We start from the raw sequence: 45,326 nt of genomic DNA, 5'->3' as shown, positions 1-45,326 counted from the left end.
CCCATGCCCTCGGCCGCAAGGGGCCGGGGGAGACCCCATGCCCTCGGCCGCAAGGGGCCGGGGGAGACCCCATGCCCGCGGCCGCAAGGGGCCGGGGGAGACCCCATGCCCTCGGCCGCAAGGGGCCGGGGGAGACCCCATGCCCTCGGCCGCAAGGGGCCGGGGGAGACCCCATGCCCGCGGCCGCAAGGGGCCGGGGAGACCCCATCGGCTGCAAGGGGCCGGGGAGACCCCATGCACCGGACGCCGCGGGCTTCCCGGCAAACCTGTCAGGTCACGGCACTGGCTGCATGACGCCCTGACGTGGGTGACGCCGACGCGGGGTCGAGTTCTACGGCAGTGCCGGCCAGATCAGCGCCTGGGCAACGATGACGTGCTCGCCGTTGAAGGTGACCGCGGGGCCTTCATGCAGTTCGTAGCCAAGGCCAATGGCCTCGCTCACACGTTGGCAGAACGCGGCGTCGTCCGGTCCGGTCAGGACCCGGTACACAGGCAATCCGTCTGGTGGTGCGCTCATGAGGAAACGATCTCAGACTCACCCGCCGACCACGGCGCCGGGCCATCGTGCGCCGTCAGCAACGGGATGACCCAACGCAGTTGGGTCACCGGGTCCGAGGTCGGCCGGCAGATTCCTGCGGCTCGGGGTCGGGGGCCGGAACTTCGAGCAGGCCCCGGAGCGGCCCCGTGGTCCGCGTCCAGGCGCGGAACCACGGGGGCTGGGAAGCCGCCCCCTTGCCGGCAAGGGCAGTTGGGATCAGATCGAGCGCAGCTGTCGGTGTCTCAGGCTGCCGGCCGCCAGTGCGGGTCGCGACCGAGGAAGGCCAGCAGCGCGGCCGCCCGGTCGCCGTCCTGCGCCCACGGCACGGCGGGGGCGAAGACCCCGAAGTCGTCGCGGAGGCGGTTGACGAGCTGATCAGCCGCGGCCCACAGGCCCTCGGTCAACTCCTCGTCCAGGGGCAGGTCCTGGCCGGACGCGGCCGCGATGTCCCAGGCATGTATTGCGGCGTCCAACGCGGCTGCGGTGGCTCCGAGCCAGACCGGCAGCGGACCCAGCGGCGTCGGCACGGAGGTGGCGTCCGCAGGCAGCTGGGCGTATGCACCGAACACCGTTGCCAGGGAACGGTCCAGGGTTTCGATGTGATGGTCGGGGAGGGCGTCGTCCGGCTGGAAGGGGTCGGACTGCGGGCCTGCCTGGCCGGTGATGGCCGCCCCGTATCCCTGCTGGTCCAGCCGTGCGTGGTTCAGCACCTGACGCACCGTCCACTGGTCGCACGGGGTTGCCGCGCCCCAACCCCCGGACGGTACACCGGCGACCGCAGCACGCAGGTATGTGTGAGCCAGCTCCAGCACCTTGAGACCGTCGATCGAGTTCATCCGTGTCCCCGTCCCCGTGATGTCGCCGGGCCCCTCCCGGCCTACTGACAGCAAACCTACAGAGTGTTGAGGACAGATACAGTCCTTATGGTTCTGGAAAGCAAGCCGAAGGCTGCTGGAGCGAAGATGTGCCCGCCGGGTGCCGCCAGGCACACTGCAGCAGGCGAGGCAGTCTCCTGAACCGCCGGGCCGTGGGAGTGCCAGGCGCGGGGGATCCCTCATCCGGTTCGGTACGACCTGGCGTCGGCGCTGACAAGCACAAGGATGCCCCCGCCCGGGACCGCGTGGCCGGATGGCGAGTCGGTGACCGGGTTCGGCGCCGACCATGGCGTGTCCCAGAAGGCCCGCCCGGGTGGGGTGGCGAAGGGCCTTTGCGCCCCTGTAAGGCCGCGGGCGTCCTTCGACGAACGAGGTCGATGACGGGCCGTCATCGCCGTGTCCGGGTGAGTGCGTCGGTCGCCGGTCCACCCGTGAGGCTCGGCTCGGGGCTGCTCGTGGGCGAGGCGCTGACGGATCCGCTGGGACTGGCGGACGGGGTCGTCGTCGGCGTGGCCGATGGGCTGGGGCGGCCACTGGAAGGGCTGGGCGTCGGCCTGGCCCTCGGGGGCGGCGCGCTCCTGCTGGCGGCGGGGGAATCAGTAGCCGGCGATTCCCGTTGGGCGGGCGTAGCGCGAGGAGACCGGGTGGCACCACGGTCACGTTCCCGGACACCTCTTCGGGCAGGGCGCGTGGCCGGGCGCTCCGGTGAACCGGAGGCTTTCGGTGGTGTGCTGACATCGACCGGGGGCTCGTCGGGAACCGCACGCTCCGGGCTCGGGGCCGCTCGTGACGGGCCGGCCGAGTGCTGGGGCAGCAGCGACGGGGCAGCCAGGCTGCCGAGCATGGCACAAGCGGCCGCGGCGAGAGCCCGACCACCGTACTTCTTCAGCCGCGGAGGGCAACGGCGCCTGGATGCGGGCACATCGGCCGAAGGCGTGGGGCCCGAGGGCACGTCGGGGGCCGCGAAGGAGCCCAGCCCCTCGCCGAGCAGGGCTTCCGGCACCGCCCGGGGCACCGTCCCGACTGGCGCAGTGATCCCGCTCCGGCTGTCCGGCAGTGGCATGTCGGTGTCGTGTGCCCCGCACTCCGGGCAGGTCACGGTGCCGTTGAGGGGGCGGCGACAAGGCAAGCAGTAGTCCATGGACTCGACCGCTCAGCGCATGAATCGCCGGAAGGAACCGCGGCCTGTCGACCCGGTTGGGCAGAAGCTGCCGGCGGTCGGCAGGCGGCGCTGTGTGTCACTCGAAAGCATCGTTGGCATGTGCGAACCTCGCTTACTCACCGGTCTGTGGGTGGCGCACCGGTTACCGAGGTCAACGAGCCTGGGCAAGTCGGCGTTCAGCCGACGGCAAGAACGTGGCGCACGCAACTCTCTTGCAGGGGATAGCCGGTCACGAGTCGGCCCCTGCTCCGACGCCGGGGCGACAGCCGTGGCCACGGCCGCAGGCCCGACCGAGCCCACCCTCATACCTGCAGGTCGGCGATGGTTCCCGCCATCTCGGGAAACTGCTAACTTAGGCAAGCCTTACCTAAGGAGTGCTGATGACCCTCGTGGACAACCGTGTCACGGGCCCGACCAATGCGGAGCGGATCCGCTCGATCGTTGCCGGGGCCGGATCCCTCAGCCTGAACACCGACGGCAGCTGCTACGACCTGATTGCCATGCACACCGTCGACGGCCGGGGGCGGCTGTTCCTCCACGCCCCCGTGGACAGCCCGCTGGCGGTCCAGGCCCGCTGCGCCGAGCACGGTGCCTTGGCTGCGCTGCTCCGGTTCACCGACATCGCCCCGACGGCGGTCCGTGAGCGGGTGAGGGCACGGGTCACCTTGTCCGGTCGGCTTGTACCGTCGGACACGCAGCCCACGGTGGGCGTCCTCGTGCTCCGCCTCGACGCTGCGCGGGCGTCCATTGAGCGAGAGGGAGTCGCCGAGGACGTCGGCCTCGACGAGGTGGCTCTGGCCGAGCCCGACCTGCTGGCGTTCCAGGAGGCGGCCATGCTGACCCACCTCGACGATGACCACCAGGATCTGGTGACGGCACTGAGCCGGCTGATCTGCCCGCAGGTGTTGCAAGGGGTCGTACGGGTGCGGCCGCTCGCACTCGACGCCTATGGATTCACGCTGCGTTGCGAATATGCCCGGGGACACTGCGACCTCCGCATCCCGTTCCCCGGCCGACTGCGTGAAGCCGGCGAAGTGGGGGAGCAGATGGACCGTCTGCTCGCACGGGGCGGCACGTGCCCGCACGATCACCGAGACGATCGGCCGTGACGGAGGAGGGGGCGCAGTCCCCGGGTCCCGCACCGCCCGCGGGACACAACAACCAGGTGGCCGCCATCATCCGCGCCGCCGCGCAGGCGGCCGCACTGTACACACCTCCGGGGCGGCGGGACGCCCCGTCGACGACCGGTGAAGACGGTCGGGCCATTTCTGCGGGCCTTTGGCGGAGTGAGTGCACCGGATCGGCGACGACGTAGGCCCGACGTGCGGATCGACGTCCGTCGGCAACCGGTTGGAGGCAAACCGGCCGATGGGGGGAGGCTCTCCGCGTACGCGCCCTGAGAAGGCCGAGCGGCGGCGGTCGGTGTCTGCTCGACCTCGAGCGGCAGCAGCGGACGCGCCTGTCTGCGCCCACCCGCGCAGACGGGGCTTCAGCAAGGTGATCCCGGAACCGGCCGGCGGGTCGCCGACCCACAACGGAAAGCCGCTCGCAGTCGACCTGATCGACGACGTCCTGCTGCCGCGCGCGGGTGGCGCCCGGCAGCAGAACGCGTTGGTGTTCGCCGAATGCCGGCCGGGTCAGCCGCTCATCTCCTCGGCGGCCTTCTTGATGTCTGCGGAGAAGGTGCTGACCTCGGTGTAGACACCCGGCTTACCCGGGCGTGCACACCCTTCGCCCCAGCTGACGATGCCGACCTGTATCCAGGCGCCTGCATCGTCCTTGCGGAACATCGGGCCGCCGGAGTCGCCCTGGCAGGTGTCGACGCCGCCGGTGTCCAGCATCCCGGCGCACAGCTCCTCGCCCGGTGTCAGCTGGTCGCCGTACGCATTCTGGCAGGTGGCGTCATCGATGGCCGGGACCTTGGCCTTGAGCAGGTATCGCTGCTGGTCGCCACCCTCCTTGTCCGCTCCCCAACCGGCTATGTCGAACTCGCCGTTGTTGAGTCTGTCGTCCGTGACGATCGGAAGCGTAGGCAGGTCGATCGGCTTCTCGAGCTTGATCAGGGCCCAGTCCTTGCCCTTGCCGTTGTAGCCGGGCGCCTGGAGGACCTCGGTGGACTTCACGCTCGTCGCGCCCGGGTCTTCGAGGTCGACGACGCCGGCCGTCGCGGTGATGCCGGTGTTCGGGCCGCTCGCGTCGACACAATGGGCGGCCGTCAGCACGATGTCCTTGGCGTACAGCGCGCCGCCACAGCCCATGGACAACCGGACCATGAACGGGAATTCGCCCTGCTCGGCCTTGGTGCCGCCGACGACGGTCGGGCCCAACTCACCGCGTGGGGTCGGTGTGGGGGCTGCGCCGGCCGAGCCGGTCTGGAGGCTGAGGGCCGCGAGGGCGACGGCACCCACCGCGGTCGTTGTCCTGAGGTGCTTGAGGTAGTTCGTCAAGAGACGTCCTCTCGTGGGGGGTTGTGCGCGGATCACCAACCCAGGCCCCACCGAGAAGCGGACACGCCGGCGCAGGAGCGCATGGCGGAAACAGCAGCGTGCTGCAAGGCGTCCGAACCCAGTGGGGGATGAGTTCGCAAAGCGCCTTGCGATTATGAAGAACACTTGCGCGAGTGACAAGAGTGCTGATCGCCTCAATGCCCTTTTGAGTCACGGCATTTGGGGGTCAAGTCGATTCACGGACGGATCGGCGGACGATCTTCGTCGTGATGGGGGAGCGTTCGGCAGGCAGTCCGGCCGGAGCGTTCCCGGTGCCCACGAGAACCGGCCTGGGAGCCTCCTGGAACCTTCCGGACACTGCGGCTCTGGTGCGTGCGGGCGACGCCTGTGGTCGAGCAGTCGGGGGACCGAGTCCCCACGGTCCGGGGTTGAGCGTGTTCTGCTGTCGGCAGGTCAAGGTGGTGGCGGCAGGACTCCGGCGGCCCCCGCCCCCAGGCGGCCATCGCCTTCCGGGAACGTTCCACCCTCGCTCTCTACACCGACGGTCTTGTCGAACGCTGCGAAGACATCGACACCGGGCTGGCTCGGCTCACCGCAGTCCTGGCCCGCCGCAGCGGAGCCGAACCTGAATCCCCGGCCACCGCTCCCTGGCCACCGTGCTCATCGCCGACCTGCTCCCCGGCAGCGGCGTCACCGACGACACCGCCCCGTCGTCGTCCGTCTCTGAGCTCGGGGGCCTCGAACCGACGACTGCCGCCGCCCCACCTGCCCCGGGCTCCCCGGCATCGTGACGCGGGCTCGCCCGACCCGTCGAGCGGGCGCCGCACCGGCCGAAAGGGGACGCAGAGGAAGGTGGCTGCACAGCTGCCCCGGTCCCGGGAACCGAAGGCACCGACGATGCGGGCCGGGCGGACGAGGGTCGGCGCCCGTCGGCGGGCTCCGTCGTTCCAGTGACGGAGCCGGGCGGTGCGTGCCCCGGGGCGACCGCATTCGTGTTCCCCCGTATGGACCCCACAGCTGTGTCATCAGGTACGGCGATACCCGCTGCAAAACCCCCGAACTGGACACCCGAAGAGAACCATCAACCACCACACGAGGGCTGTGGTACGGGCATCGTCCCGCCGGTCCGGGAGCCCGTACGCCGCTGTGGTGCAGCCGCCCGGTCGCCCTCGCCCAGGCCCGGAATGACCGCCGCGTCATGGAATTCGACCAATCGTTCGGCGCGGCCGGGCCCGGACTGCCGCGGTCTGCGCCGAGTACGCGGAGCAGGGCAGCGTGTTCAACGCCACGGACCGCCAACGCGATCTGGCCAGATGCCGTCGGGTACGGTGACCAACGCTTCGGCCTCCGAAGTGGGAGACAAACTCATCGACACCGTCCACGAGGACGACGGATGCCATGAAGGCACCCGGTGCGACACGACAGGGGAGTTTGATGTTCCGCAAGGTATTGGTCGCCAACCGAGGTGAGATCGCCATCCGCGCGTTCCGCGCAGCGTTCGAACTCGGCATTTCCACGGTGGCGGTGTTCCCTTACGAGGACCGCAACTCACTGCACCGGGCCAAGGCGGACGAGGCCTATCAAATCGGTGAACCCGGCCATCCGGTAAGGGCGTACCTCTCGGTCGACGAGGTGATCCAGGCGGCGCGCAAGGCCGGCGCCGATGCCATCTACCCCGGCTACGGCTTCCTGTCGGAGAACCCCGACCTGGCAGCAGCCTGCGCGGAGGCCGGGATCACCTTCGTCGGACCCCCCTCCTCCGTACTGCTCCTGACGGGGAACAAGTCCCGCGCGGTCGCGGCAGCGCGGGAGGCAGGGGTTCCGGTACTCGAGTCGTCGGAGCCGTCCACCGACGTTGATGCGCTGCTCGGCGCCGCCGACGGCATCGGGTTCCCGCTGTTCGTCAAAGCAGTCGCCGGTGGCGGCGGACGAGGCATGCGCAGGGTGGCGGAGGCCGGCGAACTACGGGAGGCGATCGACGCCGCGATGCGCGAGGCGCAGTCCGCCTTCGGTGACGCGACGGTCTTCCTCGAGCAGGCCGTGGTGAACCCGCGCCACATCGAAGTGCAGATCCTGGCGGATGCCCAAGGCAATGTCGTGCACCTGTACGAGCGCGACTGTTCGGTGCAGCGCCGCCACCAGAAGGTCGTCGAAATCGCGCCCGCCCCCAACCTGGACCCCGGTCTGCGCGAACGGATCTGCGCCGACGCCGTCGCATTCGCCCGCCATATCGGGTACGTGAACGCGGGCACCGTCGAGTTCCTCGTCGACGAGCGCGGCAACCACGTCTTCATCGAGATGAACCCGCGCATCCAGGTGGAGCACACGGTGACCGAGCAGGTCACCGGCCGGGACCTGGTGATCGGACAACTGCGCATCGCCGCCGGTATGTCCCTTCCCGAACTGCATCTGACGCAGGACGACGTCGTCCTGACCGGCACGGCCCTCCAGTGCCGCATCACCACCGAGGACCCCGCCAACGGCTTCCGGCCCGATACCGGCACCATCTCCGCCTACCGCTCACCGGGCGGGCCCGGCGTCCGGCTCGACGGCGGCACGGTGCACACCGGCGCCGAGGTGTCGGCGCACTTCGACTCGATGCTGGTCAAGCTCACCTGCCACGGGCACGACTTCGCCAACGCCGCCCGCCGCGCGCGCCGTGCCATCGCCGAGTTCCGCATCCGTGGTGTGGCCACCAACCTGCCCTTCCTCGGCGCGGTACTGGACCACCCCGAGTTCCGGGCCGGCCGGATCACGACCAGCTTCATCGATGAACACCCGGAGCTGATCCGTACCCGTCCGTCGGCCGACCGCGGCAGCCGGATGCTGAGCTACCTCGCCGAGACCACCGTCAACCGGCCCCACGGGCCCCGCCCGCTCGTCATCGATCCCATCGACAAGCTTCCTCCCACTTCACTGGGTGCGCCGGCGCCCGACGGCTCGCGGCAGCGCCTCGCAGCCCTGGGACCGGAGGCGTTCGCGGCCGAGCTCCGTAGCCAGTCGGCTGTCGCCGTTACGGACACGACTTTCCGTGACGCTCACCAGTCCCTCCTTGCGACCCGCGTACGGACCCGTGATCTGCTGGCCGTGGCTCCGCATGTCGCACGTACGGCGCCGCAGCTGCTCAGCCTGGAGTGCTGGGGCGGCGCGACCTACGATGTGGCGCTGCGATTCCTGGCCGAGGACCCCTGGGAGCGGCTCGCGGCCATCAGGGAGGCAGTACCCAACGTCTGCACACAGATGCTGCTGCGCGGGCGCAACACCGTTGGTTACACGCCCTATCCGACGGAAGTGACGGAAGCGTTCGTCGCCGAGGCCGCGGCGACCGGGATGGACATTTTCCGGATCTTCGACGCGCTCAACGACGTTTCACAGATGCGCCCGGCGATCGACGCTGTGCGTGCCACCGGAACGGCCCTGGCCGAGGTCGCGCTCTGCTACACCGCGGACCTGTCGGACCCCGGCGAACCGCTCTACACGCTGGACTACTACCTCCGCCTGGCCGAGCAGATCGTCGAAGCCGGCGCCCACGTATTGGCCATCAAGGACATGGCCGGGCTGCTGCGCCCGCCCGCCGCGCGCACACTGGTGACCGCACTGCGCGAACGGTTCGATCTTCCGGTGCATCTGCACACCCACGACACGGCGGGCGGACAGCTCGCGACGCTGATCGCCGCGATCGATGCCGGGGTCGACGCCGTCGACGCCGCGGTCGCCTCGATGGCGGGCACCACCAGCCAGCCGTCGCTGTCGGCACTGGTGGCGGCGACGGACCACACGGAACGGGCGACCGGCCTGTCACTGCAGGCAGTGGGAGACCTCGAGCCGTACTGGGAAGCCACTCGGAAGGTCTACGCGCCGTTCGAGTCCGGCCTTGCCTCGCCCACCGGGCGGGTCTACCACCACGAGATTCCCGGTGGGCAGCTGTCGAACCTGCGCCAGCAGGCCATCGCGCTCGGCCTCGGCGACCGCTTCGAGCTGATCGAGGACTGCTACGCGGCGGCGGACCGGATGCTGGGCCGACTGGTGAAGGTGACTCCGTCCTCCAAGGTCGTGGGCGACCTCGCGCTGCATCTGGTCGGAGCCGGAGTCGAGGCCGCCGACTTCGAGTCCGACCCCGGCAAGTTCGACGTGCCGGACTCGGTGATCGGATTCCTGCGTGGTGAGTTGGGCGACCCTCCCGGTGGCTGGCCCGAGCCGTTCCGCACGCGCGCGTTGCACGGCCGCCCGTCGCAGGCGAAGACCCCCACCTTGTCGGCCGAGGACCGGAGCGGTCTGCAGGACGCGCGCCGGGCCACCCTCAACCGCCTGCTGTTCCCCGGCCCGACCAAGGAGTTCGACGCCCACCGCGAGGCGTACGGCGACACTTCCGTACTGCGTACGCAGGACTTCTTCTACGGCTTGGAACCGGACACCGAGTACACGGTCACCCTGGAGCCCGGCGTCACACTGCTGATCGAACTGGAGGCCATCTCCGAGGCCGACGAACGGGGCTTTCGCACGGTGGTGGCAACCCTCAACGGTCAACTGAGGCCGGTGTCGGTGCGGGACAAGTCCATCGCCACGGAGGTCAAGGCAGCGGAGAAGGCCGAACGGGGCAACGACCGCCAAGTCGCCGCGCCGTTCGCCGGAGTGGTCACGCTGCAGGTGGCCGAGGGCGATTCGGTGTCCGCGGGCCAGACGGTGGCGACCATCGAGGCGATGAAGATGGAGGCGTCCATCACGGCCCAGAGCAGTGGAACCGTTCGCCGGCTCGCGATCGGCAAGATCCAGCAGGTCGAGGCCGGGGACCTGCTGATCGAGATCGGCTGACCGGAGGACCGAAGCATTGAGCCCGCCGGGGTCCGGTACCGGCGGGCCTTGCTCACGCCGGCTTCCCGTGCCGTGAACAGCGCCGGGGCAAAGGGAGGAGCACCTCCGGCAGCCCCGGCGAAACCAGCCGCACAGCGCGGCTGGCCGATGGCCGACGCAGTACCCGGCCCCACACTCCACCACACCCCAGGAGACCACGACCCATGCCGCAACTCGATGTCGACGGCGCATCACTGACGTACGACGACGAGGGCCCCATCAACGGTGAGGCCGTGCCCCTGGTGTTCGTCCACGGCTGGACGGCCAACCGGCACCGCTGGGACCACCAGATGGAACACTTCGCCCACGAGCGGCGAGTGATACGGCTGGATCTGCGCGGGCACGGTGAGAGCAGCGGATCGGGGGCGCGGACCATCGACGAGCTGGCCGGGGACGTCCTGGCCCTCCTCGATCACCTGGAGGTCGACCGGTGCGTCCTCCTCGGCCATTCCATGGGCGGGATGATCGGGCAGACCATCGCCCTGGCCCACCCCGGGCGGGTCGAGCGTCTGGTGCTGGTGAACTCCATCAGCCGAATGACCTACGGGCGGGGGCGGGCCCTGCTGATGGCGACATCCACACTGGCGCCGTTCAAGCTGTTCGTCGCCGCCAACATCCAGCGGGCGTTCGCGCCCGGCTACCCGCGCAAGGAGATCCGGGAGCACATCCGGGCCTCATCGGCCACCCCGCGTGAGGTGGTCATGACCTGCTACTCCGCCATGCGGGACTTCGACGTCCTGGACCGGGTCGGTGAGATCCGCATGCCCACCCTGTTGGTGCACGGCTACCACGACATCCAACTGCCGGTCTCGCAGATGTTGCGGATGGCGAAGGCCTACCCGGATGCGGTGGTCCGGATCGTGGACGCCGGTCACGAACTGCCACTGGAGAAGCCCGCGGAGCTGACCGCGGCCCTCGACGGGTTCGTCAGCGGACGGGCATGAGCCAGTGCCGCATCGGGCAACGTTTGCCCTGTCCTGGTGTGACGGGTTCGTGAGCCGGCATCGTTCACTGCGTCTCGGCTGAGGTGCGGCGGAGCGGCTGGAGTCGGGGGCCCGACCCTCACGCGTCAGAGTGGGAATCACCGTGTCGACAGGACAGCATCACCCCGTCATCCGGCCTGCGAGCGGGGAAGATCTTGAGGACCTCCAGGCGCTCGCGCGTCGCACGATCGACACTTGTTACCGCGCCTTCCTCGGCGACGAGGAGGTTGACCGGTTCATCGGCAGCGGTGCTTCGGACGCCCACGTGACGAACCATCTGGAGCGGGGTGGACTGCACTGCCTCGTCAGTCAGGAAGGCCGGATCATCGGCTTCTCCATCCTCGATGGCCCCACGATCGACCTGATGATGGTTGACCCGGATCACCACCGTCGGGGGCTGGGACGCCTCCTGCTGGAGCATGCGGAAGCAGCACTCCTCGCTCAGTACTCAACTATCCGACTTGAGAGCTTCGCGGACAATGCCGCGGCCAACTCGTTCTATGAGGCGTGTGGTTGGCTGCACGGGGACCGGCTGACAGGCGAGGGACCGGCCAAGGTCGAGTACACCAAGAGCGCCACGAACGATTGAGGGCTGCTCATACCGGGTCAGGCAGTGTCGGCCCTGGCGACGACGGCGCGTAGGAGCTGGTCGTCGGCGTGGCGGTTCCGCCAGATGATGCAACGGCGGATCGTGCTGCCCTGCTCCTGGTGGTCGGCGTGGTCCGTGGCGTCGAGGGTGAAGCAGCGCAGGGCTGTGAACCGGGCCTCGAAGGTCGCGACCTCCCGCACTGCCGGTGGTCGCGGGCCGCCGGGGAAGGGCCCTCCGGGCTGTCCGGAGGCGTCGTCCTTCGGTGACCCCCGTCTTCCGAGAACGGCGCTCCTTCGGTGCGGTGTCGTTCCACGCAGCAGGCGCAGGCGCTGCGCCGTCGGCTCGTCCTGGATCGGGCGGAGAGTGCTTCCCACAAGGACGTTGCCGCCCGGCTCGGTTCCCTGCCGCATGTGGTGGGCTGCCGGGCGGCAGGTTCATCGGGCATTGCCTCTCAGGCCTGGGCGACATGCCACGGTCGGGAGACGCCTCGACCAGTGACGGGAGGTCAGGATGCCCGGTCGTTGCCGGAACACCGGGAGTCCGCACCGTGGGCCCACCCCACTGCTCGAGGCGGTCGATGGCGCAGTCGCCGGCCTCCCGCCGATCGCAGACCCCGCAAGGAGTGGGTGCCGGCGCGGGGCTTCGGCGTCACAGCCCATTCTCGTCCGGCAGGAACGCCGCGCGCTCCTGGTCGGTCAGTGGCGGCGCAGTGAGCAGGGGCAGCAGCGGCCCGCGAATGGCGGCCAGGGCGACAGAGGGCCGAACGAGCTGTGCGATGCCCTTTTCCAGAGTCATGACGTCGGTGATCGCTTGGACCATGCGGAAGGACCCGGTGGCCGTCATGGTCAACCGGTGCATGTACCTGCTCAGCTGGCGATCGACGGCATGGGGCTTCCGGCCGTCGGAGTGAGGAAAGTGGATGTCCTGCCCGGTGGCGAGTTTCCACGCGACGTCGGTTGGCCGTGCGACGGCCCGCAGGACCCTTCGTGCGAAGCCGGTTGCACTCGGATCCGTCCGCTGGAGTTCGGCGCCCAAGGAGAGGGCTCCCAGCGCCGCTACGGACATGCCATGCCCATAGACCGGGTTGAGAGCTGCGACGGCGTCGCCCACGAGGACGAAGCCCTCCGGGGCGGTGCCGAGCTTCTCCCAGTAGCGGCGGCGGTTGACGGTACTGCGGGTGACGAAGACGTCGCTGATGGGCTCGGCGTGTGACAGGACTTCGCCCACAAGAGGATGCCGAAGCCCTCGAGCGAATTCCAGGTAGGCCGAACTGTCGGCAACGGGCTCGCCGCCACGCGTGCCGGAAAGAGCGACGATCCAGCGCTGTCCCTCGATCGGAATGATGGTCGCTGTCCGCCCGGGTAGTCGCTCGCGGGGATCTGCCTGGATGTTGAGCGCGGTGGGGTGGTCCAGGCCGGCGGGGGCTTTGTACAGCCTGCTGGCGTAGACGACGCCCGCGTCGATGGTCTCTTCTCGAACCGTGGGAACTCCGAGCTCGCGCAGCCACAGAGGCGCTCTGGAGGAGCGGCCGGTGGCGTCGATCACCAGGTCGGCGGACAGGTGCTCCTCGGTGCGGTCGGCGTGCGTCACGATCGCGCCGGTCACTCGACGTGAGGAGCCGGTGAGCCGCTGCGGCTCGGCGCCGGTCAGGAGCCGGACCGTGTCGTTCTTCAGGACTCGTTCACGCACAACCCAGTCGAGCAGATCTCGGCTGGAGGCGATGATGAAGTGGGATGCCTTGCCCCAGCGCCTGTACCAGCCTGCGGAGGAGTAGGAGACCAAGCCCGTCGGCAGGGGTATGCGATGGGCACCTGCCTCCAGCCATTGGTCGGTGATGCCTGGTAGAAGGCCCTCCATGGCCTTGGCGCCGCCGGACCAGAGAATGTGCGCATGGCGGGCCTGAGGAAGTCCCTTGCGGGGATCCGGCCGGCTGGGCAGCGTGTCTCGTTCGACGATGGTCACTCTGTCGAAGTGGGGTACGCAGGCGGCGGCGGCGAGAGTGCCGGCGAGGCCACCTCCGAGCACCAAGGCATGGCGAGTCGGGCGCAGGGATGGCGTTCTGGTCATCGTGTGGGCTGCTCTCTTGTCGGGTCGCTGGTGGGCCCAGTGTCCCAAAGGACAGGTGGGGGCGTGTGCTTGGGAACGAGGCCTGCTTCGCGCGGCCAAGGTGCGGGGAGGAACCCACGTGCTTTTCAGCCATATCGGCAACGCTTCAGTCTGATCGAAAAGCGCTTCGGGGGCCACGTGCCTTGCCTGTCCGTTGTGGAGCCACGTTCACCGGGCTGAGCCCGCGGCGCTTCGGCAAGCTGGTTGCTGCGATGCGGTGCGAGGGCGCGAACCCGGTACGCAAGGCCCGGCCGTGGAACCTGACAGTGGAGGACCCGATCCTTCCAGGGCGTCTATCCGAAGTGAATCGTGTGCATAGGGTGTCGGCATGTCGCTGAGCCACGTGGTCCTCTCGTCCGGTCGTTCGATCGAGCTCACCGAGCTGCGGATGTCCTCGACCTACGGGGGGATGCTGGAGGGCTACCCGTGCAAGCGCATCAACGACATGAAGGTCAGTGGCCTCCGGAAGGAGGCAGAACGCGAGTTCTCGTTCGCGCCGGTCCATCTCGTTCCGCCCGTCCGCGAGTACCCGGACCAGACCGCCGGCCCGTTCGGCCCCGTTGAGGTGCTGCCCTCGGTGGCTTGCATCGGTGTTTTCGGCTCGACAGCGATCGCTCCTGAGCTCGACCCGGTGCTGCACCACTCCGTTCTCACCGTGGTCTGGTTCCAGCCCGTCCCGGATGTTCCGTCGGGCGAGGACGTTGATCTTGCTCTTCGGAGCATTCGCTGGGAGGAGCTGGCCCAGGACCGCGAGCTGTAGAGACATGTGCTGATCACAGCCACTCGTTGATGGCCGCGACGGACAGTGGCCCCAAAGCGGACCGCGAGCACGTCGTAGCGGGTGGCCACAGCCCGGTGACGCTTGAGGCGGTTGATCCCGCACTCGACACGCGTGGCGCTCGCGGTAGTCGTCCGGGTCGAATTGCGGTCTCATGGCTGTCCGGCTACACAGACTCAGCCCGCGCTACGAACGCCATCCCCGCAACTACCCGGCGTTTCTCAGCCTCGCAGCTGCCCTGTGCTGCTACGGGCGACTCCTCCGCCTCACCACACAGGACAACTTCTCAGTCCTGGCAGCCTTCGATGTCGTCCTCGCACCCCTCCACATCGTCGCCATCGATGGTGCTGAGGTGCCAGAGCGCAATGCCGTCGGTGTCTCGTCCCGACGGGGTGATCCGGGCAGTGAATCGGGAACCGACAGGGATGTTGAACCGGTCCGCCACCCGGTCTCCGCACTGCACCTCCCACTCGCTCTCCGTGCCTTCACGAGTGAGCGTGAGAGTGAGCAGGCGGGGTCCTGGGGCCTGACATGCGATGTCGAATGCGTAGGGCTCGTTGCCCTGTGTCGTGAAGGTCCTGGACAGCCCTTCGGCCAGGCGTTCCACGCCGGAGTCCACAAGGGAAGTGCTTTGCACGCCCGCGGCGTTCAGGGCGCGGGAAGCGCGCATGACGGCGTCCTCCTCGTCCGCCTTCCCCTCCCATGACGGCGTCGGCGACGCTCTCGGTGTGTTGCTGTGTTCCGTGCAGCCGACGGCGAGGACCGTCAGGGAGAGGCCGACGACAACAACGGTCAGGGTGTGGGGTGTGCGCATGGGCTCCATCCGACGTCCACGAGTGGCGCCGCGCCCTTCGGATGCGGCGCCATTGCGTCACTGAGCTGAAATGCTATCGATCGCGGCTGCGGTACCGACTCGGGCCGGGATCGGCACGACGGACGGACGACGACGCCTGTTCAAGGAACCCGCCGCGCCCGGCTGCACTTGTTCGCCGGCCGTCCCGCCCTGCGAAGGACGCCTCTGCCCGGTTGCCGTCCGATCGCGGACCATCCATCGGTTTATGACAGAGGAAAACTTGGCGCTGATCCGACGTGCGAAGTCCGGACATCGCTCAGTTCGACCTCGACTGCGTAGCCGATGGGCCCGGCGACTCTGTCAGGGCAGGCTTCGGCTGTGCTTTCGCGTCTGCTGACCGAGCCGGTGGAGTCATGGATTGATTCAGGCAACGTCTTCGACGGAACTCACGACAACGTTGCGGCTCAGGGCCAGTCCTGGCCAGATCGTTCGACGAGGCCGTCCCATGGCCATCCATGCACGTCTCAAGGTATGTGCTGCCCAAGGGAGTTGGGGCGTGACTGCATACAGGCCAACGAAAGCGGAAGTTGTGGTCCGACGTCCATGGAGCCATTACCCTGCAGGGACCTCACCCGTACCGCGAGCACACGCGCTCGCACGAGCAAGGAGACCAGAACGTGGCTGATGGGTACGCGGAGGCCCCGGAGGACGCCGCGCAGACGACCGCAGCCACAGTTGACCGCATCATCGGGGGCAGCCGGATGTCCTGGGTACGGTCCGAAGACACGCGCGCTTGTCTCGTCCGCCGCACGGTCAACCGCCAGGCAGCATCAGTGGGCGATTGGTCGGGCATGCGGCTGAGGAGGCAACTTGTGCTGAGCGGCGTAGCGTTACGGGGAGACCGGTGAGCATTACCAGAAAGATGCGAGAGCTGCGCAACGACCTCGTGGACGGCATTGTCAGGCCATTGCCGGAGGACGCTCAAGAGCTGATGGGGGCCATGTGCCAGTACATGGGCGGTCGCCGGGGCAGGGATGTGCTGCTGCGGTTCGCGGAGTTTCCGCCCAATACGGCGAGTGGCCTCTGGCTGGACATGGAGGACATGGACGTCATCGTCGTCGAGAAGCGCGCCCCGCAGGAGCACCAGATGGTGATCTTCGGGCATGAGTTGTGGCATATGCACGCAGGCCACTGCACCAACCACAACCTCGACGGACGAGCTGCCGCTGCCCGCTGGCTCGAAACCGATCAGGGCCTGAACGCAGTGGTACGCCACATAGCCGCACGTTCCTCGGACGACCATGACAACGAGGCGGAGGCGGAGAGTTTCGGCTATCTGCTGGGGGCGTCCTGGCGTGCGCTGCTGAGTCACGGGAGGCGAGAGCTCAACCGCGACGTCGCCGCGCACCGGATCCAGATTTCTCTGGGTCTGGTCGACAAGATCTGAGACGCGGTGGAAGAGAGCCTGACGTTCTACGTTCCCGCGGTCATATCGGTGTTGTTGATCGCCCTCAGGCTGCCGAGCATTCGCAAGGCATGGGACGACCCACTCATGCGATCAGTCGGCTGGGCGTTACTGATGGGCGGCACCGTCTTCATCTTCGCCTCCCCGCCCATGATCGCCACACTGAATGAAGCAACGGGGATCACGAACTTCTCGGCTCCCTTGGTCTACGTGATCATTACACTCTCCAGTGGATCCTGCGTTCATCTCGTCATCAACTGGCGGGGAGGCTCTCCCGAGTACGTGCGACGCGCGAGCAGGTGGTGTCTGGGGGCGTACGGTGTGGTCGCCGTGCTCCTGGTGACATTGTTCGTCATGGGTGAAACGCCGGCAGAGCGGCTACGTGACTTCGACACGTACTACGCGTCGACTCCGTTCATTCGCGAGATGATCCTGCTGTATCTCGTGGCGCACATGATCGCTTCGGTCCTCATGACCGTCCTGTGCTGGCGGTGGTCCCGCATGGTGCGTTCCTGGCTTCGTACGGGTCTCGTCATGATCGTGGTCGGCTACAGCCTCAACCTCGGCTTCGACGCGGCAAAATTCACGGCGATCGGTGCGAGGTGGGGCGGCCGGAACTGGGACTTCCTGAGCACCTATGTGGCGCCGCCACTTGCGTCGGTCTCCGTGGTTGTCATCCCTGTGGGATTCGTGCTCCCACTGGCCGGCCGTTGGGCGTCCCTCACCTGGCACGACTGGGTGTCCTTCCAGCACCTGGGGCCTCTGGCAAAGGAGATGGAAGACCTGAAGGCCGGCAGGATCGTTTCACTCTCACGCACCGATGTGTCGCTCCGCCTCACGCAGCGAGAGGCGGACATCAATGACGCCATCCTCACGCTGCACCCGTTCCTGGACCGGCACCGCTGGGAGCGGGCGCACGAGCGAGCCCACGGGGAAGGGCTGTCCCTGGCAGACGCTGCTGCTGTGGCCGACGCGGTCATGCTGATCGCCGCGAAGCATCAGCGCGAGCAACACGGTGAGACTGCGCCGAAGACGGTCGGCGAGCCGCCGAGGAACCTTTCTCGTGTTTCCCAGTTGCTACATCATCCCCTCGTCACAGAGCTCACCCGGTCCGCCGCCACAGAGCTCAGAAGCACATGAGTGCACGACGGGTGTCCTGAGACTCCGGCACCCGCGGATGTCGTCATCCAACGCCTCACTCCCGACCTCGGCCCGGCTGTCGGCCGTGGCTGCGCCAGGGGTCCAGCGCCGGGCCGTCGTCCGCGCTGCCCAGGGCGCCCCCAGCGCCCGGCAGATCCAGGATTCCCGGCCGATGGTGCGGCCCAGGACGGCCCGGGCAGCACTGGAACGGCGAGCCGGCGGAGCTGCCCACGAACCGGCCCGGGCAGCCGGTACAAGCGCGGGCGCCGCAGGGCGCCTCTCCGCAGCGGGCGCTGGGTGACCGGCCACGCCAGGGCAAGCGCACTCGCACACAAAACCTGCTCTAGAGTCGGCCGCGGGACGCAGCAGAGGGCAAGCTCGGCTGAACGGGACAGGGGGAGTGGATGGAGGCTCTTCGGCCTGGTGATCCGCGGGACATCGGCGGATACCGTCTGTTGGCGCGGCTGGGTGAGGGAGGCATGGGCGAGGTGTTCCTGGCCCGGACGGTCTCCGGCCGGCCACTTGCGCTGAAGACCGTGCACCCGGAGATGAGCAGGGAGCCGGGATTCGCCGAACGGTTCGCCCGGGAGATACGTACCAGCGACCGTGTCCGATCCCCGTGGACGGTTTCCGTCGTGGACTTCAGCCCGCCGGGGCAGTCGCCGCAGTGGCTGGCGACGGAGTACGTCCCCGCGCCGTCGCTGGCCGACTGGGTGGGGAGGCACGGACCGCTGGCGGAACCGTCGGTCAGGGCCCTGGCCATGGAGTTGTCCTCCGCTCTTGTCGCGGTCCGCGAGGCAGGGGTGGTCCACCGCGACATCAAACCGGGCAATGTCCTGCTCGGCGCCCAGCGGCCCTTCCTGATCGACTTCGGCATCGCCCGCGCCGCATGGGACCCGCGCCGCACACAGACGGGCACGATCATCGGCACCCCGGGCTACCTGGCGCCGGAACAGGCGCGAGGAGCCGAGGTCGGCGCGTCGGCGGATGTGTTCTCACTGGCGGCGGTCCTGGTGTACGCCTCCACCGGCCGCAGCCCGTTCACGGCACCCGGCGAGGACCTCGCGCTGCCCACGCTGCTGTACCGGATCGTCCACGAAGAGCCCGCGCTCGACGGAGTCCCGCCCACGGTTCTCCCTCTGATCAAAGAGTGTCTGACGAAGGATCCCGACTCCCGCCCCACAGCGGACGAAATACGAAGACGGCTCGCAGACACCGACCGTCGTTGGGGTCTGACCGTGTCCGACGCCTTGAGGTCGGACGTCAAGCACAGGGAAACCGCTGTTCGGGACCTGCTGGCGGGCACGCCTGCGGTCGCTGCACCACCGCCCGCCCCCTCTCCGAGCGGGGTGGCAGACGGTCCCGCCAGTACCCGGCTGCCGCCCGTCCCGTCCTTCCCCCCACGTTCGGCCACTCGGCGGAAGCGGGTGCTGCAGGTGGCCGGCGCGGCGGCCGTCGCCGTGGCCGTGTCAACGGCGATCACGTTGCTCCTCAACTCCCCGGGAGGTCAGAGCCGGGAGAACTCTGCCTCGTCCGCCCCGCCGGTCTCTCCTTCTCCCTCACTGCCCGCCGCATGGACGGGAACCTGGACGGGCACCGGCCCTGGAACCCCCGGGGCGGATGGCATCCTCCAGGCCCGGACAAGGGAGTTCGCCGTCACCGTCACGCTGCACCCCGGATCCGTCGGTGAGCTGGTCGGCCGCCAGGTCAGCAACCTCGAGGACATCGACACCGGAGGCGACCGGGGATGCACCGAGGCACTCGAACTGCGCCAGGTCCGCCGGAACACCATGGTCCTCACCGCGGTCACCAGTCGCCCCACCGACCGCTCGGCCACCTTCGCATGCCCCCAGGGCAATATCTACGTGGTCACCATGACGCAGCCGGACCGGCTGACACTCGAGATCGAAGGAGCGCAGTCGGCGGGCGCACCCTCCTCGCTGGAGCGCCGTCGGTGACGTCCGATCTCGGCAGGCCCACTTCGTAGGCCGCCTCGATGCTCGACGTCCACGGCCTCGCCCGGATCGGTCGCGGGCATGTTCACGGCACCGAACCGCTCGCGCTCGGAGCTGAGCACCGGGTCGGAGCGTCGGGCGGCGTGGTCATCCATGGCGGCCCGCCACAGGTGCCCCTTCGCGTCCGGAGCGGGATCCGGCCTCTGTCCCCGTGCAGACCTGCCGCACCCGACAGGCGACGAGGATGCCGGCCGGCTCTCGTCCTGGAGCCATGCCGGCGCGTCCTGGCACGCCGAACGCTTGACGAGCAGCCGGGGTCGTCCCCCCGTGGCACTGCAAGGGGATCCCTACCGAACTGCGGAGCCTCGGGTCACCCGGTTGCCCGGGTGGGCGTGCGCGACATTGGCCTGTCCGGCCACAGTGGGCGTGGGTGAAGCGCGGCCATGGGGCGTCACAGGTGTTGCCCCATGGCCGTGAAACTCCGGGACGGCTCGGGGCGGGGTTGTGTCCGTCCGTGACGCAACTGCGGTGGAGGAGCCGGTGACCATCGTGAACCGCCACGCCGCGAGGCGTCTGGCCGCCGTCCTCTGTGTGCTGGCCGTGTTCGGCGCCGGATGCTCCGGGGCGAAGGCACCCGGCCACGGCAGCCCGGCCAGTCCGAGCCCGGCCAGTCCGAGCCTGGCCGCGGGCGGCGACCTCGTCATCGACTTCCTCAACAAGCCGGGTCTGCCCCTCCACTTCCGCACCGCCACCAGCCCCCTGGCCGACGACGGGGGACCTCACCCCAGCCTCGTCGGTCTCGAGGCCCTTCGGGTGTCCGGCAGCGCCGCACCGTCACAGGACGGCTGGCAGGCGTTGAGGAAGACCCTCCCCGTCGTACCCGATGGCCGGCTCTTCGATGTGGACCTTCGCCAGGAAACCCACCTCTACGTCGATGGCGCGGTGGTGAGCTGGTACGGCAAGGACGACGACGCCAATATGGGGCTGACCCGGGAACAGTTGCTGGAGCTCCAGTCGAGCCGCCTCCGACAACTGCAGGACGCCCGCGAAATCACCTTCACCGACCTTCCGCGCAAGTCGGCGGCGGCCTCTCTGCCTCCTGCCCCAGGGCCCCGAATCGTCAGGACCGAGCAGCAGACCGTCACCGAGGACGGATTTGCCTACCGCTACTTCCCGGTGCCGGACCGGCACATGCCCACGCCGGCCACGGCGGACGCATTCGTTGCGTTCGTGCGCGCCCTGCCCTCCGACTCCTGGCTGCACATGCACTGCCGGGAAGGCCACGGCCGCACCACCACCTTCATGGCGATGTACGACATGATCAAGAATGCCCGGCAGGTCCCGCTCGCCGACATCCTGCGACGCCAGTACCTCCTGGGAGGCACCGGAACGGACCTGGCGGCTAACACCTCACGAGCTGCATTCCTCCAGTCCTTCTACGATTACGCCCACCACAACAACGACGGTTTCCGCACCTCATTCACGACCTGGTTGACCAACCACCCCCATCCGACGCGGAATTACCCGCTCATGATGGTGCCGCCTGGGCAGTACGGATCGAAATGATGCGTCGCTCGGCGCGCGGTGGTCGATGGGTGGATGGTGCGGAGGACGGCACGTCCGCGCCGGGCGGGCGTCGGCAAGGCCCCACTGTCGCCGGCATACGGTTCTGGTTGCAGGATGACTCCCGGGCCGGGGGTTCAGCGTTGCCGGAGGGAGGCGGCCCGCGGCGCAGGGCCGGCACCCGCAGGTGTTGTGGCTGCCAAGGACGTCTGGCTGGAATCCACGCTGGTGAAAGTGGTTTGCCCGGCAGCGCGTCGCGTGGGTAGCGTCGCTGTCCGTGACCCCGACCCTGCGTACCGAGCGCCTGCTCCTGGACCCCTACGTCCCTGAGGACGAAGAGGGCTTCGTCGCACTGTTCCAGGACGGGAGGGTGTCCCGGTGGATGGGGGACGGCCCCGTTTCCGGGGCAGAAGACCGGGCTCTGTTCGGGCGGATCTTCACCAAGGTCTATGCCCAAGACCTGTTCGATGTCTGGGCCGTTCGTCGGGACGGTCTCCTCATCGGACATGCCGAGATCAAGCGGACCGACGTGGTCGGGGGCCACGAGATCATCTATGCACTGGCCCCCGCGGCATGGGGATCCGGCCTGGGGACCGAACTCGCCGAAGCGATCGTGGCCTACGCATTCGGCACCCTCGGGCTTACCGAGGTGCACGCAACCGTGGCCGCGCCGAACAAAGCCTCGCTGTCCCTGCTGGACAGGATCGGCTTCGAGCACGTGCGGGACATCCTTGAGGACGACGGCACCACTACCCGCGTGCTGACCCGCCGTCCGGCTTCGAGCGACCGATCGTCGCCCGCCCGGTAGGGGTGCGAACCGCTGTCGCGGGACCGGGCTTCACGGTGCGATGCGTTGTGCCTGCGGCGTGCTGTGCAGGGGCCAATTTCCCTGGCACCCGGTGACCTTGGGGTGTCAGGGTCTGGTCATGGCTGCTGATCCGTTGCTGGTCCGTGCCCGTGGTCTGTGGGAGACGTTGGCCGCTGCGCCGGTGTCGTTCGCGTCCCAGGGGGCTGTTTCCGTGGTTGCCTCACCCGCATCAGGTCTGTGCCCACCGTCATGGGCCGGCATCGTGGCGCTCGGCGACGCGGCGATCGTCACTGTGCCCACCGAGGGTGCCGGCCGGGCGCTACGACGTGCGCCGGCTGCGGTGCCGGCCGATTCGCTCACTCGTCCCGAAGCGCTCCAGGCGCTGTTGCCCGTGACCGAGGTACTGGGTCCGGCCGCTTTGGCGTACGTGTCCAGGGACCGCTTCCTGCCCGCGCAGGCCCATGACGCCGTCGAGTACCTGACACCCGGGCATCGCGACCTTCAACAGCTGGTGCGGTCGGTCGGGCCGGCGGATGCGGACGAGTGCGGGCTGGAGGAGATCACGTCTCCCGCGTTCGTCGTTCGCCAAGGAACGCGCGTCGTGGCCGCGGCGGGATACCGCAGCTGGCCGGCCGCGACCGCGCATCTCTGCGTACTGACATCCCCGCAGTGGCGAGGCCGCCAGCTGGCCCGCCGGACGGCTTCCGCAGCGGTGGCGCACGCACTTGACGCGGGTCTGCTGCCCCAGTGGCGAGCCCGGCCTCCGGCCTCCCGCCGGGTTGCGCGGGCACTCGGCTTCCAGGAACTCGGGAGCCAGCTCAGCATTCGCCTGGACCTGGACGAACTCAACCGGTAGAGCGGCGATCGAACGCCTTCGTCCAGCCTCCGAACCTCTCGATCGACGCAAGAAGTCGGCGCCTGGTGATCTCTCCGCGGCGGCCTACCAGACCACCAGGGACCTGGTTGAGTCACTGGGCGCCGGGTTTGTGTGCGCACTGAAGCGTTAGGCTCGCACTTCGGTGAGGGGAGAGACGGATGGGGCGGGCGAGGCAGCTGCTGCTGTGGCTCGGCTTTTGTGCCGGGTGCGCGGCCGGGTCGGCGGTGCTCGGGTATCTGAGTCCGGCCGTTCCGCTCAGTCCTGGGTTGCGTGCCGCCGCTGTGGCACTGGCCTGGCTGGCACTGCCGCTGGCGCCGGTGCTGGTGCCGCTGTTCGCCATGGTGCGGGTACCGCTGAAGGAACGGAAACTGGCCTGGCAGTTGGTGGTCCCGGTCATCGCGGGAGTCGCGCTGGGGGTTGTCTCAGTGGAGGCCGGCGATCAGGCGGCTCTTCAGGAGCGGGGCCGTTGGACCGAGGCCGTCGTCGTGGCCAAGGAGTCCGGTAAGACGGACCATTGCACCCTCCGTCAGACCTCCGGGCAGCAGATATCACCGGACCTCTCCGAGGGGGACGGCTGCAAGGAGTACGTCGTACCCGGCGACACCATGACGGTTCGATATGACCCCGAAGGCGCGGCCTCTCCGGTCACGAGGGAGAAGTCTGACGGGTACGGGAGCTTCATCGCGGGCATGGTCGTGGTGCACGTGGCGATGGGCACATGGGGGTGCATGCGCATGCGACGACTCGGTGCGCGGGAGCCGGTAGTGGCATAGGACCGGGCTGTGCAGGCCGCACCGCCTGTATGAGCAGCCTCCGTCAGCCTCCGGCCGGGTGGGGACCGCCGCGCGTCCGTGGGGGCATCGCTGACAGGATGAGGCAATGTTCGACTTCGGTATCGAGGGCTACCGACCCGTGTGGTTGGACAGTCGTCGCGACGTTGTACGGGAGCACGGCGATCGCCTGTGTGGTCTTGCGGGCCGGACGCTCTCGACGGTCTGGATGGTCTGGGACTTCCAGGACGACGAGTGGTTCTGCGACTGCCCGGTGCTGTTCGACTTCGACGGTGAGCAGATCGAGATCAACCATCAAAAGTTCGGTGACCTCTCCCTCACGTGGAATACGATCGACCCCACCCGTACGGTCCGGTGGCCCGGCTTCGATCTGCAGTGGCGTCCCGAGCCTGTTCCCGGACTGCGGGCGCTGCGCGGGCTGTCCCTCGAGGGCGTCGAACTGCTCGAGTGGACAGGCCGGGATGTCGCTCGGGGAAGCGTCGATGTCAGTTTCGTCCTCGGCACGAGCCGGGTGACCGTCTTCAACGCCCTCGACGAGAACGGGCTGGACTTCGACCCTCCCGGCGCGAGTCGGCGGTCCTACCGGTTCCACTGATACACCCGGACTTCCGCTGTGCCGCCGTTTCGGGGGGCTTCGCGGGCGAGCCGCCTGCCGGTGAGGTCATCGTTGTGCGGTGGAACACGGCTTCGGAGCGGTGGGGGCGGTGGGGGCGGTGGGAAGCGGGTCTCGTGGTCGCCGGTGAGGGCGGCGGTGGTGCATGTTCGGGCGAAGTCCGCTCGCCGACCCGTTGTGCGGTTTTGACCCCTGCGGGATCCTGCGGCGTTTCCAGGGCGGGGGACGGCGGCGCGCGGCCGGCTGTACGGGAACAGGTTCTGCAGGCCGGCCCTCACCTGTGCGTGATCAAGGTCACCGTCCCTCAAAGGCGGCGTTACCGGCAAATCGTCCCCGCCGGTGGCGTGTGCATACCAACCACCCATTAGCTTTACAACTTCTTCATCGATCTCTGACCAAAGGTCGCATTTACCGCATGCTCATATCTCCTTCCGCTCCGGGGGAGCGGCAATCGCTGCGGGCCCTGAGACGGCTCCCGCGTACCACGGCGCTACTCGCCCTTTCCGTGACGCTGTTGGGGGGCGCCGTCATGGCCGTGCCCCCGCCGGCCGTCGCGCAGCCCGCAGCCGGCAACGCCGCCAACGGGCTCGCTGCCGCCCCCGACGTACCGTCGGCACTCGCCGCCGCCAAGCGATCCGGCGAACGGATCGAGGCGCTCTCCGAGCGCACCGAGACCTCCACCACGTGGGTCAATCGGGACGGCTCCCTGACGACCGAACTCACCGCAGGACCGGTCCGGTTCGACCGCGACGGCAGCTGGGTCACCGTCGACACGGACCTCGCCGAACGCCGCGACGGCACCGTGGTGGCCAAGGCCCATCCTGCCTCCCTCACCCTCGCCGGCAAGGGCGGCAGCCCTGCCGCATCCCTGGGCGCCACCCGCAAGGCCGGCGCACGTGACCTCGTCACCCTCGGTGAGGGCGAGCACCAGGTCACCCTCCAGTGGAAGGGCGGCCTGCCGCGGCCCACCCTGGATGGCAACCGCGCCACGTACGCGAACGCCGTCCCGGGCGCCGACGTGATCGTGGAGTCGACCCGGACGGGCTTCGAGCAGTACGTCGAGATCAAGCAGCGTCCGTCCACCAAGGACTACGGCTACACCCTGCCACTGCGGGCCAAGGGGCTGCGTGCCAAGCAACAGCCCGACGGCAGCGTCCTGTTCACGGACCGCAGGACCGGACAGGAGCGGGCCGTCATGCCCGCCCCGGTCATGTGGGACGCGACCGTCGACGAGCGGTCGGGCGAGCACACACGCCGCGTTCCGGTGTCCATGAAGGTGGAGCAGAAGGGCTCCTCGATCGACCTGGTGGTCACCCCGGACGCCGGCTTCCTGGCCGACCCCAGGACGCGGTACCCGGTCACCGTCGACCCGTCGACCTCCGCGCTCAGCAACGTCTTCGACACCTACGTCCAGCAGGGCGAGACCCGCGACTGGTCCACCGACACCGAACTGGACTTCGGCAACCCGGGCACCAAGAACGCCAACGGCACGCCGCGTACCGCCCAGTCCTACATCACCTGGGGAACGGCTCCGATCGCGGATGCCCTGGTGAGCAGCGCCAAACTGAGCCTGTGGAACTTCCACTCGGGCAACCCCGACTGCAAGGCCCAGCCTTGGGCGGTCTGGTCGGCGGACAAGGCCTCGGTCTCCAGCCGTTGGACCTCCCGGCCCACGATGCACACCAAGTACGCCACGTCCACCGAGACCAAGGGCAATCCGGGTTGTGGCGCGGACGGCTGGGTCAATGCCGATGTGACCTCGCTCGTACAGTCCTGGGCCTCGTCGAAGGCACCGCAGTCCGGCATGGGTCTGACCGCCGCCGACGAGTCGGCGGTCGCGCAGTGGAAGCGGGTCAACTCGGCCAACGCCACGAGCAACCCGCCCAAGCTGACGGTCACGTACAACTTCCGTCCCCGCTCCGGGAACAACCGCCAGGCCGGCCCGCCGTTCACCAAGGACGCCTCTGGGACCTGGCAGGTCAACACCACCACGCCGACGCTGCGGGACACGTTCTCCGACAAGGACGGCGACCGTGTGACCGGCACCTTCGAGGTCGTCGACGCGTTGACCGGCAAGAGGGTGGGTGACTACCTCGTCTCACCGCGAGTCGACTCCGGACGGGCCGCGGCCGTGACCGTGCCCGACGGTCTGCTCAAGGACGGCGCGACGTACCGCTTCCGCACCAGTCCCTACGACGGCACGCACTACAACCTCGCCTGGTCCGACTGGGCCACCTTCACCGTCGGCACCGGCCACCGCCCTGGCGGCCTGCCGGACATGCCGCAGGCGCTGGAGTCGGGTGCTACCCAGTCCCTCACCCCGCTGCTCTCCGGACTGGTCTCCAGCCCGGAACAGGGCCGCGTACGGGCCGAGTTCGTCCTCCGTGACGCCGACGGCAAGCAGCTGCCGGGTGTGACCGTCCCCGAGGCGTGGGTGGACAGCGGCCAACGCGCGGTCACCCGGGTGCCCGAAGGCGCTCTCCAGGCAGGAACGGCCTACCTCTGGGCGATGCGCGCCTGCACCGATCTGGGCTGCTCGGCCTGGTCGTACGAGCAGGAGTTCACTGCCACGGCCACCCCGGAGCCCAAGGCCCCGCAGACCACCTCCGTCACCCTCACCGGTGCCTCCCTCGAGGACACCACGGTGACCGTCGGCGGTCCGGCCTGCGCGTCCGGCGGCTGCCCGGCCGTGAACGACGCCCGGCTGACACTGGGCGGCGGCGCCGACAACGAGCGGGCCGCCTGGCTCAAGCCCGATCTGAGCAAGGTGCCCGCGGGCGCCAGGATCACCCGTGCCAGGTTGCTCCTGTCACCGGCCGAGTGCGGCACCGCGACCTGCGCCCATCGGCCGGTGGGGATGTACCAGCTGCACGAGCCCTGGGCTGCTCCGCGGAACGGCACCGGCCTGCTGGGTGTTCTGGACGACGCCCCGTTCGCCGACGCCGCGCTCCCGGACGGCCAGGACCTGACCCCGGTCGTGCAGTCCTGGCTCGACGAGGGAACCGGAGAGGGACTCGCTCTGCGGCTCCCGACCGCGGATGTCGCATCGAGCGTCTCGTACCACTCCAGCCGCAGCCCGGAGGCGGCGAAGCGGCCGCAGCTGGTCATCGACTACGTGGCACCGACCGCGCCGGGCGCTGCGCAGGATCTGCGGGCGACCGCCGGTGACGGCGGACTGCTGGCGACGTGGAACGCGCCGCAGGACCTGGGCTCGTCGGCCGACGGTGCGGAGTACACGGTCGTCGTCTCGAGGGAGGACGGGAGCGAGGCCGCGAAGGCGACCACCCGGGACCCCCACATCGTGGTGAACGGGCTGCAGAACGCCACCTCCTACCGCGTGAAGGTGTCGGCACGTACCCCGCACGGCACCGGCCCCGTGGTCACGTCGGAACCGGTGACCACCGTGGCCGTGCCCGGTGGCGCAGCCACCTACCGCGAGATCGTGCAGCAGTACTTCGACGCACGCAGCGCCATCCTGAGCAACACGCGTCCGACGGCCGCCGCCGCCCTTGCGGCGAGCTCCCGTGGGGCCTCGTTCCAGGACCTGCTCGGTGCCCAGGCCGCGGACCTCGTCGAGTCCCGAGAGGTGCTGGCCAGGCACCAGCAGCGCTACACGGAGATGGCGACCAAGCTGTCCGACGTGCTGGTGGGCGTGGACGAGAACGGCACCGTGTTCCTGCGCGCGGTCGTCGAGGACACGGCCGTGCTGATGGCCGAGGACTCCACCGGTGAGCCCGAGGAGGGACGGCGGGAGCAGCGGTTCACCTTCAGCACCAACAGCGGCGCGCCGATCCTCCACGTCGAGGCGGACGCCCCCGCGGCGGAGACCGTGCTGTCGGCGTCGGCGGAGAACGGGCTGGAGACGGCCGACGAGGCGCCGGGCCCGATCAGCGAGGTGCCCGATGTGCCGATCGAGCTCGACGCGGACGGCCTGCCGGTCGAGGAAGCGGCCCCGGCGGCCCCGATGTCCGCCGTGCGCGCCAAGCGCGCCGCACCCGTGTCGGGTTCCGGAACGGTCAGGTGGGCGTCGCGCAATATCAACACACCCAAGGAGTACGGCCAGGACTGCACCAACTTCGTGTCGAAGGCCCTCTACTACGGTGGGGGGATGAAGACCCGCAACGGCGGGCGCAAGCACGACCGCGCCTGGTGGCAGCAGTACTACCTCTTCGGCAGCATCAAGAACAAGAGCTACACCTGGTCCGCCGCCGAGAACTTCCGCCGGCACATGATCGGCTACCGCGGGGCGACGCACATCTCGTCCGTCTACGCGAAGCCCGGGGACCTCGTGCTCTTCAAGTGGAAGAAGGAGAAGGTGTACAACCACGTGGCTATCGTGGAGCGCAACCGGCACGGACTCCAGTTGATCCAGCACGGCGCCTCGAACAGGACCAGCCTCGCCGCGGCCATCCTGCGGTACCGCGGCAAGGCCAACTACATCGAGCGGGTCATCGTCCTCCGCCCGAAGGCCAGGAACTGACCATGGCGCGGAAGAAGAGGGTCCCCGGCGTCGCCGTGGCCGCCGTGGTCGTGGGCGGGCTCCTGACGGGCTGTACGTCGGATGAGTCCCTGGAGTACCAGACCGACTACGACAACCACAAGCCGCTGCGTGTCGTCGGCTACCCCTCCACGGGAAGCCTCGACACGGTTCAGAAGGCCGTGTGGCGGCTCGCCGACGGTGACACCGAGGCCCTGGCCGACCTGGCCGTCGACGACACCTCCGCCGACGCCACGGCGCGCAACTGGGTCAAGGCCTTCGGCGCAGCCGCCAAGGGCGAGGTGGCGGCGGACTTCTACGACGAGGGGTCGGTGCGGCAGGTCGTGGTCCTGTACTTCGCCAAGAGCGGCCAGATCAAGGAGATCGAGGCACGCATCGGCGAGGACGACTCCTGGGGCCTCACGCTCGCCGAGCCCGATCCCGCCGAGGCGAAGGCCAAGCCCACCTGGGCCCCCGCCGAACCGGGCGGCTCCGGATCCCGCTCGTCGGGCGGGCTGCCCGGTAGGTAGTCCGGGTACCCGTACGCTCAACGCCCGGTCCGAGGACCGCACCCCGACGTCGGGGTGCGGTCCTCGCTGCCGTGGACGCCCCGAACGCGGGGCAGGCGCGTGAACGCAGGTGACCGAGCACCCGCCCGCCCCGGGGTTCCGGCAGCGGTTCACGGCGCGTCGGACCGCAGGGTACGGGGCGTATCAGCCGGTTCCGGTTCGGGCGCCGAGGCCCGGCCGCCCGCGTCACGTCGGCGACGATCTCTGGGTATGTCCGTTCTCGATCTGGAGAACGTCGGCTCCGTCCCGATCCGGGTGCCTGACGAAATCGAGGACCATCGCTGTCGAGACCCGGGTTCTGGCCCGGCTTCTGTGGTGCGTACACGCTGAGTGACGCATGCGGGGGCGTGGGGCGCCGTGGGACTCGCGAAAACGATCTGTGGCCGGGGCGGTTGGGCCGGGCTCGGGGTCGCGGAAGGGCTCGGGGTCGCGGAAGTGAGCTTCGACCGTCACCGCGCCGCGTTCTCCGGCCTGCACGAGCAGCCCCTCGGCCGGAACTTGTCCGATGGGTCGTGCTCGAGACCGCACCTGCTCGTTCGTGGCCGATCGCCGTGGGAGGAGGAGCCCACGCGTGAGGCTCCGTGCGAACAGCAACAGGGGAGGGTGATGGAAGAGTGGTGCGAGGGGCCCGCTGCCGACTCGGAAGCGGCGCGGGAGCGGTACGAGTCCGGCATGCGAGCGTCGCGCAGGGGGTTGCGTGAGGCGATCAGAGCTGACCTGCCCGCCGCGCACTTCGGGCTGGGGATCGTCATCGTCGCGAGTGTGATTGTGAGCTTTTTCGCGGGGCCCGTCGCCGGGGCACTAGTAGCCGGAGCCTTTGCCGCCGCACTGCTCATCGCGCTGCTGGTCATGTTCGTCCGGGGCATGCGAGGTCTGGAGGCGGGCCGGCGGGCCTATCTCTTGACCTTTGGGTGGGCCAACTGGGTCTGAACCTGTTCTTTTGACCTCCGTCCGGCAATGGCAGTGGCCGGCAGGCCTGAGCGCGAGCGGTCGAATCGGGGTGCGTTGTTCTGCGGTGCGGTTGCATACTCACCGCATGGCCTTGTTCTCTGGTCGGTTCCGGGATCCATGCAGCACGGAGTACGACTTCATCAGCTTGATCATTGTGCAGTGCCCCGGCTGCGAGAAGGCCGCCCGTGTCGTGCCGGCGCCCGAAGACTCCGGTCCCGGGGCCCGGATTCTGTTCAGGCCGCGACGTCTGGTCTGCCGTGGCTGCGGTCTGTCGCGGGTGTGGAGCGGCCGTCGTGTCACGCTCTCTCCCGGCACGGCTCAATCAGCGACGGATCCGTACTTCGGATTGCCGCTGTGGCTCCAGGTCGAGACCCGGCACGGGTGGTTGTGGGCGTACAACCTCGAACACCTCGACTTGATCCGTCGTTTCGTCCAGGCACCGCTGCGGGAGCGAGCACCCTGGTACGACACCGGGCAGAAGATGACGCTGGTGGCCTGCCTTCCGACCTGGATCAAGCGAGCGAAGAACCGTGACGAGATCCTGCGTGCCGTCAGTCGGATCCGGGCCTCACTGGTTGCCGCCCGAGCTGCTTAGCAGCGTCCGCACGGCACGCGCCGGGCGCCCTGAGCGTTTACGGTCGGCCAGGGCCGGCAGGCCGCCGCGGGCGAACCGGCCGCGCCAGGCACGAACCGTGTCCAGGTGCAGGCCGGTCTCGTGGGCGATGCGCGCGTTGGAGTGTTCCCGTGCCGCGTGCAGGACGTTCTGCGCACGGCACCGCAGCCGGTGCTCGGTCTTGTGGCCATGGGCCAACTTCTTCAGTCGCTCGCGCTCGGCAGCGGTCAAGAAGATCGGACAGGCTGGCGCAACCGGCATGTCAGACGGGCCGATCGGGAGCAGCGGAACACGACGGGTGGCAGCTCTCCGGGCCCGCGCCGACATCCAACAGAACTCAGCTTTCCGCGACCGCCGACTCGAGCAGGGACAGCGTTTGGTTGTCCGCGTCTACGTCTGCGCGGACACCGAGAGGCAGCGGCAGGTTCGGCGAGGTGTGGCCGAAGTCGACCTGGGCGAGGACGGGGATGTCACGCTGCGCCAGGACGTCGAGCACAACGTCGCGCAGACCGACCCGGTCTCCGCCGCCCTCGTAGGGCGTGACCTCACACGGGATGCCGACCACCATGCCCGCGATCCGGTCCAGCACACCGGACAGCCGCAAGGCATGCAGGTCGTTCCAGATGCGCGTGACCGGCCGCTGTAGCTCTTCCCAGAACAAGACGGCGCCGTCGAACCGTTCGGCGGCCAGTGCGAACGGTGTCGCCTGCAGCAGGACCAGGCGGTTCAGCAAGCCGCCGACCAGTGGTCCCTGCGCGCGGCCCGGCCGCCAGGTCTCCCAAGCCCCCATCGCCGGCAGCACGCCCGGCGCCTCGGCCTTGGTAAGCACACGGGCGTAGAGGTCGACGAGTTCGGACCGACGGGACTCGTCGCCCAACGTGTACCAATCGCTGCCGAAACCGTGGGTGACGATGTCGGCGTGGAAGCCGACGAGGCCGGTCTCGGCGTACAACGCCATGTGCAGCAGCGAGATATCGCTGTAGCCGAGGATCGGCTTCGGGTCGGCCCGGATCGCGTCCAGATCGATCAAATCGAGATAGCCGATGGTCGCCTGTCCACCGGTGTGCGCGACGATGGCCCGCACTTCCGGGTCCCGGAGCAGACCATTGAGCTCGGCGGCCTGCTCCGCCGGAGTACCCGACGCCCACCAGCGATTCTGCGCTGGGTCGACCATCGGGCTGACTCGCACGCGGAAACCCATCCGCTCCAGTATCGCCACACCGCGGGCGAGCAGTGGTTCCTCACCCGGCTCAAGCTGGCCCGAGGGTGCGGTAACGACCACGAGGTCGCCGGAACGTAGCGCGCGGGGCCGAAGGATCACAGGCACAGGACCTCCTCGTTGATCAACAATGGCGAGCAACAAGGCCAGTGCCGCCGATATTCCGCCTCCCCGACGTGATCAAAGCCCCGGAACCCCGCTGGGCCCACCGACCGCCTCCACGCGGACACCTTTGACTGTGCCTGACAGCCCCACTTCGCCACCCCAGACCACCAACGGACCGATGTGGAATCGCGCCCCGATGTCGACCCCCGAAGGATTTCCGGGGCCGACCACCAAGCTGGTGGGGTGGCCGACGGCGCCTCACCAGCTTGGTGGTCGGCTCCGTGCGGGGTCCTGTGGGTCCTTCGGGGCCCGAATCGGACCGAGCCCGACCGATCGCGCACGGTCGAGCAGGCACGCTGCGTGGCGGGGCGCGGGTCACCGGGGGAGCACGGAGGGCGTCGCGGCAAGTCCCCTGTCCTTGCCGCGACACCACCGGTGGCCGTGCTGGTTCACATGCTTCGTCGAGTCAGCCAGTGCTCCGGGCCGTGGGCTCGGCGTTCGGCTCGTCGAAGGGAGTGGGGGCGACTCACGCGCTCGTGCGGGCGGCGGAGTTCGGTGAGCCTCTCAGCCCCAGACGCTGGTGTAGTTGTACTGACGGTCGTAGCGGGGGGTCCAGAGGCTGGGGTAGGGCTCCGCGATGTTGCCGCACGCGCCCAACTGGATCGCGCTGCGACGGCCGGTGTCCAAGAGGCATTTGCCGCTGGCGGCCTCGACGATCTCCCAGTGGTCGTTGCCGCGGTCGACCCACCGGAAGTGCTGGCCCGGACCCTGGCAGTGGCCGAGCACGATCGGCGTGCCGTCCGCGACCGAGGCGTTCTGGGCGCCGATGCAGTACTTCCCGTACACACCGATCATGAAGAGACCGGGGGTGCCGGAGGGCTGGAAGTAGAAGCGCTGGTGCAGCTTGCCCTTGCAGTCGAAGCGCTGGATGATCGCGCCCGGGTTCTGCGACTCGCCGCGTACATCCATGCACTGCCACGAGTACGAGGCCCGCATCTCGTAGATGGCGGCGTTGGTGATCCATGACGTGTAGCGGACCGGCGGATCGGCCGCGGTGGCCGTACCGGGGATCAGCAGAACGAGCAGTGACGCCAGAACCGCGAGTATCCCCCCACTGCGCACACTTCGAGCCACTTTGCCTCCTTGTTTGCCTGAATTCCGGGCGGCGCCGTGACCCGACGCAATGGTCTGATGGCTCGTCGTGTCCGGTGCCGGAACGCCTCGAACGTAGCGGGCCCGGGCCATCGCGCTGTACCGCCGTTTCAGGGGGGTTGTGTGGGTGGGGGAGACGTGCCGTGAGCGTGGGTTCGGGGCTTCAGCGGGCCCAGGCATTCATGGTTCTGGCGACGGGGCTGTACCGGGCCAGCCATCTGGTGGTCGGAGTGCTCGCAGTGGTACAGCACCAGCGGGGCAGTGCGCTGTCCTGGGCTGGGCTCGCCGTCGCCCTGTCGGTGAGTCTGCTGCTCTTCGGCACCGCACGGTCGAAAGGCTGGTTCAATGCCTGGCCGCCGCTGGTGGACGTCGTGTTCGTGGGGTGTGTGCTGCCGTTCGTGGTCTATGCGGGCGGGGCACACCGGCCGGCGGACATCGCGTGGTCCATGCTGCTCGGCGGCTCGGCCAGTGCGGTGGCGGCGGTCGCGTTCGCGAGACCGGCAGCGGTGGCCGGCGCGGTCGCGGTGCTGCTGGCGACCCACACGGCCGCGTACTGGCCGACCGGCGCGGACGTCGCCGTCATCGCCGCGCACCTCAACGCGATCGTCTCGTCGGCCGTGCTGGCCCGTGTCTTCTGGTGGTACCTGCGGCGGCAGGGCAGGCTGCTCGACGCCGCCACCGCGCAGGCTCTCGCCGCCGAGGCCGGACGGGCACGGTACGCGGAGCGGATCGCTCACCACCGAGCGCTGCACGACACGGTGTTGGCGACACTGACAGCGATCGCGAGCGGCCGAGCCGACATCGACGCGCCGCCGGTGCGGGAGCGGTGCGCCAGGGAAGCGGCGTATCTGCGTCGTCTGGTGCAGCAGCAGTCGGAGGAGGACCGCGCGCCCGGGACCGCGGCGGCGATCGAGTACGCGGTGCGGTCGGTGGAGAGCCTGGGGCTGCGGGTGAGTGCCCAGTACGACGGCCTGTCGGAGATCCCGCCCCATGCTGCGGCTGCGCTCGGTGACGCCGTCACGGAGGCGCTGAACAACGTGCTGCGCCACGCCGGTACGGGCCGCGCCCATGTCACGGTCACCGGCGACGACGACCGGGTCGTGGTCACTGTGGTCGACCGTGGCGTCGGCTTCGACCCGGACACCGTCGCCAAGGGACTCGGCCTGCGCTCCTCCGTGGGTGCCCGGATGCGCGAGTGCGGTGGCATGGCGTGTGTGGACAGTGCGCCAGGCGAGGGCACCCGTATCGAACTGCGGTGGCCGGCGTGATCACCGTGGCCGTGGTGGACGACGACCGGATGCTGCTCGACGGGCTGCGGGTCTGGCTGGCCGAAGTGCCGGAAGTGCGGCTGGCAGCGACGGCGTGCACAGTGGACCAACTGCTCACCGCCATGGGCTCCGACGAGGGTGCAGAAGCACCGCCGGCGTTCGACGTCGTCCTGCTGGACCTGGTCCTCGGTGATGGATCACATCCACCGGAGAACATCCGGCGGCTGCGAGCCGCCGGCCCGCGGGTGCTCGTCATCAGCACCGTGGCGGACCGCAGACGCATCGTCGCCGCGATCGCGGCAGGTGCGGACGGCTACCTCACCAAGGACCACGATCTGCCGACCCTGGTCAGTGCGATCGAGGAGGTGGCGGCGGGCGGTACAGCCCATTCCGCAGAACTGGCGTTCGCCTGGGCGCACGATGACGGTCCGGCCCGGCCGAGCCTGTCGCCGAAGGAGCGTCAGGTGCTGTTGGAGTACGCCTCCGGCCTCACGCTGAAGGCAACGGCGCGCCGTGTCGGCGTCAGCCCGCACACGGCCAAGTACTACCTCGACCGGGTCAAGGACAAGTACCAGCAGGCCGGCCGTCCGACGTACACCAAGATGGACCTGGCGGCGCGGGTGCGTGAGGACGGCTGGGCGCAGGACTGACTCTGCTGTCGCACTTCCTGGTCCGAGCATGCCGGAGGGCACCGCCTCGGGGTGGGCGGACCGGCGCACATGTCCGCCCGGAATGCCGGGTGAAAGTCCCGCCATATCGGCGTGCACCTCTGAGGTGATGTCCGCCGCCTCCCACGTCGGTCGCCCGGCCGGGGCCCGGCTGACCAGCTCTCCGCCCCGAAGACCCTGCGGAGGGTGCAGTCGAGGCAGGGCCGTGCCCCGACCTCGTTGCGCAGGCCCGGCCGGGGAACGCGCCGGCCCAGGCGACTCGGCCCCCGCTGTGCAACCGTCCAACGGCCAATACCTGGGTGCGACTTCATGGTTCCGTGTGTTTCAGTTGACTCCGACATTCGTGATCACGATGTGGCGACCGCCCCATTTCTGCACAGCAGCCGCCACCATTCAGGTGCCGGTTCTCCGGCCGAAGGGACTGATACAGCCATGGAAGCCCAAGAGACCACCGACGTCTGGTTCCGGAGCCGACTCTCACTCAGACAGCTCGCGACAGCGCTTGACGCGCAGGTGCACATTGCCGACGCGGAGAACTACTGGGAGTGGGTCGAGGCCGAGTTCGCAGGCATCGACATCAACATCTCGCGCACCCATACCAAGGCCCGCAGCAAGACCGACATCCGCATCTTCCCAAGCGAACATCCCTCATCAGGATTTCCCCGGCACACACTTCGGCAGCTCGTCGCCGGTCTTCAGCACATCGGTGTGGACCCGATCTACGTGGGTCAGTGGAAATACCTCAACGGCAACGAGTACGACCGCATGGTCCATGAGGAGTTCACCACTCAGGCACCCAAGCCCGGGCAGTGAAGCCGCCCCTACCGCCGACATGAGCTCACACGATGCCGTGTGCCCGTGTCCGGGCGCGACATCAGTCCCTGAGGCCGATGTCGAGGTCCAACCCCGTCGGCATCTCCCTGCCTTCTGATGCGTCACCCGGCCCGGTCGCCCCCTCCCAGCGGCTGGGCTCTGTTGGTGCCGGCTACCGGAATCGATCACCGGGTCGCGGTGGTGGGGCACAATGATCTTCATGGATCCGAACAGCCAGGTCATCGTCGCCTTGGATTGCGACAGCGGTCGGACTGCCCACGACATCGTCGATCAGCTGGGCGACGAGTGCCGTGTCTACAAAGTCGGCCTCGAGCTCCTCACGGCGGTTGGCCCCGACTTCATCAAGCACCTTGTTGCGCAAGGCAAGGAGGTCTTCCTGGACCTCAAGCTCTTCGAGATCCCCCACTCCGTCGCTGGTGCGGTTCGCGCAGCGGGGGCTCTGGGCGTATCCATGGTGACCGTGCACAGCATGGGTGGAAAAGGCATTCTGAAGGCCGCTGTCGACGCCGCCCGCGACTACCCGGAGCTGCGCGTCCTGGCCCTGACCGTGGTCACCAGCATGACCGACGAGGATCTTGCCGACGTGGGCGTCGGCGACTCGACCGAGATGCAGGTGCTCCGGTTGGCCCGCCTGGCAGGCAAGGCCGGCTGCCACGGCGTGATCGCCTCACCGCAGGATGTCGCGGCCTTGCGCAGCGCACTGGGTGCCGACGCCCTGATTGTCACGCCTGGAGTGACGCTTTCCGGTGAAGCACCGGCTGACCATGCCCGCGCCGGGACACCGCGTGCTGCCATCACTGCTGGAGCCTCACATGTCGTTGTGGGCCGCACGGTCACACGCGCCGCCGATCCGGCAGCCGCATTCCGTCTCGTCCGGGACGGCCTCGTTCCGTAGTCGACGTCTCCCGGAGGGATTCCGGCTGGGGTGGCGAGTGCTCGGCCGCCCCTGCGGATGCCGCTCTCGCTGCGACAAGGGCTTGTCCGGGTCGTTGCGGCGTCGGCCACGGGCCGCATCGCATCGGCGCCGACGCAGAATCAGCCGTCGAAGCAGGTGCGGTGCTGTGGGTGCGGCGGTGGGTGGCCGGCGATCGGTCGCGGGGAGAGGGCTGACCGCGCACTGTGTCCAGGCAGGCGACCGGCCCCAAGCTCCGGCCCACCGCCCACTACCCGTGCTTTATCCGAGTGGGGGAGAAACTGTCCCTTGCCGCATCGAAGTGTTTTCGGACGGTGGGGGCTGCGCTGTCGGGGCCCGCGACCCAGAAGTCGTACGTACGACCGTTCTTGGTGTATCTCAGGTCGATCGAGCGATGGCGAACACCGGAAGCGGTGTCGTACCAGGTGAACTCCCAGATGGCGGCCGGCGAGCCGTTGTGCTCCATCCGCTCCAGGCGCACTCGCCGGTACTTCGGGTAATCGGCGACCTCGGATGTACCCGTGCCATCGTTGTCCTGCGCCGAGAGCTCGGCGTATGGGTCACCCTTTCCGTCGGGCGGAGCCAGGTGGACACCGAGTCGGCAGGTTCGGTCTGCTGAGTAGTAGAAGACGCGGCGTTTGTCCGCATAGGGTCCGGACCAGTCCTTGCCGATTTCCACGGTGAATCCGGCAGGGTCGCTGATCGCGCGAAAGCCCGGGCGGGCTGCTGTTGGTGACACCGGCCCGGGTACGGCTTGGGTGTCGGGGGCACTGGGGTGCCGTTCGGCCAGCAGCGGAGGTACGGCATAGAGACCTACGGCGGCCAGAGTGACGACCGCCGAGCCGATGAGTGCACGGGTGAGCCAGCGGCGGGAGAAGCGACCGGGAGCCCGTGCCGGGCCTGTGTCCTGGGGCCGGATGGGTCTGTGTTGGTCAACCGGAAGAGGTGCGGCCTGACCTTCCACGGAGGCGGAGCTCGATCCGGACGGGGATCGCCGCCGATCGTGGGGAGGTTGAGCGGACCGAGCGATGTCGGTCTGCGCCCTCGGGCGCAGTGTGAGTCCGTGCGGGGGTGGTGCATCGGGGCGCTCGGTGGCAATCAGCAGGGAGCGGGCCACGGACGCCGTCATCCGCTGCGACGGGTCCTTGGTGAGCAGGCCGGCGATGACCTCGCTGAGCGGACCGGCATTCCGGGGCGGGTCGAACGTTCCCTCGAGCACGGCCTGGAGGGTCGCGAACTCGTTGTTGCGGCGGAACGGAGAGCGTCCCTCGACCATTTCGTAGAGGGTTGCTCCCAGGGACCACAGATCACAGGCCGGTACGGCTCTCAGGCCCTGAACGCGTTCCGGCGACAGATAGTCGAGTGTGCCGATCATCCCGCCAGGAACGGTCAGTGTGTCGGCGCCGGCCATCGAGGCGATGCCGAAGTCGGTCAGAACGGTACGGCCGTCCGGCCGGGCCAGCAGAAGATTGGACGGTTTCACATCACGGTGCACCACGCCGGTCGCGTGGGCCGCGATCAGCCCGTCCAGCGCCTCGCGAGCGATGCGAGCCGCATCGCCGACCGTCACGAGGCCGCCGGTCAGTTCCTCCGCGAGGGAACGCCCCGCCACGAGTTCCATGATGATCCAGGGCCGGTCCTCGTCCATGACGACATCGTGAACCACGACCACGTTCCGGTGCTGGATCAGTGCTGCGGCCCTGGCCTCCCGAAGTGCCCGCTCCGCCCGTCGGCGCCACTCCTCGGGATCGAGATCGACGCGTGCCCGGATCTCCTTGACCGCGACCGCACGCCCCAGCTTCACGTCCTGGGCCGCCCACACTGCGCCCATGGCTCCGCGCCCGATCAGCTCATTCAGCTGATAGCGGCCCGCGGCCAACCCCCGAACTACCGGTTCGGCCATTTTCGGTCCCCACGCCTGTCACGCTCCATGGCCTTGCCGGGACTGTTACCTGCCGTCAGGCCTTCCAACTCCCGAGATTTTGCCTCACCGGAACGAACCGGTGGGCCCGGGGTTGCAGATAGGCCCGGGCGGCGGAGACACCTGCGGGTTGCACGGGAGGAACAAGCATGGTCCGTGAGGGCCGTCGAGGGTCGGACTCTCGGCGGTCCGAGTCCGGATCGGGGAGCCGGGATCCCGGTCGCGACCGCCTCAAAGACAGGCGGGTCACCGGTGCCTGGCCTGCAGTGACCTGGCGGGCCGGAGGTCCTGCCCGACTCCCTCTGGCCGAATGCAGGGTGTGCGTTGAACGACTCGTCCTGCGCCACGTGCCGCTGCAGATGCAGCGCCTGCTGGTGGCGACCCGGCTGCACCGGGTCCTGTCTGTCGAGGGTGGCATCGCCGCCAGATCCCTCCCTCGGATCTGACGCCTGCCTCGCCATCCACTCCCCGGTCAACAGTCCGTCGCTGTCTCGACAGGAGCCGGTGTGGATTCGTCCATGAGCACGGGTTCTGGCTCAGAAGCCATCCGCATTCCGGTCAGTGGAGTTGCCGGTCGAACGGGGTTCCTGTTCGGGTGATCGCGGCGGGGGCGGTGCATGAAGGCGGGACCTCCTGGTAGCTCGGCGATGCGAGCCAGCTCGAGCTTCCGGAGGCCCTCGTCGCAGTCTTGCGTGAGCGTGTCCGTACTGGTGCTCTGACTGCATCTGACCGCACAGGTCTCGCGCGAGGGGCCAACTGCGTTGGAGGAGAGGGCCGTTGCCATACTAGAGCCGCATGCGTCGGCACGGGATTGGAGCACTGAGTATGGTCCGCACTGTGGTCCCCATGGCATTGACGATTGTCCTCGTGACAATTGGCCTGTTGCACTTCATCTGGGCGTTCTCCCCCTGGCCGATGAGCGATGCGGTGACGTTTTCCAGGACGATTGGTGGCGTCGACGATGACAAGATGCCGCCGGCACCGGGCACCGTTCTGGTGGGTCTGGCACTGATCGGTGGCGCTGTGCTCACCCTTATGGTCAATGAGTCCATCCCGGGGATCGGCCCAGGCTGGCTGCGGCTGGTGGGTATGTACGGCCTGACGGTGGTTCTGCTCGCCCGTGGCCTGGGCGGATACTTCATGAACTCCGGAGCCGCCATCGAATTCCAGCGGTTGAACACTTTCCTGTACTCACCGTTGTGTGTGGCACTCGGCGTCCTGAGTGGAATTGTTGCGGTAGCCGCGAGCAGGCGTTAGGGCGAGGCGCTTGGCGACGCCTTCGCCGCCAAGGATGGCTGGGACCCTCGCAAGGACCACCCCTCGTACGTCTTCTTCCAGGTCACCCCGCAGGTGCTGCAGGCGTGGGGCACGGTTCCCGAGATGCCCGGACGGACCCTGATGCGCGACGGGAAGTGGCTGGTCTTAGTGGAGTTGCCGGTCGAACAGGGTTCCTGTTCGGGTGAACGCGGCGGGAGCGGGGCAAGAAAGCAGGACCTCCTGGTAGCTCGGCGACGCGAGTCAGCCCGAGCTTCCGGAGGCCCTGTTGTCGCAGTCTTGCGTGAGCGTGTCCGTCCCGTCCAACTCCCGCCTGTCGGTGTGCGACTGCCTCGCGCATCGGTTCGGGAACGCCGCGGACCACCCGGACCGCATCCCGTGCTACGTCTCGGACATGACGGAGGCCGAGTGGCAGGAAATGCGCCGGTCAGTGCCGGTGCCGGCCTGGCTTCAGGGGCAGGGCGGGCGGCCGGAAGGCTACTGCCACCGAACAGATGCTCGACGCCGTGAGGTACGTCGTCGACAACGGGATCAAGTGGGCGAACCTCCCCGTGGACTTCCCGCCGTATCGGCGGGGGCACGCCTTCACCCGCCGCTGGCAGGTGACCGGTCTACTCGCCGAGCTCCACGACCGGCTCCGCGACCGCGTCCGGGCGAAGGAGGGCCGCGATGTAGATCCGAGTGCGGCGATCGTGGACTCGCAGTCCGTGCGGGCCGCGGCGAACATCCCGCGTTCGACATCCGGGTGGGACGGTGGGAAGAACGTGCCGGGCAGGAAACGACACGTGGTGGTGGACTGTCTCGGCCTGGTGCTGGCGGTGTTGGTGACCGCGGCGAGCGTGCAGGACCGCCACGCCGCGGTGCCGCTGCTGACCCGGCTGCGCCAGCGGTACTTCTCCATCTGCCTGGTGTGGGCGGACTCCGGCTATGCCGGGCACCTGGTCGACTGGGCGGCCGAGAAGCTCCGGCTCACTCTCGAGATCGTGAAACGCTCCGACGACACCACGGGCTTCGTGGTGCTGCCGCGCAGGTGGGGAGTGGAGCGCACGTTGAGCTGGCTCGTTCGCTCGCGTCGTCTGGTGCGCGACGTCGAGACGCTCCCCGAGATGCACGAGGCCATGGTGCTGTGGTCCATGACCATGCTGATGAGCGCCCGCCTGGCCGGACGCCGCCGGGATACCTTCCTCAGACGGCCGCCGGCGCCATCGCCGTGACTGTGGTGAACAGTCCCGGCTCCACCTCGGCGGCCCAGCCCCGCGCGGCCAGCCGCTTCAGCCGCGAGCGCACCCCCTCCACCCGGGCCGGAGTCGCGGGCTCGCCCAGGGCGAGTGCAATCTGCTTCGCCCGCATTCCACCGTCAGCCTCCGGCGCAGCCAGGACCGACATGACCCGCTGGTACTCCGGCGCGAGCACCGCAGCGTCGACACCCTCGACCCGATGCGGCACCGTCGACCCCGTCACCGCGGCGGCCCGGACCTGCCCCATCGGCTCGGCGACCGGCTTGGCCAGCACCTCGATGACCGTCTCGCGGGCCTGGCCGAGCCGCTCCAGCTGCACTTCCGCCGCGCTGAGCGCGGCCGTGATCCGCTCGGCCTCCTCCCGCAGCCGAGCCACCTCTTCCCGGACCTTCTTCTCCCTGGCCTCCAGCAGACCGAGCACCGACGGCATCAGCCACCTCCACGAACGTGACGCGAGCAGACGAACGCCCGAACTCTCCCGCCCCGAGCCGGAGTTCATGCCCGACCAGCAGAAACCCAACGATCACATTCGGATTGCGGATGGCTTCTCACCCCCGTGCGGTGGGGCCACGCTCGGTGTCGACCGGGATCGGGGGTGTTGCAGGGCATCCTGATGTCGGATCTGCTCCGGCTGGCCCCGCGACAGCTGACCTGAATGCCGATCCATGACGCCACCAGCCGGCCCGCTTGTTCAGCAAGGGCCGGACCGGCAAAAGCAGCCTGCCCGGTGGGGGCCGGCCGATATTGCCTGGCGGCCGGATCTGCGGTCGGGCAGGGTGCCGGGTGATGAGCGATGAAGACACCATGGCGTACGCCCCTCCCGACTCTGTCGAGGGCCTGCTGCAGCGGGGGCGTGGCTTGGGCGCGGTACGGGCGTTCCAGGATCCGCAGGGGGCTGTCGGGTTCGTGTACGACGGGATCCGTCGTGACTGGCGATGGGATGGAACCGACGACCGCGCTCTGTATCTGGCCAGGCTGGTTCGGGACCTGGGGCTGTCCCCGATGCCGGTCATAGACCAGCTGGCCGAGGACGAGGAAGCGACCTCGCGCGCCTGCGAGGTGTTGGAACTGCTGGCACTCGCCGGATGGGAGCAGGCCCGGGAAGGGCTCCGGACGTACATCAGGGAAGGGCCGCACTGGGTCGGCGTACTCGAGTCGGTCTCGGCCGGCTGGCCGGCCGAGTGGTGGGAAGACCTCGGTGACGTCGCACGCGCACGGATCGGCGGAGAAGAGGAGCTTCCATGGTCCATCGAGCCGTGGACCCGGTTCGGGATCAAGGTGCGGTCCCGCCCGTTCGTTCCGCGGCCGTCCCTGGCCGGGCTCAGCGACGATGTGCTCCTCACCCTGCTCGCCGACCGCTCTGCCGCATTCAACACGAAGGTCGACGCATTGCGTGCGCTGAGCCGCCGAGAGCCCGTGGAGGCGCTGATCCCGCTGGTTCCCTCGCTCGGCACCCCTGACGGGCGACGGCCATTTCCCCTGCTCAGGCAGGAGGTTGAGCGTCTCGGTGCACTGGCGGTACCGGCGGCGCAGGGGTGGGCGCAGGACGGGCGCCCGTGGCTGGCTCAGCTGGGAGCGGAGGTGCTGGCCGATCACTCCGGCCCCGAGGCCGTGCCGGGACTGGTGGCGGAACTCGCACAGCAGTGGGCAACGCGGGCCTGGTGCGGCCCCGATGCGACGGCGCGGCGTGTGGCCCGGTTCGGACCCGACGCCGCGGGGGCGGTGCCCTACCTGCGGCGCTTCTGGCTGCACACGCCCCACTCGTACGAGCGGGCCGTGTACCTGGAGGCGCTCGCTGCTGTCGACCGGGGCGGCCTGGACTACGCGTACACCGAGTCCCTCTGGGACTGCGAGGAGAGGGCGCGGCTGATGGGGATTGCCTCGGCACCGGACGGCCCTGACGTCCTGGAGCGGATCGCAGTACTGCGCGACGACCCGATGGAGACGTCCGAGGTACGAGCCGCGGCCAGAGCGCGACTGGCGGGACACGACCAGCCCGGCAGCGCGTCGCACGATCTGATCCGGCGGGACGGACGCTGAAGTTCCGCGACGCGCTCGTCGTTCAGTGCTCCGGGATCATCTCCCAGCCACTGAGTGATCCGTCAGACAGCTCCTGTCCGGGCTTGTCGGTCGCGAGCTGCCGCAAGCAGCAGGACCAGTCGGTAGGTGGCGCAGTCAGCGGCGGTGAAGGTGCCGGTCCGGCCGCCTTCAGCGCCTGATCCTGCACTGCACACAACAGAATCTCTGTCCTGATCTGTCGGACCGTCCCCAGCCACTGACACTGGTCCTCGTGAACATTCACGAGCTCGTCGATCACCAACTGCCGCCGCAACCAGTGAACATACGCTGCTGCCGAACGTGAACGAACCCACGCGCAAGCGGCTCCCACAGCGTTTCGGATGACCACCACCGCCCCTCAGGGGCCGCAGCACAGCACATTTTCGGCCATCTATGAGACTGGGGCGCAGGTGTCTTCGAGGGACATCAGTGCTTGCACGATGTGGCCGATACTGGGCGCCAACAGGGATTCAAGGTCGCTCATGGCCGGGATGGTGTCGGCTCCGGCAGGAGATAGCGCCGAATTTGGTCATTGATGAACAGCCTCGGCCTCATTCGCTCAGCTGTGGGCACTAGAGTGATCACAGGCCCGGATGCTGTCACCCCCGTCGGTATCCGGGCCGTCCTCATGCCGGCGCGGGCCTGCCGCCGCACCGGCGGCGACGGTGAGGTAGGGCCCGGCTCACGCGTGCTCGAGCTCCTCGGTGTTCTCAGCCGCTCGCTCCCTCGACGCACTGCCACTGGGAAGCTGCCTGGGCGCCGTGTCTCGTGGACGTACTCCCGACCGGTGTTCCGCAGCGATGGGTATGTCGAGCTCAGCGGTCGGTCGCCTTCGGGTGGAGCCCGTCATGGAGGCCCCACGGAGCCGGCAGCCCTTGTCAACCGGTGGGGCGAGCCGGCCGATTCGGCCGGTGCCCGCGCGCTCCAGCGGGCAGCACAGAGGGCCCCAGGTTCGTTCGCCTGGGGCCCTCGTGTCGTGCGGGCTCGTCCTGCCCCACCCCCGTGGGGGCTGGACGAGCCCGGTCAGTGGCGCTCGCTCCTGGAGCGAGCGTGGCCGGCGGCCTGCGCTTTCACCAGGTGACGGGTAGCTCCTGCAGGCCGCGCCGGTGGAACGAGTGCACCCACTTCAGCTCGTCGGCAGGGCCGGCCAGAGTGAGGGTGGGGAAACGCTGCAGCAGGCTGGACAGGGCAACCTCTCCCTCAATGCGAGCGAGCGGTGCGCCGAGGCAGTAGTGGATGCCGTGGCCGAAGCCGAGGTGTGCCGGCGTACGGGTTGGGTCGAAGGTGTCGGGGTCGTCGAACTGGGCGCTGTCCCGGTTGGCCGAGATCAGGGAGACCCAGACCCGGGCGCCGGCCGGGATGTTCACTCCGCCGATCTTCAGGTCTTCCTGGGCGAAGCGTCGGACTCCCAGGGTGAACGGCGCGTTCCAGCGCATGGTCTCCTCAAGGACGACCTGGACCGGGGTGGTGCCGTCGAGCACGGCCTGCTTGTGCTCGGGGTGGAGCAGCAGCGCGAGGGCCGTGTTCCCGATCAGGTTGACGGCGTTGTCGTAGCCGGCGAACAGGATCAGGAACGCCATTGCGAGCAGCTCGGGTTCCGTGAGGCTGTCGCGCTCGTCGCGGGCCTCGATCATCGCCGAGAGCAGGTCGTCCGTGGGGTGGGCGCGTTTGGTTGCGATGACATCGACCAGGAAGCGGTGCATCTCCCGCATGGCGGTCCGTGAGTCCACC

Annotated in this window: 36 protein-coding genes and 4 pseudogenes (1 of these 40 running past the window's edge); 28 read left to right on the top strand and 12 right to left on the bottom strand. The window is 68.8% G+C overall.

Annotated elements, in window-relative coordinates; all coding sequences use genetic code 11:
* Positions 1-331 precede the first annotated feature (331 nt).
* Both AC068D_RS29195 and AC068D_RS29190 read right to left on the bottom strand, forming a co-directional pair.
* Positions 332-517 carry a DUF1737 domain-containing protein gene (locus tag AC068D_RS29195; protein ID WP_478826083.1) on the bottom strand — a complete coding sequence of 62 codons (186 nt, stop codon included), beginning with the start codon at positions 515-517 and terminating at the stop codon, positions 332-334.
* A gap of 263 nt (positions 518-780) precedes the next feature.
* Positions 781-1,374, bottom strand: coding sequence for a TIGR03086 family metal-binding protein (locus AC068D_RS29190; protein WP_478826082.1), 594 nt, complete (start codon positions 1,372-1,374; stop codon positions 781-783).
* A gap of 1,581 nt (positions 1,375-2,955) precedes the next feature.
* Here AC068D_RS29190 and AC068D_RS29185 point away from each other — a divergent pair.
* Complete coding sequence (locus AC068D_RS29185) at positions 2,956-3,684, top strand: DUF2470 domain-containing protein (protein ID WP_478826081.1); 729 nt, start codon at positions 2,956-2,958, stop codon at positions 3,682-3,684.
* Between the two features lie 528 nt (positions 3,685-4,212).
* Here the strand turns inward: AC068D_RS29185 and AC068D_RS29180 are convergent.
* On the bottom strand, positions 4,213-5,022 hold the full coding sequence (locus AC068D_RS29180) for a S1 family peptidase (RefSeq protein WP_478826080.1): 810 nt from the start codon (positions 5,020-5,022) through the stop codon (positions 4,213-4,215).
* A 1,434-nt stretch (positions 5,023-6,456) separates the two neighbouring features.
* On the opposite strand from AC068D_RS29180, the gene AC068D_RS29175 reads away from it, so the two are divergent.
* The 3 genes from AC068D_RS29175 (at position 6,457) to AC068D_RS29165 (ending at position 11,445) form a co-directional block, all read left to right on the top strand.
* The gene (locus AC068D_RS29175) at positions 6,457-9,834 is read left to right on the top strand and encodes a pyruvate carboxylase (RefSeq protein WP_478826079.1); all 3,378 of its coding nucleotides are present in this window, start codon (positions 6,457-6,459) and stop codon (positions 9,832-9,834) included.
* 203 nt (positions 9,835-10,037) lie between these two features.
* Positions 10,038-10,817, top strand: coding sequence for an alpha/beta fold hydrolase (locus AC068D_RS29170; protein ID WP_478826078.1), 780 nt, complete (start codon positions 10,038-10,040; stop codon positions 10,815-10,817).
* Between the two features lie 142 nt (positions 10,818-10,959).
* Entirely contained in the window at positions 10,960-11,445 is a 486-nt protein-coding gene (locus AC068D_RS29165; RefSeq protein WP_478826077.1) for an N-acetyltransferase family protein, read from the top strand.
* A gap of 17 nt (positions 11,446-11,462) precedes the next feature.
* Here the strand turns inward: AC068D_RS29165 and AC068D_RS29160 are convergent, their stop codons facing one another.
* Together AC068D_RS29160 and AC068D_RS29155 are read right to left on the bottom strand one after the other, a co-directional pair.
* Entirely contained in the window at positions 11,463-11,855 is a 393-nt protein-coding gene (locus tag AC068D_RS29160; protein WP_478826076.1) for a hypothetical protein, read from the bottom strand.
* 238 nt (positions 11,856-12,093) lie between these two features.
* Complete coding sequence (locus tag AC068D_RS29155; protein WP_478826075.1) at positions 12,094-13,512, bottom strand: NAD(P)/FAD-dependent oxidoreductase; 1,419 nt, start codon at positions 13,510-13,512, stop codon at positions 12,094-12,096.
* A 193-nt stretch (positions 13,513-13,705) separates the two neighbouring features.
* Here AC068D_RS29155 and AC068D_RS29150 point away from each other — a divergent pair.
* From AC068D_RS29150 to AC068D_RS29140, 3 genes and pseudogenes are all read left to right on the top strand, one after another.
* Positions 13,706-13,835 (top strand): annotated as a pseudogene (locus AC068D_RS29150) (IS5/IS1182 family transposase); the annotation flags it as partial.
* Between the two features lie 44 nt (positions 13,836-13,879).
* The gene (locus AC068D_RS29145) at positions 13,880-14,311 is read left to right on the top strand and encodes a hypothetical protein (protein WP_478826074.1); all 432 of its coding nucleotides are present in this window, start codon (positions 13,880-13,882) and stop codon (positions 14,309-14,311) included.
* 167 nt (positions 14,312-14,478) lie between these two features.
* Positions 14,479-14,603: pseudogene (locus AC068D_RS29140) on the top strand (IS5/IS1182 family transposase); the annotation flags it as partial.
* 12 nt (positions 14,604-14,615) lie between these two features.
* Here the strand turns inward: AC068D_RS29140 and AC068D_RS29135 are convergent.
* The gene (locus AC068D_RS29135) at positions 14,616-15,143 is read right to left on the bottom strand and encodes a hypothetical protein (RefSeq protein ID WP_478826135.1); all 528 of its coding nucleotides are present in this window, start codon (positions 15,141-15,143) and stop codon (positions 14,616-14,618) included.
* 883 nt (positions 15,144-16,026) lie between these two features.
* Between AC068D_RS29135 and AC068D_RS29130 the strand changes: the two genes are divergently transcribed.
* From AC068D_RS29130 to AC068D_RS29070, 13 genes and pseudogenes are all read left to right on the top strand, one after another.
* A complete protein-coding gene (locus tag AC068D_RS29130; protein ID WP_478826073.1) occupies positions 16,027-16,569 on the top strand; it encodes a toxin-antitoxin system, toxin component in 543 nt (180 codons plus the stop codon).
* A 6-nt stretch (positions 16,570-16,575) separates the two neighbouring features.
* The gene (locus AC068D_RS29125; protein ID WP_478826072.1) at positions 16,576-17,727 is read left to right on the top strand and encodes an MAB_1171c family putative transporter; all 1,152 of its coding nucleotides are present in this window, start codon (positions 16,576-16,578) and stop codon (positions 17,725-17,727) included.
* Positions 17,728-18,131: 404 nt separating this feature from the next.
* Entirely contained in the window at positions 18,132-19,685 is a 1,554-nt protein-coding gene (locus AC068D_RS29120; protein WP_478826071.1) for a serine/threonine-protein kinase, read from the top strand.
* Between the two features lie 537 nt (positions 19,686-20,222).
* Complete coding sequence (locus AC068D_RS29115) at positions 20,223-21,248, top strand: phosphatase domain-containing putative toxin (RefSeq protein WP_478826070.1); 1,026 nt, start codon at positions 20,223-20,225, stop codon at positions 21,246-21,248.
* Positions 21,249-21,522: 274 nt separating this feature from the next.
* Complete coding sequence (locus AC068D_RS29110) at positions 21,523-22,053, top strand: GNAT family N-acetyltransferase (RefSeq protein WP_478826069.1); 531 nt, start codon at positions 21,523-21,525, stop codon at positions 22,051-22,053.
* Positions 22,054-22,171: 118 nt separating this feature from the next.
* The gene (locus AC068D_RS29105) at positions 22,172-22,909 is read left to right on the top strand and encodes a GNAT family N-acetyltransferase (protein WP_478826068.1); all 738 of its coding nucleotides are present in this window, start codon (positions 22,172-22,174) and stop codon (positions 22,907-22,909) included.
* 179 nt (positions 22,910-23,088) lie between these two features.
* Complete coding sequence (locus tag AC068D_RS29100; protein WP_478826067.1) at positions 23,089-23,703, top strand: hypothetical protein; 615 nt, start codon at positions 23,089-23,091, stop codon at positions 23,701-23,703.
* 106 nt (positions 23,704-23,809) lie between these two features.
* On the top strand, positions 23,810-24,316 hold the full coding sequence (locus AC068D_RS29095) for a hypothetical protein (RefSeq protein ID WP_478826066.1): 507 nt from the start codon (positions 23,810-23,812) through the stop codon (positions 24,314-24,316).
* A 547-nt stretch (positions 24,317-24,863) separates the two neighbouring features.
* Positions 24,864-26,585: pseudogene (locus AC068D_RS29090) on the top strand (DNRLRE domain-containing protein); the annotation flags it as partial.
* Between the two features lie 27 nt (positions 26,586-26,612).
* Positions 26,613-28,814: an amidase domain-containing protein gene (locus tag AC068D_RS29085; RefSeq protein WP_478826131.1), complete on the top strand. Its 2,202-nt coding sequence runs from the start codon at positions 26,613-26,615 to the stop codon at positions 28,812-28,814.
* Between the two features lie 2 nt (positions 28,815-28,816).
* Positions 28,817-29,341 (top strand): hypothetical protein, encoded by a 525-nt coding sequence (locus tag AC068D_RS29080; RefSeq protein ID WP_478826065.1) that lies wholly within the window; start codon positions 28,817-28,819, stop codon positions 29,339-29,341.
* Positions 29,342-29,986: 645 nt separating this feature from the next.
* Positions 29,987-30,310, top strand: coding sequence for a hypothetical protein (locus AC068D_RS29075; RefSeq protein ID WP_478826064.1), 324 nt, complete (start codon positions 29,987-29,989; stop codon positions 30,308-30,310).
* 106 nt (positions 30,311-30,416) lie between these two features.
* Positions 30,417-30,926 carry a hypothetical protein gene (locus tag AC068D_RS29070; protein ID WP_478826063.1) on the top strand — a complete coding sequence of 170 codons (510 nt, stop codon included), beginning with the start codon at positions 30,417-30,419 and terminating at the stop codon, positions 30,924-30,926.
* On the opposite strand, the gene AC068D_RS29065 is transcribed toward AC068D_RS29070, so the two are convergent.
* The 3 genes from AC068D_RS29065 to AC068D_RS29055 form a co-directional block, all read right to left on the bottom strand.
* On the bottom strand, positions 30,900-31,175 hold the full coding sequence (locus AC068D_RS29065) for a helix-turn-helix domain-containing protein (protein WP_478826062.1): 276 nt from the start codon (positions 31,173-31,175) through the stop codon (positions 30,900-30,902). The two genes, AC068D_RS29070 and AC068D_RS29065, sit on opposite strands and share 27 nt — an antisense overlap.
* Positions 31,176-31,281: 106 nt before the next feature.
* Positions 31,282-32,271 carry a S66 peptidase family protein gene (locus AC068D_RS29060; protein ID WP_478826061.1) on the bottom strand — a complete coding sequence of 330 codons (990 nt, stop codon included), beginning with the start codon at positions 32,269-32,271 and terminating at the stop codon, positions 31,282-31,284.
* A 561-nt stretch (positions 32,272-32,832) separates the two neighbouring features.
* Positions 32,833-33,402 carry an RICIN domain-containing protein gene (locus AC068D_RS29055; protein ID WP_478826060.1) on the bottom strand — a complete coding sequence of 190 codons (570 nt, stop codon included), beginning with the start codon at positions 33,400-33,402 and terminating at the stop codon, positions 32,833-32,835.
* Between the two features lie 161 nt (positions 33,403-33,563).
* Between AC068D_RS29055 and AC068D_RS29050 the strand changes: the two genes are divergently transcribed.
* The 4 genes from AC068D_RS29050 to pyrF all read left to right on the top strand — a co-directional run bounded on the left by AC068D_RS29050 (position 33,564) and on the right by pyrF (position 37,085).
* Complete coding sequence (locus tag AC068D_RS29050; RefSeq protein WP_478826059.1) at positions 33,564-34,688, top strand: sensor histidine kinase; 1,125 nt, start codon at positions 33,564-33,566, stop codon at positions 34,686-34,688.
* Positions 34,676-35,338, top strand: coding sequence for a response regulator (locus tag AC068D_RS29045; protein ID WP_478826058.1), 663 nt, complete (start codon positions 34,676-34,678; stop codon positions 35,336-35,338). The genes AC068D_RS29050 and AC068D_RS29045 overlap by 13 nt, the downstream gene beginning before the upstream one ends.
* Positions 35,339-35,788: 450 nt before the next feature.
* Positions 35,789-36,169 (top strand): hypothetical protein, encoded by a 381-nt coding sequence (locus tag AC068D_RS29040; RefSeq protein ID WP_478826057.1) that lies wholly within the window; start codon positions 35,789-35,791, stop codon positions 36,167-36,169.
* Positions 36,170-36,389: 220 nt separating this feature from the next.
* Complete coding sequence (pyrF, locus tag AC068D_RS29035) at positions 36,390-37,085, top strand: orotidine-5'-phosphate decarboxylase (protein WP_478826056.1); 696 nt, start codon at positions 36,390-36,392, stop codon at positions 37,083-37,085.
* Positions 37,086-37,353: 268 nt separating this feature from the next.
* Here the strand turns inward: pyrF and AC068D_RS29030 are convergent, their stop codons facing one another.
* Positions 37,354-39,006 carry a serine/threonine-protein kinase gene (locus tag AC068D_RS29030; RefSeq protein WP_478826055.1) on the bottom strand — a complete coding sequence of 551 codons (1,653 nt, stop codon included), beginning with the start codon at positions 39,004-39,006 and terminating at the stop codon, positions 37,354-37,356.
* 347 nt (positions 39,007-39,353) lie between these two features.
* On the opposite strand from AC068D_RS29030, the pseudogene AC068D_RS29025 reads away from it, so the two are divergent.
* The 3 genes and pseudogenes from AC068D_RS29025 to AC068D_RS29015 all read left to right on the top strand — a co-directional run.
* Positions 39,354-39,470: pseudogene (locus AC068D_RS29025) on the top strand (anti-anti-sigma factor); the annotation flags it as partial.
* 400 nt (positions 39,471-39,870) lie between these two features.
* On the top strand, positions 39,871-40,281 hold the full coding sequence (locus tag AC068D_RS29020; RefSeq protein ID WP_478826054.1) for a DUF3995 domain-containing protein: 411 nt from the start codon (positions 39,871-39,873) through the stop codon (positions 40,279-40,281).
* Between the two features lie 524 nt (positions 40,282-40,805).
* Entirely contained in the window at positions 40,806-41,513 is a 708-nt protein-coding gene (locus AC068D_RS29015) for an IS5 family transposase (protein ID WP_478826053.1), read from the top strand.
* Here AC068D_RS29015 and AC068D_RS29010 read toward each other — a convergent pair.
* Positions 41,485-41,967, bottom strand: coding sequence for a hypothetical protein (locus tag AC068D_RS29010; protein ID WP_478826052.1), 483 nt, complete (start codon positions 41,965-41,967; stop codon positions 41,485-41,487). The two genes, AC068D_RS29015 and AC068D_RS29010, sit on opposite strands and share 29 nt — an antisense overlap.
* 356 nt (positions 41,968-42,323) lie before the next feature.
* Here AC068D_RS29010 and AC068D_RS29005 point away from each other — a divergent pair, with 356 nt between their 5' ends.
* A complete protein-coding gene (locus tag AC068D_RS29005; RefSeq protein WP_478826051.1) occupies positions 42,324-43,577 on the top strand; it encodes a hypothetical protein in 1,254 nt (417 codons plus the stop codon).
* A 1,088-nt stretch (positions 43,578-44,665) separates the two neighbouring features.
* On the opposite strand, the gene AC068D_RS29000 is transcribed toward AC068D_RS29005, so the two are convergent.
* Positions 44,666-45,326: the 3' portion of a cytochrome P450 family protein gene (locus AC068D_RS29000; RefSeq protein ID WP_478826050.1), read on the bottom strand. Its footprint extends 521 nt past the window's final position; only the last 661 of its 1,182 coding nucleotides appear in the window; the start codon falls outside the window, past its right edge; its stop codon occupies positions 44,666-44,668.

This window comes from Streptomyces sp. NPDC043861, assembly GCF_056435905.1.
The sequence above is the reverse complement of the archived record's forward strand: the minus strand, read 5'-3'. Positions and strand labels throughout refer to the sequence as shown.

Excerpts from the sequence above, each read along its gene's own strand:
- AC068D_RS29195 (WP_478826083.1), bottom strand. The coding sequence starts at position 517 with ATGAGCGCACCACCAGACGGATTGCCTGTGTACCGGGTCCTGACCGGA.
- AC068D_RS29190 (WP_478826082.1), bottom strand. The coding sequence starts at position 1,374 with ATGAACTCGATCGACGGTCTCAAGGTGCTGGAGCTGGCTCACACATAC.
- AC068D_RS29185 (WP_478826081.1), top strand. The coding sequence starts at position 2,956 with ATGACCCTCGTGGACAACCGTGTCACGGGCCCGACCAATGCGGAGCGG.
- AC068D_RS29175 (WP_478826079.1), top strand. The coding sequence starts at position 6,457 with ATGTTCCGCAAGGTATTGGTCGCCAACCGAGGTGAGATCGCCATCCGC.
- AC068D_RS29170 (WP_478826078.1), top strand. The coding sequence starts at position 10,038 with ATGCCGCAACTCGATGTCGACGGCGCATCACTGACGTACGACGACGAG.
- AC068D_RS29160 (WP_478826076.1), bottom strand. The coding sequence starts at position 11,855 with ATGCGGCAGGGAACCGAGCCGGGCGGCAACGTCCTTGTGGGAAGCACT.
- AC068D_RS29155 (WP_478826075.1), bottom strand. The coding sequence starts at position 13,512 with ATGACCAGAACGCCATCCCTGCGCCCGACTCGCCATGCCTTGGTGCTC.
- AC068D_RS29145 (WP_478826074.1), top strand. The coding sequence starts at position 13,880 with ATGTCGCTGAGCCACGTGGTCCTCTCGTCCGGTCGTTCGATCGAGCTC.
- AC068D_RS29135 (WP_478826135.1), bottom strand. The coding sequence starts at position 15,143 with ATGCGCACACCCCACACCCTGACCGTTGTTGTCGTCGGCCTCTCCCTG.
- AC068D_RS29120 (WP_478826071.1), top strand. The coding sequence starts at position 18,132 with ATGGAGGCTCTTCGGCCTGGTGATCCGCGGGACATCGGCGGATACCGT.
- AC068D_RS29105 (WP_478826068.1), top strand. The coding sequence starts at position 22,172 with ATGGCTGCTGATCCGTTGCTGGTCCGTGCCCGTGGTCTGTGGGAGACG.
- AC068D_RS29100 (WP_478826067.1), top strand. The coding sequence starts at position 23,089 with ATGGGGCGGGCGAGGCAGCTGCTGCTGTGGCTCGGCTTTTGTGCCGGG.
- AC068D_RS29095 (WP_478826066.1), top strand. The coding sequence starts at position 23,810 with ATGTTCGACTTCGGTATCGAGGGCTACCGACCCGTGTGGTTGGACAGT.
- AC068D_RS29085 (WP_478826131.1), top strand. The coding sequence starts at position 26,613 with ATGCCGCAGGCGCTGGAGTCGGGTGCTACCCAGTCCCTCACCCCGCTG.
- AC068D_RS29080 (WP_478826065.1), top strand. The coding sequence starts at position 28,817 with ATGGCGCGGAAGAAGAGGGTCCCCGGCGTCGCCGTGGCCGCCGTGGTC.
- AC068D_RS29075 (WP_478826064.1), top strand. The coding sequence starts at position 29,987 with ATGGAAGAGTGGTGCGAGGGGCCCGCTGCCGACTCGGAAGCGGCGCGG.
- AC068D_RS29070 (WP_478826063.1), top strand. The coding sequence starts at position 30,417 with ATGGCCTTGTTCTCTGGTCGGTTCCGGGATCCATGCAGCACGGAGTAC.
- AC068D_RS29040 (WP_478826057.1), top strand. The coding sequence starts at position 35,789 with ATGGAAGCCCAAGAGACCACCGACGTCTGGTTCCGGAGCCGACTCTCA.
- pyrF (WP_478826056.1), top strand. The coding sequence starts at position 36,390 with ATGGATCCGAACAGCCAGGTCATCGTCGCCTTGGATTGCGACAGCGGT.
- AC068D_RS29030 (WP_478826055.1), bottom strand. The coding sequence starts at position 39,006 with ATGGCCGAACCGGTAGTTCGGGGGTTGGCCGCGGGCCGCTATCAGCTG.
- AC068D_RS29020 (WP_478826054.1), top strand. The coding sequence starts at position 39,871 with ATGGCATTGACGATTGTCCTCGTGACAATTGGCCTGTTGCACTTCATC.
- AC068D_RS29010 (WP_478826052.1), bottom strand. The coding sequence starts at position 41,967 with ATGCCGTCGGTGCTCGGTCTGCTGGAGGCCAGGGAGAAGAAGGTCCGG.
- AC068D_RS29005 (WP_478826051.1), top strand. The coding sequence starts at position 42,324 with ATGAGCGATGAAGACACCATGGCGTACGCCCCTCCCGACTCTGTCGAG.